The organism is Pseudaminobacter sp. Soil_N_29, assembly GCF_057656055.1.
Genome location: NZ_JBDGLC010000001.1, coordinates 1,053,922 through 1,109,334 on the forward strand (window position 1 = coordinate 1,053,922; position 55,413 = coordinate 1,109,334).

The 55,413-nt window shown below is 63.8% G+C and carries 55 protein-coding genes and 1 pseudogene; 27 read left to right on the plus strand and 29 right to left on the minus strand.

The window, feature by feature from the left end:
• A pseudogene (locus tag AC3A4H_RS05045) lies at positions 1 to 562 on the minus strand (beta strand repeat-containing protein); the annotation flags it as partial.
• A gap of 532 nt (positions 563 to 1,094) precedes the next feature.
• Between AC3A4H_RS05045 and AC3A4H_RS05050 the strand changes: the two are divergent.
• Positions 1,095 to 1,301: a hypothetical protein gene (locus AC3A4H_RS05050; RefSeq protein WP_487765694.1), complete on the plus strand. Its 207-nt coding sequence runs from the start codon at positions 1,095 to 1,097 to the stop codon at positions 1,299 to 1,301.
• A gap of 925 nt (positions 1,302 to 2,226) precedes the next feature.
• Here the strand turns inward: AC3A4H_RS05050 and AC3A4H_RS05055 are convergent.
• Complete coding sequence (locus AC3A4H_RS05055; protein ID WP_487765695.1) at positions 2,227 to 3,705, minus strand: protein adenylyltransferase SelO; 1,479 nt, start codon at positions 3,703 to 3,705, stop codon at positions 2,227 to 2,229.
• A 378-nt stretch (positions 3,706 to 4,083) separates the two neighbouring features.
• Between AC3A4H_RS05055 and AC3A4H_RS05060 the strand changes: the two genes are divergently transcribed.
• The 3 genes from AC3A4H_RS05060 to AC3A4H_RS05070 all read left to right on the plus strand — a co-directional run bounded on the left by AC3A4H_RS05060 (position 4,084) and on the right by AC3A4H_RS05070 (position 9,443).
• Positions 4,084 to 5,484 (plus strand): sigma-54-dependent transcriptional regulator, encoded by a 1,401-nt coding sequence (locus AC3A4H_RS05060; protein WP_487765696.1) that lies wholly within the window; start codon positions 4,084 to 4,086, stop codon positions 5,482 to 5,484.
• Positions 5,477 to 7,513: a cache domain-containing protein gene (locus AC3A4H_RS05065; RefSeq protein WP_487765697.1), complete on the plus strand. Its 2,037-nt coding sequence runs from the start codon at positions 5,477 to 5,479 to the stop codon at positions 7,511 to 7,513. The genes AC3A4H_RS05060 and AC3A4H_RS05065 overlap by 8 nt, the downstream gene beginning before the upstream one ends.
• 265 nt (positions 7,514 to 7,778) lie before the next feature.
• Positions 7,779 to 9,443: an OFA family MFS transporter gene (locus tag AC3A4H_RS05070; RefSeq protein ID WP_487765698.1), complete on the plus strand. Its 1,665-nt coding sequence runs from the start codon at positions 7,779 to 7,781 to the stop codon at positions 9,441 to 9,443.
• Between the two features lie 894 nt (positions 9,444 to 10,337).
• On the opposite strand, the gene AC3A4H_RS05075 is transcribed toward AC3A4H_RS05070, so the two are convergent.
• From AC3A4H_RS05075 to AC3A4H_RS05085, 3 genes are read right to left on the minus strand one after another with little or no spacing between them, the layout of a single operon-like run.
• Positions 10,338 to 11,039 (minus strand): LysE family translocator, encoded by a 702-nt coding sequence (locus AC3A4H_RS05075; RefSeq protein ID WP_487765699.1) that lies wholly within the window; start codon positions 11,037 to 11,039, stop codon positions 10,338 to 10,340.
• 55 nt (positions 11,040 to 11,094) lie between these two features.
• On the minus strand, positions 11,095 to 11,304 hold the full coding sequence (locus AC3A4H_RS05080) for a hypothetical protein (RefSeq protein WP_487765700.1): 210 nt from the start codon (positions 11,302 to 11,304) through the stop codon (positions 11,095 to 11,097).
• Positions 11,305 to 11,362: 58 nt separating this feature from the next.
• A complete protein-coding gene (locus AC3A4H_RS05085; RefSeq protein WP_487765701.1) occupies positions 11,363 to 11,839 on the minus strand; it encodes a nucleoside deaminase in 477 nt (158 codons plus the stop codon).
• 206 nt (positions 11,840 to 12,045) lie between these two features.
• Between AC3A4H_RS05085 and AC3A4H_RS05090 the strand changes: the two genes are divergently transcribed.
• On the plus strand, positions 12,046 to 12,267 hold the full coding sequence (locus AC3A4H_RS05090) for a hypothetical protein (RefSeq protein WP_487765702.1): 222 nt from the start codon (positions 12,046 to 12,048) through the stop codon (positions 12,265 to 12,267).
• 6 nt (positions 12,268 to 12,273) lie between these two features.
• Here the strand turns inward: AC3A4H_RS05090 and AC3A4H_RS05095 are convergent, their stop codons facing one another.
• Positions 12,274 to 12,960, minus strand: a complete 687-nt coding sequence (locus AC3A4H_RS05095) for a GGDEF domain-containing protein (protein WP_487765703.1) — start codon at positions 12,958 to 12,960, stop codon at positions 12,274 to 12,276.
• Positions 12,961 to 13,371: 411 nt separating this feature from the next.
• Between AC3A4H_RS05095 and AC3A4H_RS05100 the strand changes: the two genes are divergently transcribed.
• Positions 13,372 to 13,680: a hypothetical protein gene (locus AC3A4H_RS05100; protein WP_487765704.1), complete on the plus strand. Its 309-nt coding sequence runs from the start codon at positions 13,372 to 13,374 to the stop codon at positions 13,678 to 13,680.
• 296 nt (positions 13,681 to 13,976) lie between these two features.
• A complete protein-coding gene (locus AC3A4H_RS05105) occupies positions 13,977 to 14,369 on the plus strand; it encodes a hypothetical protein (protein ID WP_487765705.1) in 393 nt (130 codons plus the stop codon).
• Positions 14,370 to 14,432: 63 nt separating this feature from the next.
• On the opposite strand, the gene AC3A4H_RS05110 is transcribed toward AC3A4H_RS05105, so the two are convergent.
• Complete coding sequence (locus tag AC3A4H_RS05110; protein WP_487765706.1) at positions 14,433 to 14,990, minus strand: GreA/GreB family elongation factor; 558 nt, start codon at positions 14,988 to 14,990, stop codon at positions 14,433 to 14,435.
• Positions 14,991 to 15,170: 180 nt separating this feature from the next.
• A complete protein-coding gene (rnk, locus tag AC3A4H_RS05115; RefSeq protein WP_348779884.1) occupies positions 15,171 to 15,611 on the minus strand; it encodes a nucleoside diphosphate kinase regulator in 441 nt (146 codons plus the stop codon).
• Positions 15,612 to 16,143: 532 nt separating this feature from the next.
• On the opposite strand from rnk, the gene AC3A4H_RS05120 reads away from it, so the two are divergent.
• The gene (locus AC3A4H_RS05120) at positions 16,144 to 18,603 is read left to right on the plus strand and encodes an EAL domain-containing protein (protein ID WP_487765707.1); all 2,460 of its coding nucleotides are present in this window, start codon (positions 16,144 to 16,146) and stop codon (positions 18,601 to 18,603) included.
• Positions 18,604 to 18,638: 35 nt separating this feature from the next.
• Here the strand turns inward: AC3A4H_RS05120 and AC3A4H_RS05125 are convergent, their stop codons facing one another.
• On the minus strand, positions 18,639 to 19,172 hold the full coding sequence (locus tag AC3A4H_RS05125; protein ID WP_487765708.1) for a GNAT family N-acetyltransferase: 534 nt from the start codon (positions 19,170 to 19,172) through the stop codon (positions 18,639 to 18,641).
• Between the two features lie 220 nt (positions 19,173 to 19,392).
• Between AC3A4H_RS05125 and AC3A4H_RS05130 the strand changes: the two genes are divergently transcribed.
• Complete coding sequence (locus tag AC3A4H_RS05130) at positions 19,393 to 19,857, plus strand: DUF2214 family protein (protein ID WP_487765709.1); 465 nt, start codon at positions 19,393 to 19,395, stop codon at positions 19,855 to 19,857.
• On the opposite strand, the gene nth is transcribed toward AC3A4H_RS05130, so the two are convergent.
• Positions 19,851 to 20,645 (minus strand): endonuclease III, encoded by a 795-nt coding sequence (gene nth / locus AC3A4H_RS05135; RefSeq protein WP_487765710.1) that lies wholly within the window; start codon positions 20,643 to 20,645, stop codon positions 19,851 to 19,853. The two genes, AC3A4H_RS05130 and nth, sit on opposite strands and share 7 nt — an antisense overlap.
• Before the next feature lie 22 nt (positions 20,646 to 20,667).
• Here nth and AC3A4H_RS05140 point away from each other — a divergent pair, with 22 nt between their 5' ends.
• From AC3A4H_RS05140 to AC3A4H_RS05155, 4 genes are all read left to right on the plus strand, one after another.
• A complete protein-coding gene (locus tag AC3A4H_RS05140; RefSeq protein ID WP_487765711.1) occupies positions 20,668 to 21,162 on the plus strand; it encodes a DUF2244 domain-containing protein in 495 nt (164 codons plus the stop codon).
• A gap of 86 nt (positions 21,163 to 21,248) precedes the next feature.
• Positions 21,249 to 22,133, plus strand: a complete 885-nt coding sequence (locus tag AC3A4H_RS05145) for a methylated-DNA--[protein]-cysteine S-methyltransferase (protein ID WP_487765712.1) — start codon at positions 21,249 to 21,251, stop codon at positions 22,131 to 22,133.
• 158 nt (positions 22,134 to 22,291) lie between these two features.
• The gene (locus AC3A4H_RS05150; RefSeq protein ID WP_487765713.1) at positions 22,292 to 23,203 is read left to right on the plus strand and encodes a ribokinase; all 912 of its coding nucleotides are present in this window, start codon (positions 22,292 to 22,294) and stop codon (positions 23,201 to 23,203) included.
• A 5-nt stretch (positions 23,204 to 23,208) separates the two neighbouring features.
• Positions 23,209 to 24,669: an amidase gene (locus AC3A4H_RS05155; protein WP_487765714.1), complete on the plus strand. Its 1,461-nt coding sequence runs from the start codon at positions 23,209 to 23,211 to the stop codon at positions 24,667 to 24,669.
• A gap of 78 nt (positions 24,670 to 24,747) precedes the next feature.
• Here AC3A4H_RS05155 and AC3A4H_RS05160 read toward each other — a convergent pair whose 3' ends face one another.
• Complete coding sequence (locus AC3A4H_RS05160) at positions 24,748 to 25,689, minus strand: nucleoside hydrolase (RefSeq protein WP_487765715.1); 942 nt, start codon at positions 25,687 to 25,689, stop codon at positions 24,748 to 24,750.
• A 132-nt stretch (positions 25,690 to 25,821) separates the two neighbouring features.
• Here AC3A4H_RS05160 and AC3A4H_RS05165 point away from each other — a divergent pair, with 132 nt between their 5' ends.
• Positions 25,822 to 26,247 (plus strand): Hsp20 family protein, encoded by a 426-nt coding sequence (locus AC3A4H_RS05165; RefSeq protein ID WP_348779874.1) that lies wholly within the window; start codon positions 25,822 to 25,824, stop codon positions 26,245 to 26,247.
• A gap of 68 nt (positions 26,248 to 26,315) precedes the next feature.
• Positions 26,316 to 26,573, plus strand: coding sequence for a BQ00720 family protein (locus AC3A4H_RS05170; protein ID WP_348779873.1), 258 nt, complete (start codon positions 26,316 to 26,318; stop codon positions 26,571 to 26,573).
• A gap of 86 nt (positions 26,574 to 26,659) precedes the next feature.
• Here the strand turns inward: AC3A4H_RS05170 and ptsN are convergent, their stop codons facing one another.
• From ptsN to lptC, 6 genes are all read right to left on the minus strand, one after another.
• Positions 26,660 to 27,121, minus strand: a complete 462-nt coding sequence (ptsN, locus tag AC3A4H_RS05175) for a PTS IIA-like nitrogen regulatory protein PtsN (RefSeq protein ID WP_348779872.1) — start codon at positions 27,119 to 27,121, stop codon at positions 26,660 to 26,662.
• Positions 27,122 to 27,187: 66 nt separating this feature from the next.
• Positions 27,188 to 27,772, minus strand: coding sequence for a ribosome hibernation-promoting factor, HPF/YfiA family (gene hpf, locus AC3A4H_RS05180; RefSeq protein ID WP_348779871.1), 585 nt, complete (start codon positions 27,770 to 27,772; stop codon positions 27,188 to 27,190).
• Positions 27,773 to 28,013: 241 nt separating this feature from the next.
• Positions 28,014 to 29,525, minus strand: coding sequence for an RNA polymerase factor sigma-54 (gene rpoN, locus AC3A4H_RS05185; RefSeq protein WP_487765716.1), 1,512 nt, complete (start codon positions 29,523 to 29,525; stop codon positions 28,014 to 28,016).
• Positions 29,526 to 29,684: 159 nt separating this feature from the next.
• A complete protein-coding gene (gene lptB, locus AC3A4H_RS05190) occupies positions 29,685 to 30,500 on the minus strand; it encodes an LPS export ABC transporter ATP-binding protein (protein WP_348779869.1) in 816 nt (271 codons plus the stop codon).
• The gene (locus tag AC3A4H_RS05195) at positions 30,500 to 31,087 is read right to left on the minus strand and encodes an LptA/OstA family protein (protein WP_487765717.1); all 588 of its coding nucleotides are present in this window, start codon (positions 31,085 to 31,087) and stop codon (positions 30,500 to 30,502) included. Before AC3A4H_RS05195 ends, lptB begins: the two co-directional genes overlap by 1 nt.
• Positions 31,074 to 31,805 (minus strand): LPS export ABC transporter periplasmic protein LptC, encoded by a 732-nt coding sequence (gene lptC / locus AC3A4H_RS05200; RefSeq protein WP_487765718.1) that lies wholly within the window; start codon positions 31,803 to 31,805, stop codon positions 31,074 to 31,076. Before lptC ends, AC3A4H_RS05195 begins: the two co-directional genes overlap by 14 nt.
• 381 nt (positions 31,806 to 32,186) lie before the next feature.
• Here lptC and sppA point away from each other — a divergent pair, with 381 nt between their 5' ends.
• The 11 genes from sppA (at position 32,187) to olsB (ending at position 42,363) form a co-directional block, all read left to right on the plus strand.
• Positions 32,187 to 33,140, plus strand: coding sequence for a signal peptide peptidase SppA (gene sppA / locus AC3A4H_RS05205; RefSeq protein ID WP_348779867.1), 954 nt, complete (start codon positions 32,187 to 32,189; stop codon positions 33,138 to 33,140).
• Positions 33,141 to 33,217: 77 nt separating this feature from the next.
• Positions 33,218 to 33,502, plus strand: coding sequence for an integration host factor subunit beta (locus tag AC3A4H_RS05210; protein ID WP_348779866.1), 285 nt, complete (start codon positions 33,218 to 33,220; stop codon positions 33,500 to 33,502).
• A gap of 45 nt (positions 33,503 to 33,547) precedes the next feature.
• Positions 33,548 to 33,868, plus strand: coding sequence for a LapA family protein (locus AC3A4H_RS05215; RefSeq protein ID WP_348779865.1), 321 nt, complete (start codon positions 33,548 to 33,550; stop codon positions 33,866 to 33,868).
• A 41-nt stretch (positions 33,869 to 33,909) separates the two neighbouring features.
• Positions 33,910 to 34,878: a bifunctional Delta(1)-pyrroline-2-carboxylate/Delta(1)-piperideine-2-carboxylate reductase gene (gene lhpI / locus AC3A4H_RS05220; RefSeq protein ID WP_487765719.1), complete on the plus strand. Its 969-nt coding sequence runs from the start codon at positions 33,910 to 33,912 to the stop codon at positions 34,876 to 34,878.
• Between the two features lie 31 nt (positions 34,879 to 34,909).
• A complete protein-coding gene (locus tag AC3A4H_RS05225) occupies positions 34,910 to 35,410 on the plus strand; it encodes a DUF1772 domain-containing protein (RefSeq protein WP_487765720.1) in 501 nt (166 codons plus the stop codon).
• A gap of 68 nt (positions 35,411 to 35,478) precedes the next feature.
• Positions 35,479 to 36,552, plus strand: a complete 1,074-nt coding sequence (locus AC3A4H_RS05230; protein ID WP_487765721.1) for an RsmD family RNA methyltransferase — start codon at positions 35,479 to 35,481, stop codon at positions 36,550 to 36,552.
• Positions 36,549 to 37,397, plus strand: coding sequence for a TrmH family RNA methyltransferase (locus tag AC3A4H_RS05235; protein WP_487765722.1), 849 nt, complete (start codon positions 36,549 to 36,551; stop codon positions 37,395 to 37,397). Before AC3A4H_RS05230 ends, AC3A4H_RS05235 begins: the two co-directional genes overlap by 4 nt.
• A complete protein-coding gene (gene lspA / locus AC3A4H_RS05240) occupies positions 37,394 to 37,882 on the plus strand; it encodes a signal peptidase II (protein ID WP_487765723.1) in 489 nt (162 codons plus the stop codon). Before AC3A4H_RS05235 ends, lspA begins: the two co-directional genes overlap by 4 nt.
• 61 nt (positions 37,883 to 37,943) lie before the next feature.
• Positions 37,944 to 38,933 (plus strand): acrylyl-CoA reductase (NADPH), encoded by a 990-nt coding sequence (gene acuI, locus AC3A4H_RS05245; RefSeq protein ID WP_487765724.1) that lies wholly within the window; start codon positions 37,944 to 37,946, stop codon positions 38,931 to 38,933.
• Between the two features lie 130 nt (positions 38,934 to 39,063).
• The gene (locus AC3A4H_RS05250; RefSeq protein ID WP_487765725.1) at positions 39,064 to 41,340 is read left to right on the plus strand and encodes a hybrid sensor histidine kinase/response regulator; all 2,277 of its coding nucleotides are present in this window, start codon (positions 39,064 to 39,066) and stop codon (positions 41,338 to 41,340) included.
• A 171-nt stretch (positions 41,341 to 41,511) separates the two neighbouring features.
• Positions 41,512 to 42,363, plus strand: a complete 852-nt coding sequence (olsB, locus tag AC3A4H_RS05255) for a l-ornithine N(alpha)-acyltransferase (protein ID WP_487765899.1) — start codon at positions 41,512 to 41,514, stop codon at positions 42,361 to 42,363.
• 7 nt (positions 42,364 to 42,370) lie between these two features.
• Here olsB and AC3A4H_RS05260 read toward each other — a convergent pair whose 3' ends face one another.
• Together AC3A4H_RS05260 and grpE are read right to left on the minus strand one after the other, a co-directional pair.
• Positions 42,371 to 43,003, minus strand: a complete 633-nt coding sequence (locus tag AC3A4H_RS05260) for a trimeric intracellular cation channel family protein (protein ID WP_487765726.1) — start codon at positions 43,001 to 43,003, stop codon at positions 42,371 to 42,373.
• A gap of 130 nt (positions 43,004 to 43,133) precedes the next feature.
• Positions 43,134 to 43,769 carry a nucleotide exchange factor GrpE gene (gene grpE, locus AC3A4H_RS05265; protein WP_348779856.1) on the minus strand — a complete coding sequence of 212 codons (636 nt, stop codon included), beginning with the start codon at positions 43,767 to 43,769 and terminating at the stop codon, positions 43,134 to 43,136.
• Positions 43,770 to 44,084: 315 nt separating this feature from the next.
• Between grpE and AC3A4H_RS05270 the strand changes: the two genes are divergently transcribed.
• Complete coding sequence (locus tag AC3A4H_RS05270) at positions 44,085 to 44,213, plus strand: hypothetical protein (protein WP_348779855.1); 129 nt, start codon at positions 44,085 to 44,087, stop codon at positions 44,211 to 44,213.
• A gap of 23 nt (positions 44,214 to 44,236) precedes the next feature.
• On the opposite strand, the gene AC3A4H_RS05275 is transcribed toward AC3A4H_RS05270, so the two are convergent.
• The 10 genes from AC3A4H_RS05275 to AC3A4H_RS05320 form a co-directional block, all read right to left on the minus strand.
• On the minus strand, positions 44,237 to 44,767 hold the full coding sequence (locus tag AC3A4H_RS05275; RefSeq protein ID WP_487765727.1) for a DUF934 domain-containing protein: 531 nt from the start codon (positions 44,765 to 44,767) through the stop codon (positions 44,237 to 44,239).
• 11 nt (positions 44,768 to 44,778) lie between these two features.
• Positions 44,779 to 45,531, minus strand: a complete 753-nt coding sequence (locus AC3A4H_RS05280; protein ID WP_487765728.1) for a phosphoadenylyl-sulfate reductase — start codon at positions 45,529 to 45,531, stop codon at positions 44,779 to 44,781.
• Positions 45,506 to 47,176, minus strand: a complete 1,671-nt coding sequence (locus AC3A4H_RS05285; protein WP_487765729.1) for a nitrite/sulfite reductase — start codon at positions 47,174 to 47,176, stop codon at positions 45,506 to 45,508. Before AC3A4H_RS05285 ends, AC3A4H_RS05280 begins: the two co-directional genes overlap by 26 nt.
• Positions 47,177 to 47,212: 36 nt before the next feature.
• Positions 47,213 to 47,521, minus strand: coding sequence for a DUF2849 domain-containing protein (locus tag AC3A4H_RS05290; RefSeq protein ID WP_487765730.1), 309 nt, complete (start codon positions 47,519 to 47,521; stop codon positions 47,213 to 47,215).
• Positions 47,518 to 48,972, minus strand: a complete 1,455-nt coding sequence (gene cysG, locus AC3A4H_RS05295; RefSeq protein ID WP_487765900.1) for a siroheme synthase CysG — start codon at positions 48,970 to 48,972, stop codon at positions 47,518 to 47,520. The genes AC3A4H_RS05290 and cysG overlap by 4 nt, the downstream gene beginning before the upstream one ends.
• 290 nt (positions 48,973 to 49,262) lie before the next feature.
• Positions 49,263 to 50,018 (minus strand): SDR family NAD(P)-dependent oxidoreductase, encoded by a 756-nt coding sequence (locus AC3A4H_RS05300; protein ID WP_348779849.1) that lies wholly within the window; start codon positions 50,016 to 50,018, stop codon positions 49,263 to 49,265.
• Between the two features lie 80 nt (positions 50,019 to 50,098).
• A complete protein-coding gene (locus AC3A4H_RS05305; protein ID WP_487765731.1) occupies positions 50,099 to 52,351 on the minus strand; it encodes a transglycosylase domain-containing protein in 2,253 nt (750 codons plus the stop codon).
• A gap of 216 nt (positions 52,352 to 52,567) precedes the next feature.
• The gene (locus tag AC3A4H_RS05310) at positions 52,568 to 52,750 is read right to left on the minus strand and encodes a hypothetical protein (protein ID WP_348779847.1); all 183 of its coding nucleotides are present in this window, start codon (positions 52,748 to 52,750) and stop codon (positions 52,568 to 52,570) included.
• Between the two features lie 223 nt (positions 52,751 to 52,973).
• Complete coding sequence (locus tag AC3A4H_RS05315; RefSeq protein ID WP_487765732.1) at positions 52,974 to 53,591, minus strand: ribonuclease D; 618 nt, start codon at positions 53,589 to 53,591, stop codon at positions 52,974 to 52,976.
• Positions 53,592 to 53,607: 16 nt separating this feature from the next.
• Positions 53,608 to 54,996 carry a M20/M25/M40 family metallo-hydrolase gene (locus AC3A4H_RS05320; RefSeq protein ID WP_487765733.1) on the minus strand — a complete coding sequence of 463 codons (1,389 nt, stop codon included), beginning with the start codon at positions 54,994 to 54,996 and terminating at the stop codon, positions 53,608 to 53,610.
• Between the last annotated feature and the right edge of the window lie 417 nt (positions 54,997 to 55,413).

A 55,413-nucleotide genomic window follows, 5' to 3' on the forward strand; every position in this document is an offset into this window, starting at 1 on the left:
GGTCGGTGGTGAAGGCCTTGATCTGGGCCGGCTTCATAGCCGCCAGCTGGCTCGCCGTCAGCTTCTTGACCTGCTCGGCCGACAGGGCTGCGATCGTGCCTTCGGCAAGGCCTGCGATAGCCTTGACGCTGATCGCCGCGATCTCATCCTCGCTGAACTTCGTGATCTCGGTGGCGTCGATGGTCGCCCACTGCGCGGCGGTCATAACCTTAACCTGATCCACCGTCAGCGCCTCGATCTGGTCTGCGTCGAACGCGTCCATATGTTTCGCGCTCATCGCTGCAACCTGAGACGAAGAGAAGCTCGCGATCTTGGCGCTGTCGATCGCCTTCAACTGATCAACGGTCAGGCCCTTGACGGCGGCCGTCGAGATGGCGCCCAGCTGCTCATCGTCGAAGGAGTTAAAATGCGCCTTATCGAAAGCGCTGATCTGGTTGGCGTTCAGAGCCTTGATCTGGCCCGTGTTGAACGCCTTCAAATCGTCTTCGCCAAGTGTGCCGATGACAGTCGGCGACAGCGATTTAATCTGATTCAGGCTCATAGAAGAAATGATCGAAGTCATGATGAGCTACCCCCCACTAGGTCATATTTTGAGATGCCACGCCTTATCCGTTAGCGTCCGAGAACAGCTTTCAAATCTCTTCACCGGACTGCTGGGTGCGAGTCCGGCGGCGAGCTTGACCAGCTGGCCGAGTGCCGTTGCCGGAAGCGACCATTCGGATGCCCTTGCGGGCACAGAAAAGGTTGGATCGATCGACCATGCCCCCCTCGCGGGGGCCGAGCGTCGGAAATGCATCATGCAGACAGGGTGCCAATAAGCCCTGTTTCCTACGCCTGCTTATGCGCGCATCCCGCCGAGGCAGAACACATCGAGTCCTATCCTCGGCGCACCACAATAGGTTGTTCGCAGCAGAAGACTCGACCTATGATTATTGACCAGATCTCTAATTTTGAATTAACGGCGCACGTAAGCGGACCGGCCGGGAATCCGTCCTCCTCTTAAAAGAACTGCTGTCTTTCATTATTCTTGAGCGTAGAGATGTTTTCAAAACACACCGCCACCGTGGCAGCCTTCCCGATGCTGTTGTCTTCCAATGCGATTGCTGCCGAAATATTGGTCGTCAGATGCCGATATTCAGCTGGACATCGAAGCAGACTTCCAGGGCGCTGACATCAAGAGGGAGGCGTCAGTAGTCGCTACCGACCTGGGCAAGGCCAACCTGTTCAACGACGAATTCCTGAACCTGGTCCGGAAGTTCAACTTCCACGTCGTGCGTGCCGGCATCAACTACAAGTTCTGATTTGCACTCAGCAGCGACTTTGGCCCGGCGCACGCTGGGGCTTTTCTTCGCCCGCTACCAAAAAATGCCCGTCGCCGACAAGCTGACGGGTAAGGCACGCTCGCAAGGGGGACGGGCGAGCGCATGGAGCGCCGTTTGGTTCCCGAGTGCCGCTGGGGGCCCATCGTCGCCAAACTGCGCGTCCGCGTAGTACGCGGGTCGCGAGAGGCTCATTGTGGAGCCAAGATCAACAAAAAACGACTGGTTATAGGTAGAGAAGGTTGGACACCAGTCCCCTCCCCTCCGCCAGTCCTACTCGCCCCAATATTCTCCATCGCCAATATTGACGCCCGGGAGCCAAAACGCGGATTTCGTTCTCTCTGCGCCGAAATTCTCCAAAGCTCCTGACTACGCGGATTTGGTACGGAATTGTTAGTTGTTGAACTATTCAATAATTTATCGATGAACTTACATAAAGTTCGAACCCTGTCACGCCTACCAACCCCAACCTGCTAAACTGTCTCCGCTCCCGACAAGCGGCCTCAGAAACCCAGGATTTCCGGGGTTTTCAACCAGAACCTTGTGGCTACGCAAATCCGACACAGGGTATTCAGCAGTAGTTTTTGTTGATCTTTTTGGATCGACACCTTGTGTCAGTGGCTCGGAACTCCCCCATGCGCCTGCACCCGAGATCGAACCAGTGCATGCCATGCTCGGTGCGGGAAATCAGCGTCTTGTTCGGGGCCGACAGCAGACAGTCCGGTTTCGAGCCTCTGATGTGGGATAGCTGCCGGCAAAAAAAGCGCGGCGATCCCAGAGACGGCTTCCGCCCCCACAGACAGCAATAGCTGCCATTCCGCTCCCCCACCCCATTCTCGCCGAACCATGCAGGGTTGAACGATCAGACAGCAACCCCTCTCGTTCGGCACCTGTACGGTAGTCGCAATTACGTACCGCAGAATGTCTGCAGAACCCGCTCTTCGTGAGCGGGTGGCTGCGAATATTCCTCCATCTCCGGCTGCTCGTCGAACGGGTGGGCCAGGACCGTGAGCAAGCGATGGAAAGGACCGAAATCACCATCATTCGTGGCGGCGGCGATGGCAGCTTCGACACGGTGATTGCGTGCTATGTACTTCGGGTTCACCGTGCGCATCCGAGCAGCCCGGTCGGCTGCATTCTCCGGCTCGCGAGCCAGCCGTTCACGCCAGCGCGAAGCCCAGCCATCGAAAGCAGTCGGGTCGATGAAGTGGTTGCGGACTCGGCCGGAGCCGTCGACCTCATGCGCGAGATCGCGAAACGTAAGGGTGAAATCGGCGCCGTTGCGCGCCATCAGGTCGAGCAGTTCGGCGGCAAGATCAAGGTCACCCGGCTGTTCGGAAAACAGCCCGATCTTGTGGCGGACGCCTTCATGAAACGCAGCCTCGTAGTACGCCTGAAACGATCCGATCGCCGCTTTCGCCAGCTCGAAGCCTTCATCGTCTCCGCCTGCTTCGTTTCCCAGAATGGGCAGCAGCGCTTCGCCCAGTCGCGCCAGGTTCCAGACGGTGATGCGGGGCTGGTTTGCAAACGCGTAGCGACCCTGATGGTCGATGGAACTGAACACTGTCGCCGGATGATAGGCGTCCATGAACGCACATGGACCATAATCGATCGTCTCGCCCGAAATGGCGACGTTGTCGGTATTGAGGACGCCATGGATGAAGCCGACCAGCATCCATTGTGCCACCAGCTTCGCCTGCGCTGCGACAACGGCGTCGAGGAACCCAAGGTAGCGGTTGGGACTGCCGGCCAGATCCGGGTAGTGCCGCGCAATTGCGTAGTCCGCCAACGCCCTCAGGCCGTCGATGTCTTCCCGTACGGCAAGGTACTGGAACGTGCCGACGCGGATGTGGCTGGCGGCAACGCGCGCTATCAGCGCTCCGGGAAGCCTGGTCTCGCGATAGACGTGCTCACCAGTGGCAACCAGCGACAGGGTTCGCGTGGTTGGGATCCCAAGCGCGTGCATCGCCTCGCTGACGATGTATTCGCGCATCATCGGGCCGAGCGCTGCCCGTCCATCACCATTGCGGGAAAACCGGGTCGGACCGGAGCCCTTCAACTGAACGTCGCGCAATTGGCCGCTGGTATCAGCCAACTCTCCCACAAGGAGGGCACGGCCGTCGCCAAGCTGAGGCACGAAGTTGCCGAACTGGTGACCAGCGTAGGCCTGCGCGATGGGACGCACGCCAGCGGGAAAGCGGTTACCGGCCAGCATTTCGACACCTTCAGAGCTACGCAACCAGCCAATATCAAGGCCTAGTTCAGTCGCGAGTGGTTCATTCAACTCAAGCAGCCGCTGAGCTGACACTGGCGATGGATCCGTGTGTGCATAAAGCCGTTCGGGGAGATCGACGGCATAGGTGTGGTGGAACCGGGGGCTGCGCATGACGTCTCGAGACTTGTTTGATCTAACAACTACATAGGAATGCCGCGGGGTCGTGAGCCAGCAACTTGAGTAGGCCTTATGGCCAACGACCCAATCGCAATTCTGATACTGACCAAGTCGCAGCCGGGACAGTTCTGGTCCGCACAGATGCGGGCTTCCCCTTACCTTGGCAATGGTCCAGATCTCTCAGATCCTCACTGAAGCCCAAAAGCATGTCTGACGAGGGGCCGACACCAGACGGACAGCTTCTGGCGCGAGAGCTGGAAACGCCGCCATCCCCATCTGTCCTCTGGTGCGCCTTGCAACAATCACCAACGTCCCTTTTGCGTCTTCGGCCGGTTACGCTAGGTTCGGCCGCGTGGAGCATTGGGGGAAAGAATGTCAGCATCGACAATCCGCAACATCGACCGTTCGAGCCAGGATCCGGAATTTGGCCCGTGGCTTGCGCATGCGTCGGTGCTGGTCGTCGATGATGAGCCCGGGATGCGCAACTTCCTCGTTCGCACCCTCGGACCACGCTGCAAGCGGATAGAGGAAGCGGCTGACACGGAAGAGGCAACCCGTAAGCTTGACCAGCAGCATTTCGATGTCGTCATCCTCGACAACATCATGCCGGGGCGAAATGGCGTCGACTGGCTTGCCGAGCAGCGGGCGATCGGCTTTTTCGCCGAAGCGATCCTGATGACGGCCTTTGCCGACCTCGAGACCGCAATCCAGGCGCTTCGCGCCGGCGCGGCCGACTTCGTGCTGAAGCCGTTCCGCTCCAATCAGATTATCAATGCCGTTGCACGGTGCCTCGACCGCCTGCGCCTGCAGCGCGAGAACAACGTGCTGCGCTTCGAGTTGCGGGCCGCGTCCGATCATATGCTGCTGCGGGACCGGCTCATCGGTGAATCCGAGCCAATCCAGCGGGTCCGCGAAACCATTGCTCGGGTTGCGCCGCTGCCGACAACCGTCCTTCTGACGGGCGAATCCGGAACCGGCAAGGAAGTCGCGGCGCGCACGTTGCACTCCCTGTCCGACCGCGCAGACAAGCCATTTGTGCCGGTCAATTGCGCTGCCATTCCTCCGGACATGATTGAAAGTGAACTGTTCGGCCACCTGAAAGGCGCTTTCACCAACGCCGGAAGCGCCCGCGAGGGCCTCTTCATGCATGCGCACGGCGGCACCCTGTTTCTCGACGAAATCGGCGAACTGCCGCTTTCCCTGCAAAGCAAGCTGTTGCGGGTGCTGGAAGATCGACGTGTCCGCCCGGTCGGAGCCGAACGCGAAGTGCCGGTGGACCTGCGGTTCGTATTTGCGACAAACGCCAATCTTGCCCAGGAGGTCCAGGCGAACCGCTTCAGGGCCGATCTCTATTTCCGCATCAATGTGCTGCAGATTCACCTTCCGCCACTCAAGGAGCGTGGAAACGACGTGCAGGATCTGGCGTCGCTGTTCATGACAAAGCTGTCGCAGCAGCTGGGCGTCCCGAAAGTTCCGCTCGATGATGCCGCGCGCGAAGCAATGGCCCGCTATCCCTGGCCCGGAAATGTGCGCGAGCTACGCAACCTCATCGAACGCACGCTGATCCTCGGGCGGTTTCCCTACGAGCAGCTTGCGTTTGACGGACTGCCCCCGGCGCAGGACAGGCCGGAAGCGGAAAGCCTTGCCGAGATGGAGCGCCGCCACATCCTCGCCGTCTTGCGGGAGGTCGGCGGCAACCGCGAGGAAGCCGCGCGCCGTCTCGGCGTGTCGCGCAAGACGATCGACCGCAAATGCGCGGTGTGGAATGCCTGAACAGTCAGTGCGTGCGCCACATCCGGAGCGGCAGGCGGGACGTTCGGTCCGGTTTCGCCTGCTGGCGATCGCGCTTCTGCCGACGCTCGTGCTTCTGCCATTGTTGCTCGGCGTTACCGTCCTGCGCTGGAACAGCAAGTTCGACGCGATGCTGATCTCCAAGGTTAATGGCGACCTCACCATCGCGCACCAATATCTCGCCCGCATTCTGGAAAACACTGGCGAACAGATCGGCGCGCTTGCTGCGTCGGCGCGGTTCAGGGACGTCATCGCACAAGGCGAGCAGCCATTTGCTGCGCTGAATTCCCTTCTCGACCAGAAGCGGCGCGATCTTTCGTTCGATTTCCTCTACCTGATCGACCAACGAGGCAACGTCATCGCCTCCGCACATCCGTTGCAAATCCAGACTGCACGGCTCGACTGGCCAATTGTTGGCGAGGCGTTGGGCGGAGCTGGCAAGACCGCAATCGACATATTCGAGGAAAGCGACCTCTCCGCAGTTGCGCCTGAACTTGCAGAGCGCGCCCGCATCGAGCTTGTCCCGACGCCGAATGCTGTTCCCACCGACAAGAGCACCGAGGCGCGCGGCATGGTCGTCCATTCAGCCTATGCGACACCGCTCCCCAACGGCACGGTCGGCGCGCTGATTGGAGGCATCCTTCTCAACCAGAACCTCGAATTCATCGACACGATCAACGACCTTGTCTACCGCGAAGCCAGCCTACCCGAGGGAAGTCAGGGGACGGCAACGCTCTTCGTTGACGACGTCCGCATCAGCACGAATGTCCGCCTGTTCGAGGGCCGCCGTGCGCTCGGCACGCGTGTCTCGGCAATTGTCCGCTCCGCTGTGCTGGACAAGGGCAAGACCTGGCTCGACAGCGCATTCGTCGTCAATGACTGGTATATTTCGGCTTATGAGCCCATCGCCGACAGCTACGGCAAGCGCGTCGGCATGCTGTATGTCGGCTTCCTGGAAGCGCCATTCACGGAGGCCAAGCGCGAAAGCCTCCTGACGATCCTGTTCGCCTTTCTGGTCATTGCGGCTGCGACAGTGCCCCTGTTCCTGCGCTGGGCAGGTTCGATCTTTCTGCCTCTCGAGCGTATGGCCCGCACCATTGCCCGCGTGGAGGATGGCGATCTTGGCGCACGCACCAAGGTCAGGCCGGCAAATGACGAGATCGGACGCGTGGCGGTGCATCTCGATCACCTGCTCGACCAGTTGCAGGAGCGGGACAGCCAGTTGCGTGCATGGAACGAGGAACTGAATGCACGTGTCGAGGAACGTACGCGCGAGCTTCAGCTTGCCAATAACAGATTGGAGGCCACGACAAAGCAGCTCATCATGTCGGAAAAGCTGGCGGCGATCGGAGAGATAACCGCCGGCGTCGCACATGAAATCAACAATCCTATCGCGGTGATGCAGGGCAACCTTGAAGTCGTTCGCTCGGTAATGGGCGAGCGGGCCGACGAGGTGCGGACGGAATTCCGGCTGCTCGACGAACAGATTCACCGCATCAGCCAGATCGTGACCAAGCTGTTGCAATTTGCACGACCGGAAGAATATGCCGGCTATATGGAGCGCCACGCGCCCGAAGACGTCATTTCGGACAGCCTGCCGCTGGTCCAACACTTGTTGAACAAGGCACGCATCACGGTGGTTCGCGAACCGGGCACGACCCGTTTGCTACTGATGAATCGGACAGAGTTACAGCAGGTCCTGGTCAACCTGATCGTGAACGCGATCCATGCCATGCCGGACGGCGGCTTTCTAACGCTTCGAACACGCGACCAGGAGCGGGATGGTCGACCAGGTATTGCGCTGGTGGTTGCAGATACCGGCATCGGCATGAGTGAAGAACTGCTGAAAAAAGTGTTCGACCCATTCTTCACGACCAAGCGGCGAGATGGGACCGGTCTTGGGCTGTCGATCAGCCAGACCTTGATCAGTCGGCAGGGCGGCGCCACGTCCGTCGACAGCACGCCTGGAAAGGGTACCATCTTCACCATCTGGTTGCCGGAAGCCGACTGAGGTCTCGGACATTTTGTCTGCCGGCTTTGGACAAAATGTCCATAGAAGACCTCCTCTCATGCAAGAAGCCTATGAAATTGCATGACGTATTCGCTTGGCATGCATGTTGCTTGCATGGGTGTGAACCAGGCGGAGGAGCGAACGAGTCAAACGGTCACGCCGTAGTACGGTGGGCTGCGCCCACGGAGGATGGGCCCCCAAGCACAATCACCACTCATCAGGATGGTCCCGCCAGCAGATGCCTGTCGCGGGCCGGAGGAGATCTATGTCTACAGCTACAGAAACATTCACCGGAGGGTCCGGCCCCTACGGCGGCCTTCTCGACAAGGAGCGGATTGTTGCCCGGCCTGGCTTCAACCGCTGGCTGGTCCCACCGGCAGCGCTCGGGATCCATTTATGCATCGGCATGGCTTACGGTTTCAGCGTGTTCTGGTTGCCCCTCTCGCGCGCAATCGGCATCGACCAGCCGGTGACCTGCGCTGACATGAGCCTGATGAGCGCGCTCTTCACCACGAGCTGTGACTGGCGCGTCTCCGATCTCGGCTGGATTTACACGTTGTTCTTCGTCCTACTCGGCTGTTCGGCAGCCATCTGGGGCGGCTGGCTTGAGAAGGTCGGGCCACGTAAGGCAGGCTTCGTTTCCGCACTTTGCTGGTGCGGCGGCATGATCCTTGCAGCAATCGGTATCATCACCCACCAACTCTGGCTGATGTGGGTCGGTGCCGGCGTCATCGGCGGCATCGGGCTCGGACTTGGCTACATCTCGCCCGTCTCCACGCTGATCAAGTGGTTCCCGGACCGGCGCGGCATGGCGACCGGCATGGCGATCATGGGCTTTGGTGGCGGCGCGATGATCGGAGCGCCACTCGCCGACATCCTCATGAACCACTTCCAGAGCGAAACTTCTGTCGGCGTCTGGCAGACCTTCTTGGTCATGGCTGCGATCTATCTCGTATTCATGATGGGGGGCGCGTTTGGCTACCGCATCCCGCCGGCTGGCTGGCGACCGGAAGGCTGGACACCGCCCGCGAGGACCAACCAGGCGATGATCACGACGCGCCACGTCCACCTGCGCGACGCCCATAGGACCAAGCAGTTCTGGCTGGTGTGGATCGTCCTGTGCATGAACGTATCCGCCGGGATCGGCGTGATCGGCATGGCCTCGCCAATGCTTCAGGAAATCTTCGGTGGCCGCCTGATCGGCTTGCCGGAGCTCGGCTTTACCGAACTTGACGGCTCGCAGAGGGCTGCAATCGCGGCGATTGCCGCCGGCTTTGCTGGTCTTCTTTCGCTGTTCAACATTGGCGGCCGGTTCTTCTGGGCGTCCTTGTCGGACAAGATAGGCAGGAAAAACACCTATTACACGTTCTTCCTGCTCGGCATCGTGCTGTATGCACTCGCTCCGACTGCTGCCGGCATGGGCAGCCAGCTCCTGTTTGTGGCGATCTTCTGCATCATACTGTCGATGTATGGCGGGGGTTTCGCCACCATTCCTGCCTATCTGGCTGACATCTTCGGGACGCAGTTCGTCGGCGCGATCCACGGACGCCTGCTCACCGCCTGGGCGACTGCCGGTATCCTCGGCCCTGTGGTCGTGAACTACATTCGCGAGCTCCAGATCGCAGCCGGTATTCCGCGTGAACAGGTGTACGACTTCACCATGTATATCCTCGCGGGCATGCTGGTGATTGGTGTGATCGCCAATGCGATGGTCAAGCCGCTCGACTCCAAGTGGTACATGTCCGACGAAGAAGTCGCGAGGCTCCAGGCAAAGACCGCCGCAACGGCCCATCAGGGACCGACCGGCTCCTTCGGCATTGGCAAGGGCGGCCTCGATGCCAAGGCAGCCGCAGCCTGGGCCGTCGTGGGTATCCCGATCCTCTGGGGCATCTGGATAACGATGGAAAAAACGGCAGCGCTATTTGGCTGATCTGTTTCGACAAGCTCCGGCGCGACCTGCTCGCGCCGGACATCCGCTGCAAGTGCAGACATGCTCGCCTGCGCGCGTGACGGGCTGTAAAATGCTAATTGAACAGCGCGCGAAGCCATTCGGCCGCGCGGCCTCGCCTGCGTGGCGAACCATACTATCCGGACATCGACGGATCGCTTTGGAACAGCGATCGCTGGATAACATAGACATTCGCTCACTTGCCTTCAGCCCTGCCGTTCGAGCTATCACCTACGCTTTCGAGCCTTGGGTGGAGCAACGTGCCATCGGAGGCGCAACTCGAACTCCTGCTCTAGCGAGCAACGCCGCGCCACCGGAGCGTGGGCCGGGCGTAGCGATGGCCCGACGACTGCGTTCATTCATCTGAATGGGCCCATGGACGGTGATTGTTGGGTCCGGACGATGTCACCAAGGCCGGATCTGATGTCGGAACGCCGTCATCGACTGCTGTGTGATCTTCGTGGAAGCCGCGTGCCTCCCTCCTCGCCTTACGCTGCGGTGCGCGCCATTTGTTCTGTCCCGTCCGCCGCTACGCGGGGCCTTCCTTTTCCTTGCACCCCTGACGGGCGTGTGGCGCTTACCCTAGGCGGCCAGCCTTCACCAGCACTCGGTACACTGCCCCAACGCTTAGCCCCAGTTCCTTAGCTATTCGTCTATGCCCGAGGCCACCCACGTGGAGTGCTAATATCACCTTAGACCGACGTTGCGCAGGCGTTTGCGGCCTGATGCTTGATCGTAAGACGTTGATCTCCCACATTGAATCACGGTTCGTAGTTCTATTCCGCTTCACCCGCCAGATAATTAGCCCGAAGTTAATTTCCAGCAGGTTTTGAGAAGTCTTTTCTAGAACACGTCCGTTGTGCGCCTGCGGCAACTCTACCGTGCGGTCGCCACGGCAAACCACATGGCAACCAGGGCCAGAAGCGCCGACAGAACCCGGCGAGCGAACTGCTCGCGGCGGGGGTCGTTCAGCATCGGTTCAAGTGCGCCTGCAATCAGCACGATCAGCAGATGCACCACGGTTGCCACGCCGACATAGATGCCCGTCAGGGCCATGGCCTGGGCCATAGGCGGCGCTTCCAGGTCCATGAAGGTCGGCAGCACGGCCACGTAGAAAATGCCGGCTTTCGGGTTGAGCACATTGGTGATCAGGCCGCGCAGGAAGTATTTGTCGCGGGTCGCCGCGCCATTGACCTCGCCGGCGCCGCCCGAGCGCCATCCGTCCACGGCCAAGTAAAGCAGGAACAGAACGCCCGACCAGCGAAGAACGTCGTAGAGCAGATTGGAGGTCTGGACGAGTTCGGCCACGCCGAAGGCCGCGACCGCGCCGATCAGCGCCAAGCCAAGAGCAACCCCGGCCACGGTCGCGAACCCGGCGCGCCGCCCATCGCTTGCAGAAACCAGGGCCAGATAGGTCATGTTCGGCCCCGGCGTCACTTCGATCAGAAACGACGTCAGCAAAAACGACGCGGCGGTGGAGGCGGAGATCAATGAGGTGTCCATCATCAGCACCTCGATAGCCGGTTTCGACTGGCGCCGGAAGGTGCCGCCACAGCCGCTCCGGCAAGGGTCGGTCATCCTTTATGCGGGGCGGTTGTTCGCGGTTCAGGCAGGAGATACAGCGTTCTGCAATTCACCCACCATCATCGCGTCCGCATAGCTTGCGGGCCAAGCCCGCATAAAGAAGCGCGGGCACGGCAATGCAGGCGAGATACATGACCGATCCGCTCCAGCCGTGCAGCAGCGCCATGGCGAACGGGCCGAACGCCGCGATCAGGGAGTCGTCAGAGCCGCAAGCGCCCGCCGCCTGTTCAGGCCGCGACAGTTGGTCGAATACCGTCACGATTGCCAGCGCGAAGCTGCCCCTGGCCCGTGCCGACCTGCGGGTTTCGCGACGGCACTTAGCTCCTGGTTGCGACGCGCCTCTGCCATGCGCGGTAGAGGTGGCCGTCGCCCTCGGTCTGGTGAGGGCGGTGAGTGATCGAGGCCCAACCCTGTTTCTCCAGCGGCTGCGACAGCTCGGCGGCGATGCCCGCCGTGGAGAGGCCGAAGGGCTCGGCCTGTTCGTTCGAATAGGCAAACACTATGTCCCCAATCCCGGCCATCCGCATGGCGGCCATGCACATCGGGCACGGCTGTCCGCTTGCATAAACGGTGCAGTCGTCGAGGCGCGGCGACCCCAGCGCACTTCCCGCGGCCCTGATGGCAAGCAGTTCGGCATGGGCGGTGGGGTCGTTGTCGGCCTGGATACGGTTCACCCCGCGTGCGATCACCTCGCCGTCCTTGACCACCACCGCGCCGAAGGGCCGCCCGCCCTGCTCGACATTGGCAAAGGCGAGAGCGATGGCTTCGTCCAGGAACTTGTCGGTATCGGTCATTTCGCCGTCCCTTGCTTCAACTGTTTCTTGTTGCCGCTGCTGCCCCGCACCGCTCGCATCTGGTTAGCGCTTCTGCGCGCCATGCGTAAACCCTCCGGTCGGGATCAAATGATGGTGATCCAGCGCCGCCTTGGCGTGAAAATGCACGAGGCTGCTCTAGCTCAAGAAACGCGTGGGGCACACACCAGGATCAGTCGGAGGATGTCATGATTGGAAAAGTCGTGGCCGCGGCTTCGCTCGTCGCCGTCTTTGCAATTCCCGCACTTGCGGCGAACCAATATTGGGTCGCCAAGGATCCCGCTTCGAATCGGTGCCAGATCGTGGAAAGGAAACCCGACGGCAAGAATCTGACGGACGTGGGAACCAAGCCCTATGCAAACAAGGCGAATGCGGAACGGGCGCTGAAGGAACTTTCCGCCTGCAAGTGATTGCAGCTACGCAGTGAGCGGGGAGCGCCGGCGCTTGTTCTCGTAGAGAGCGCGGTCGGCCTCCTCCAGCGCGTCCCGGAAGCTCATGCCCGGCCTGCAGGCGGAATAGCCGCAGGTGACCGAGACCTCGACCGGCGTTTCCGAGCCTGTCGTCACGGCCACCTTCGCGACTGCTGCCTCGATGGCTTCGACCAGGTCCTTCGGGAAAAGCTTGCCCTCCAGCCTGACGAAGGCGCAAAACTCGTCGCCGCCAATTCTGGCGACCAGGTCGCAATCGCCCAGGGCGGCCACAAGCGCCTTCGATGTTTCGACGATCGCGTCGTCGCCCGCCAGATGACCGAAACTGTCATTGATGCGCTTCAGGTAGTCGAGGTCTACGAGCACGAATACGCCCTTGATGCCGTGCCGCATCGCCAACTCGAACTGCTCGATGAAGCTTGACCTGTTCAGAAGCCCGGTCAGGGGATCGGTATTGGCCCTTCTTGCCAGGTCGTTGGCCTGCCTGATCAGGGTCCGGTAGGAATTGTTCAGCCGCTCCATCTTCGTGAACAGCATCCCACCGAGCGGAATGGCGATGACGAACGGAAGGATGAACCTGACGATTATGGTGATCGTATCGGCTTTCGCGCCGACCGCCATCCTCATTCCGGTAGAGACGGAGATGGAGATCGATGCTGCGGCCAGCGAAATCAAGATCGTTCTCGTCACGACGTAACGGGATGGGAAATTCATTAGTCTGGCCGGTCGAAATATACGGGGATTACGATGGAATAATTTTAGATTTCCTCGGCGCGAAACCGGTGAACTACAAAACGTCATTTCCGAAAATTTCCGACAAACCGTCGCGTCCGTTCGGATTTTGTTTTAGAAGAACAATCTTCTCGCAAGCCTTCTAGTTGTATCACGAGCAAGACACAACTGAGCCGTCGCCCGATGGTTAATCAAACGGAATCGGAGGCTTGGCACCCCTCTTTCTCGCGCTTCCGCGTGCCTCCTCGTAGGCGTAGTAGTTATGCAGCACCGTTGGCGTTTTGCGATGCGCTGGGGATCGGATTGGCGACACAGGCGTTAGGCTTTGTCGCAACCCCTGTCCCGGACGCAGCCATGAACACCGCCAACCTGCAACTCGAAGGCCTCTATCTCGCGCTTGCCGCCATCAACGAGGCGCTGGTCGCCAAGGGCCTTCTGACAACCGAGGAAATCGGCCTCGCGCTCCGTCGCGCCGAGGCCATCGCCACCGGAGATGACCGCATGGTGGAGGATTTGTCGCCCGCGAACCGGGATGCCGTATGCTTCCCCATCCGGCTTCTGCAACTGGCCAACAACCCGCGGGCCCAGCAAGACCTGCCCACCTTCTCGCAGCTGGCCAAGATGGTCGGCCAGACCAAGGAGCCCTATAACGACCAGATGTAGGCGGGCCTCCGGCACTCTTGCCGAGCGCGGCTGATGATGCTTTCTTGGCCCCGCGCCCGGGCACACGGCCGCGGGCGGCGAATGGGAGGGAAGGCATGGAGACTGCAGGACGTTTGGATCGCGGCGAACGGCAAGGCGCGTTCTGATTCCGGGCGATCATCCATGGCAGCTCCGCGTGGCATCCCCCTGAACACGACACCTCCGGTGCCGGCAAAGCATCCCGGCGGCACTCTGCCTCGCCCCTACCGGGCGGCGGAGCGGCCCATGGCGCCCGGCACTATCCTGTAGCCGCAGCAATGCCCAGACGCATTTTCCCGGCCTTCCTCATGCTTGGCGCTGCATTCGCGCAACCCGCCGGCGCGGCCCCCGCGCCGAACCGGCTGGCAGACGGCACCTATCATTGCGAAGTCTATGCGCTGGGCGTGTTCATTCACCTTGGCGACATCGTCATCGAAGGCGACACCTATCGCGGCCCCTTTCACTTCGGGGCGCCGCCGGAACCCTACAAATACGAGCTGAGCCCCGAAGGCGAGATCACCTGGCTCGGCCCGCTCGGCGGTTTCACCTCGGGCGGCAATTCGGTGGACATCACGCAGGTCACGAAAAACAGCGAGAAGGCCGCCTCCTTCGACATCATCATGCGCGAGGCGAGCGGCAACTATTCTGCCGCCACCTGCGACAAGCAATAGCCGCAGGGCTTCCCCACCCTTCCGAATGATGTCGTATCTGCCAGGGGCCGGGTTCGGCCGGCGTCAGGCAGCCGAGGGTCCGGGATCGTCCGGGCCGCCATCGAAGGGCGACGGGCTTGCGCGTTTCGAGCTTGCGGGGACGTCGTCCGCGCTGTGGACCAGCCGCAGGAACGAGCCGCGCGATTGGGGCGTCTCGACCTGGCCTGCTTTGCTTTCGGCCTCGCGCCTGGCCTGTTCGGGCTGGTAGACGACCTCGCGCACCGTGATGGTTTCCTGACCGCCGTCGGCGCGAGGAATGGTCATGGACTGGCCCTCGGCAAGCCCAAGCAGCGCCAGGCCGCGCGGGCTGCTGATCGAAATCACCGCCCCCACCATTCCGCGCATGGCGTCGCTCGCCACGATCCGCGTCTCGGCGGGGCCGTCATCCACCGCATAGGTCACGCGGCTGCTCAAGGTGACGACCGCGGGCTCGACATCGTCGCGAAACACCACCCTTGCCCCATCGATCTTGCGCCTGAGAATCTCCCGCATCGGATCGTCGTGCCCCGGGTGGCGCTCCAGCATCGCCTCCAGCAGGGTGTAGTCCTTGGTCGTCAGCTGACAATCATCCGTGTTCGACATGGCAGGCCCCCGCCGGACCGTTTTCGGGGCGGCCTCGGCATCAAGCGTTGATCTTGCATGCGGAAGTTCTCCCCTGAGCCGGACCTTGCGATGACGCCGCCGGCGCAGGGGCTAGACTCCTGCGATGAGATTGCCTGTGCTGTTCATCACCCGGCTCCGAACGAATGGTCCGCCTTGCCCTCAGTTTCCGCCGGAAGTGGCGGTCGCCGGCGCGGCCGCGCCTGCGTGATGCACCTCGAGCACTTCGAGCTGATGCGTGCGGCCGTCGCGCGCGGTCCACATGATCGCCTGGCCCTTGGTCAGGCCGATCAGCGCCGTGCCGATGGGCGTGAAGATCGAAATCTTGCCCTGCGCGATATCCGCATCGCCCGGGAACACCAGCGTCACGGTCTTGGCCTCGCCGGTGTCCGGCTTGAAAGTGACGGTGGAACCCATCTGGACCACGTCTTCGGAGATCGAGCCGTCGGCCACTACCCGGGCCCGGTCGAGCTCCAGGAACAGCTCTTCGGCCATTTCGGGATTGCGGCTTTCCATGGCGGAAGCGAAAGCCAGCAGCTTGGCGTGGTCCGTGGCGCCGATCTTGATGGCCGGCTTGCGCTTGGCCTTGGTCTTTTCTTGCATTTTACACCCATGCTTGTGACCGCCCACGGAGCCCCTCAGAGGCTGCGACATGCGGCTGCCGGTTTGGCGATAGTTGATTTGGTGGAGCGCCGCTTGCAGAAAAACCCTGCAAAATTGCCATATACCCCGCGGCTCGGGGGCGCATGGCTGCCGAGCCGGGGGCTAGAATCCCGCGATGGGGCAAACCCGCGGAAACAGAGTGGTTCGGACTTCAACGACGATAGACATAAATTGATAGTCTCGAAACTTCACCGGAAAGTCAAGCAAAGGGCTCGCCAGCGTTCCGGAAAGCAGAAATGCCCCGCCGCGGCGGCCAAGCTAAGAGCCCTTGTCCTTGCGCCCGCTATCACTGGAATTGCAAAGTAGATCTCGCCCGGATTCTGCCTGCCCCCCATTCAGCAGATTTTAATTTCGCGCCCGTACCCTGACCGCCGCCCACGAGATTGCAAGCGCTTGCGGCAATGGCAGCCGCGCAGTCGAGCTGGCCACATGCGGGGGGACTTCAGATTAAGATCAGGGCTGCGAAAATCCCATGAACGCGCGCGGGACACACGCCAGACCCCGCCTGCTCGGGCTCGTGTGGCCCTTCATCGCTGTCGTCCTTGCGCAAGCCCTGCTGGCCAGCCTCAGCCTCTACACGCTCTCGGCGGTTCGCGCCTATGTCGGCGGCGAAAGCCTGTGGTCCAAGGGACAAAAGGACGCCATCTACTTTCTCGACCAGTATGCCGCCACGGGCGACGAAGAGTACTACCAGCGCTACCGCCAGGCCATCGCCACGCCGCTTGCCAACGGCAGGGCACGGCTTGCATTGGAGGGACCGGCGCCCGCTCTGGATGACGCAAGAACCGGGCTGCTGCAGGGCGGCAACCATCCCAGGGACATTGCGGGGCTCGTCTGGCTCTACCGCAATCTCCGCGGCTTCACCCCACTCGAGGCATCGCTGCGCCACTGGGCAGCGGCCGACTCGCTGCTTGCGGAACTTGCCCGCTATGCGCAGGCCATGCGCAGGGAAGTCCTCGCCGGGCCGGTCAGCCCCGGGCGCATCGCCGGCTGGCGCACCGAAATCATGCGCTACAACGAGCGCATCACGCCGCACGCCATCGCCTTTTCATCGAGCCTCGGCAACGCGTCGCGTGTTTTCAAGAGCCTGCTGACCGCGATCAACCTGGCCGCGTCCGCAGCCTTGATCGGCCTCGCCATCTGGCGCACGCGCAAGCTGCTGCTGCAGCGCCATGCCTTTGAAGACGCGCTGAATGCGGAGCGCGAGCGCGCGCAGGTCACGCTCGCCTCCATCGGCCAGCCGGTCATCACCGCCGACCTGGACGGCAAGGTGGACTATATGAACGCCGCGGCCGAGCAACTGCTGCGACGAAAGCTCGATGCCGCGCGCGGCCAGCCGCTGAAGCAGCTTTTCAGCCTCGTCGACGACAAGACGGACGCCGAGTGCGTTGACCTAGTGGCCAAGATTCTGGAAGCCGGCGACGGCGGCGTCGATCTGCACGCGCAGCGCCTCGTCCGCGCCGACGAGTTTTCCGTGCCTGTCTCCCTGGTCGGCGCGCCGCTGACGCAGGAAGGCAAGCCCGCCGGCATCGTGCTGGTGGTCCACGACAAGACCCAGGAACAGGCCTATATCGAGCGCCTGTCCTGGCAGGCCTCGCACGATGCGCTGACACGGCTTGCCAACAGGCGCGAGTTCGAGCGCCGCATCGAGCTCGCCCTGGAAAGGCTGGCCACCGGCCATAGCGCCCAGTGCGCGCTGATGTTCCTCGACCTCGACCAGTTCAAGATCGTCAACGACACTTGCGGCCATGCCGCCGGAGACCAGTTGCTGTGCCAGGTCGCGTCCCTGCTGCAGAACGAACTGCGCGCCGACGACCTGCTGGCGCGGCTGGGGGGCGACGAGTTCGGCATCCTGCTCCCCGAGGCTGTCCCTGAAGATGCCGCGCGCGTGGCGGAGCGCCTGCGCAAGAGCATTTGCGACCTGCGCTTCGTGTGGAACGCGCGCGCCTTCAACATCAGCGTCAGCATCGGCCTGGTTCATGTCGACCAGAAGCAGACCACCCTGCAGGAACTGCTGAGCGCCGCCGACATGGCCTGCTATATGGCCAAGGAAAAGGGCCGCGATCGGGTCCAGATCCATTCCCCCACCGATGCGGAATTGCAGGAACGCTTTGGCGACATGGCCTGGGTCCAGCGCATTCGAGACGCGCTGGAAGGCGACCGCTTTTCGCTCTACGCCCAGGAAATCATGTCGCTTTCAGGCGGGGAAGCCGCCGGCATGCATGTCGAGCTGCTGTTGAGGCTGCGAGACGAAGACGGAAGCATCATCCCGCCCGGAAGCTTCATGCCGGCTGCCGAACGATACGGGCTGATGCCGCAGATCGATCGCTGGGTGGTGCGCAATGCCTTCGCCACCCTGGCCGAACACCTGGCGCGGCCGCGCGGCACGCCCATCGGCTCCTGTGCCATCAACCTTTCGGGCGCGACCCTGGGCGACGACGCCTTCCTCGCATATGTGCGCGAGCAGTTCGAGCGCTTCGCCATCCCGCCGTCGTTGGTCTGCTTCGAGATCACCGAAAGCAGCGCCATCGCCAACCTGCCCCAGGCCGTGCGCTTCATCACCGAGCTGCGCGGCCTGGGCTGCCGCTTCGCCCTCGACGATTTCGGCGTCGGCATGTCCTCATTCGGCTATCTGAAGCACTTGCCGGTGGACTTCCTCAAGATCGACGGCGGCTTCGTGAAGGACATGCTGGAAGACAGCACCGACCGCGCCATGGTCGAAATGATCCACCACATCGGCAAGATCATGGGCAAGCACGTCATAGCCGAGTTCGTGGAAAGCGAGGCCATATTGCAGGATCTTCGCTCGATCGGCATCGATTATGCGCAAGGCTACGCCGTCTCCCTGCCGCAACCCTTCGACGGCCGGGAGGCCGGCCCCGACGATGCGGTCCTGGAACAAGCGAAGAGCCTTCGCAAGCTGGCGGGATGATCGGCTCCGGCCCGCGCCGAGTTGCGCCCCCGGGCTCAGCGCTCGAACAGGATGGTGGGCGAATCCTTGTAGGTGGTGCGCGTCACTTCGCGATAGCCGCATTTCTCGGCCACGCGGATCGAGCCGCCATTGCCGGGATCGATGATGCACACCGTCCGCGCCCCGCCAAAATGCCGGTCGCCCCAGGCATGCATCGCGCCCACGATCTCGCTCGCCAGCCCCTTGCCATGCGCCGACGGCACGAGCACCCAACCGGCCTCCGGCACGCCGACGATGGACGGCTCGATGTCGCGTTTCAGGTCGTGGAACCCGGCCTCCCCCAGAAACTCCCCCGTCGCCTTGTCCTCGATCGCCCATAGGCCGAAGCCGAGCACCCGCCAGTGGCCGACATAGCGCAGCAGCCGAACCCATGCCTCCTCCCCCGTCATCGGCCGGCCGCCGATGAAGCGGGTGACCACCGGGTCCGCCCACATCGCCGCATAGGCCTCGAAATCCGACTGCCTGTGGCCGCGCAGTATGGTGCTCGGCGTCTCTACGACCGGGATTTCGGAAGGGTCAGAATTCATCATGGTGCGCTCGCCGTGCAGAAATGTGCTGCCATCGGGATGGCGGCAGTTCCAACCTGTGTCAATCTCGTCGCCGCAGCAGGGTATCCGTGGGGATTTTGCGCCGCAACCGGGCGCTGTCAGGAGAGTTCCGCGGCGTGAGGCCGACGCTTGACCGCGGCGCGAAACTCCGCCCATCTACCGGCGCGTTTAGTTTCGCCGGTCCGATACGCAAGGAATCACCATGGAAACCGCCGACCTGCTGCTTGCCATCTTCCACCACATACTGGTCTTTGCCCTGGCCGCAGTCATCGCCGCCGAGGTGGTGCTGATCCGCAACGAGATGACGCACAGGACAATCGGCAGGCTGGCCGGCATAGACCGCGCCTACGGCCTCGTCGCGCTGTTGGTCATCATCATCGGCGTCGCCCGCGTGTTCTACGGCCTGAAGGGCTGGGAATTCTACGTCTATAGCTGGACCTTCTGGGCCAAGATGGCGGCCTTCGCCGCCGTCGGCCTGCTGTCGATCCTGCCCACCATGCGCTTCCTGTCCTGGAAGAAGCAGGTGGCGGCCGACCCCGCCTTCGCCGTGCCCGCGGCCGAACTCGCCTCGGTGCGCGGCTCTCTGCGCGCCCAGATGATGATCTTCATGCTGATCCCGATCTTCGCGGCGGCGATGGCGCGGGGCTACGGCCTGTTCGGCTACTGACCGGGATCTTCCAGCGGTGCAATCGGCACCAGCGGCGCGGGTATGTTGGTGGTCTTTTCCTTCGCCTTGCAGATGTCGGCGATGACGCAGTTCGGGCAGTCTGGCTTGCGCGCCTTGCACACATAGCGCCCGTGCAGGATCAGCCAGTGGTGGGCGTGGCGCATATATTCGTCCGGTATGATGCGGACGAGCCCCGCCTCCACCTGCTCCGGCGTCTTGCCGGGCGCCAGGCCCAGCCGGTTGCCGATACGCAAGATATGCGTGTCGACGGCCATGGTGTGGTGGCCGAAGGCCATATTGAGCACCACATTCGCCGTCTTGCGGCCCACCCCTGGCAGCTTCACCAGCGCATCGAGGTCGTCCGGCACCTCGCCGCCATGGTCGCGGATCAGCGCCTCCGACAGCGCCACCACGTTCCTGGCCTTGGCGCGCCACAGCCCGATGGTGCGGATGTATTCGCCTACCTTCTCCTCGCCGAGCGCCAGCATCTTCTGCGGCGTGTCGGCGACCGCAAACAGCGGCCGCGTCGCCTTGTTCACCCCGGCGTCGGTGGCCTGCGCCGACAGTACCACCGCCACCAGCAGGGTGAAGGCGTTGACATGCTCCAGTTCGCCCTTCGGCTCCGGCCGCTGCACGGCGAAGCGGCGGAAGATCTCGTGCACCTCGGCAGGCGTGTAGAGCGATTTCGGCCGGCGCGCGCGCGGCTTGGCGCTCTTCTTCGCGACATTGGCGGTTGCGGCTCGCGGCTTTTTGGTTAGCTGCTGATCTTTGGGCTTGGGACTGTCCATGGCTTTCCTATAAACTGCGGGCATGAGCGAGACAAACGCTGCCTATGCGGCCGACGAGCCATTCTTCCACGCCCTGCTGACGCCGCACCGGTCGCTGGGTCGAACCGGCTTCCTGCTGCTCATGGGCACGATGACATTCGGCTGGCTCGTCACCGGCGCTTTCTTCCTCTACAACGGCGCCTGGCCGGTTTTCGGTTTCTTCGGGCTCGACGTGCTCGGCCTCTATATCGCCTTCCGGCTGAACTACCGCGCCGCCCGCGCCCGCGAGGAGGTCATCGTCTCGCGCACCAGCCTGGAAATCTGCAAGGTTTCGCCCTCGGGCCGTGCGGAAGACCACCGCTTCAACCCATTCTGGGCCCGCTTCTCGGTCAAGCGCCACACTGAGATCGGCATCACCAGCATGGCGGTGGAGGCTCGCGGGCAAAGCGTGCCGATCGGCAGTTTCCTCAACCCCGACGACCGCGAAAGCTTCGCCAAGGCGTTTTCGCTTGCCCTGGCCACAGCGCGGGGGCGCTGACAAGGTTCAGGTCGCCGGCATTTCCGCAAGTTTCGGGTGGCTATGGCTGCGTGCCCGCACGATAATCGCGGTCAAGGAGATAAGCCATGAACGCACCCACCGCGATTCTGCGCGAGGAAATCACGCCGCAAGGCTGCGACTACGAGATCGTCCGCCGCGTCATCGAAAAAATCAGCCTGGACTATCGCGACCAGCCTTCGCTCGAAACGCTTGCGGCCGAAGTGGGCGAAACGCCGACAGCCTTGCAAAAACTGTTCACCCGCTGGGCCGGCCTCTCCCCCAAGGGTTTTTTGCAGGCCGTCACCCTCGACCATGCCCGGCGGCTGCTCGATTCGGGGCTACCGCTGCTCGAAACCGCCTTCGAGGTCGGCATGTCCGGGCCCGGCCGCCTGCACGACCTGTTCGTCACCCACGAGGCGATGTCGCCCGGCGACTACAAGAGCCGCGGCGCGGGCCTGACCATCCGCTACGGCTATCATATCTCGCCCTTCGGCGTGGCGCTGATCATGGTCACCGACCGGGGCTTGGCCGGCCTGTCCTTCAACGATGCCGGCCACGAGCGCGAAGCCTTCGAGGACATGGCCGGGCGCTGGCCAAATGCGACCTATGTGGAAGACATGGCCGCCACCGCGCCCTATGCCGCGCGCATCTTCGACCCGGCGCGCTGGCGTGCCGACGACCCGCTGCGCGTCGTCATGATCGGCACCGATTTCCAGATCAGCGTCTGGGATGCGCTGCTCAAGATCCCCATGGGCAAGGCGGTCAGCTATTCGGCCATCGCCGCCGGCATCGGCGCGCCCAAGGCCAGCCGCGCCGTTGGGGCTGCCGTGGGCGCCAACCCGATCTCCTTCGTGGTGCCCTGCCACCGCGCCGTCGGCAAGTCGGGCGCGCTCACCGGCTATCACTGGGGCCTGACGCGCAAGCGCGCCATTCTCGGCTGGGAGGCCGGGCAGCTCAGCAAAAACGGCTGAAACCGGCTTCCGGCATATTTCAATATCGGCTCAAACCGAATAGCTTCCCGCCGATTTGGAGCGCCGCCGATGAACGGCCTGGCGCGCCGAAGCCTTCAAATCCGCGCACTCGGCCGTGCCCTCCCCGCACGGGCTCATGCGCCAGCGGGAGACTTTCCTTGATCACCGTCATCGGCTCCATCAATCTCGACCTGATCGTCACCGTCGAACGGCTTCCCGCGCCCGGCGAGACGGTTCCGGGCAGCACCTTCAAGACGGCGCCGGGCGGCAAGGGCGCCAACCAGGCGCTGGCGGCCGCACGCGCCGGCGCTTCGGTGCGCATGGTCGGCGCCGTCGGCAAGGATGCCTTCGCGGGCGAGGCGCTGGCGCTGCTGAAGGACGGCCAGGTCGATCTCTCCGCCGTGGCCGAAGCCGCCACCGCCACCGGAACCGCACACATCCTCGTAGGCGCCGACGGCGAGAACGTGATTGCCGTGGTGCCGGGCGCAAACGAAACCGTGCTGCCCGGCAACGTAGCCAAGGCAGCGCTCGGCCAGGGCGACATCGTGCTCCTGCAGCACGAGATCCCGCTTGCCACCGTGGAAGCAGCACTCGATGCCGCGGCGGCGGCCGGCAGCGTTTCCATCCTCAACACCGCGCCCTTCCGGGCAGATGCCGCGGGGCTGCTGGCAAAGGCGAACTATGTCGTTGCCAATGAGACCGAGTTCGACCTCTATTGCGAGGCGTTGTCGCTCGAGGGCGCCGACCGCCCTGCCCGCATGAAGGCCTTTGCAGTGGCCACCGGCCGCACCATCATCGTCACGCTGGGCGGCGAAGGCGTGCTTGCCGCCACGCCGGAAGCGTTCCTCAGCGTACCGGCGCTGAAGATCACGCCGCTCGACACGGTCGGCGCTGGCGACACCTTCTGCGGCTATCTGGCCGCGGGCCTTGCCGAGCGCCTGCCGCTTGGCGATGCGCTGCGGCGCGCTGCCGTCGCCGGCTCGCTCGCCTGCCTCAAGCCCGGCGCGCAGCCGGCGATTCCGCTCGCTGGCGAGGTCGACGAGGCCATCGCCACGGCCATGGCGAGCTGACCCCGATGGCCACGCCCAATCGCCCCGCCACAAAGCTCGACGTGCCGCCGGCAGGCGAAATCTGCCGCATGCCGGCGGTCGAACTGGTGAAGAAGATCAAGGCGCGGCAGCTTTCCGCGCGCGAGGTGGCCACCGCCTTCCTCGACCGCATCGATGCCGTCAACCCGAAGGTCAACGCCATCGTATCGCTCCGCGACCGCGCCGACATCCTGGCCGAGGCCGACGCCGCAGATGCTGCGCTGGCAAAGGGCGCCGTCCCCGGCCCGCTCCACGGTCTGCCCATAGCGATCAAGGATTTGGCGCTGACCAAGGGCCTGAAGACCACCTTCGGTTCGCCGATCTTCGCCGATTTCGTGCCCGACGAGGACGATTTCTTCGTCGAGCGCATGCGCGCGGCCGGCGCCATCCTCATCGGCAAGACCAACACGCCGGAATTCGGCCTCGGCTCGAATACCTACAACAACGTCTTCGGCGCGACGCTCAACGCCTTCGACCCGGCTCTCACCGCGGGCGGCTCCAGCGGTGGTGCTGCGGTCGCGCTGGCGCTCGACATGGTGCCGGTGGCCGACGGCAGCGATTTCGGCGGCTCGCTGCGCAACCCTGCCGCCTTCAACAATGTCTTCGGCCTGCGCCCCTCGCAAGGGCTCGTGCCGGCCGGGCCGATGAATGAGGTGTTCCATTCGCAAATGGGCATCGAGGGGCCGATGGGCCGCAATGTGCGCGACATGGCGCTGCTGCTCGACGTGCAGGCCGGCCACGACGCACGCGCACCGCTATCGCTTGACGGCGAGACCGCCTATCTCGATCGCCTCGACACCGCCCCCAAGGGCGGCCGCATCGCCTGGTTCGGCGATCTCGGCGGGCATCTGCCGATCGAAGCCGGAATCCTCGAGCTTTGCGAGGCGGGCTTGCGGCGCTTTTCCGACATCGGGTTTGCCGCCGAGCCGCTCGTGCCGGAATTCGACTTCGAGGCGCTGTGGCGTGCCTTCGTCACGCTGCGCCAGGCCACCAGCGGCTGCGAGCTGAAGGCGCATTTCGACAACCCCGCCCGACGCGATCTCCTGAAGCCTGAGGCGATCTGGGAGATCGAGGGCGCGATGCGCCTCACGGCCGTGCAGGTGCACGCCGCCTCGACAGTGCGCTCCAAGTGGCACGCGACGCTGCTAAAACTTTTCGAGCGCTTCGACCTGCTGGCGCTCCCCACCGCGCAGGTGTTTCCCTTCCCGGTCGGAACGCACTGGCCGAAGCAAGTCGCCGGCCGGACGATGGACAGCTACCATCGCTGGATGGAAGTCTCGGCCTATGCCACGCTGGCCGGCTGCCCGTCCCTCAACGTGCCGGTCGGCTTCGACGCCCAAGGTCGGCCCATGGGCATGCAACTCATCGGCCGCCCGCGCGGCGACCTGGCCGTACTGCAGGCTGCCGCGGCCTATGGGACGGTGCTGCCGTGGGCGGCGGGGGCGTGACGGCAACCGGAGCGAGGGTCGAACATGCGACAGCCCCTTCCCCTCGAGGGGAAGGGAAAGCGTCGCACCAAGCCGCCCCTACAGCCGCGCCAGCCTTTCAGCCAGCAGGTTGAAGAAGCCCTCGTGGTCGATGTCGCGCATGACCATGGCGTTCTTCTCGCGCGTGGTCACGCCCCACCAGTCGATCACGGTCATGCCCATGGTGAGTTCCGAGCCGATCTCGATCTCGACATTGCAGTTGCGGCCCTTGAACAGATCGGGCTTGATCAGATAGGCGATGACGCAGGGGTCGTGCAGCGGGCCGCCGTCGGTGCCGTATTTTTCCTCATCGAAGCGCTCGAAGAAGTCGAGCAACTCGGCGGTGGCGGTGCCGACCATGGTGCCCATGGCGCGGAATTTCTCGACGCGCTTGGCGGTGGTCAGCGCCTTGTGGGTGACGTCCAGCGGCATCATCACGATCGGCACGCCGGAGCGGAACACCACATGGGCCGCCTGCGGGTCGACATAGATGTTGAACTCGGCTGCCGGCGTGGTGTTGCCGCCCTCGAAGAAGCCGCCGCCCATCAGCACGATCTGCTTGATGCGCGAGGCGATCCTGGGCTCGCGCACCAGCGCCAACGCGATGTTGGTGAGGGGCCCGAGCGGGCACAGTGTGACCGTGCCGGGCTCTTCGCGCATCAGCGTCTCGACGATGAAGTCGACCGCATGCTGCTCCTGCAATTGCATCGTCGGCTCCGGCAGGTCGGGGCCATCCAGGCCGGTTCTGCCATGCACGTGCTCGGCCGTCACCAGCGGCCGCACCATGGGGCGGATGGCGCCGGCATAGACCTTGGTGTCGGTCTTTCCGGCCAGCTCGCAAATCTTCAGCGCGTTCTTGGTGGTGAGGTGCAGGGGAACGTTTCCGGCAACGGCCGTGATGCCCAGAACCTCCAGTTCCGGGCTCGCCAGTGCCAGCAGGATCGCGACGGCATCGTCCTGCCCCGGATCGGTGTCGATGATGATCTTTTGCGTGACCGCCATTCCGTTTTCCTTCATGTGATTTGCATGTGATTGGCACAGGCTTGAACTTATTTGCCGTGCGGACCATATCAGGTTCAACGGGAAAGATGCCAATAGGGTTTTTCCCAGTGAGGTCGCTCTTAGAGGACGAACATGAGCCGCATGACGCCTTTCTCGAGCCCGCTACTGCTCGGGTTCGACACGATGGAAAAGACGCTGGAGCGCTTGGCCAAGACGGGCGACAGCTATCCGCCCTACAACATCGAACGCATCCGGCAGTCTGAAGGCAATGGCGAGATGCTGCGCATCACGCTGGCGGTGGCCGGTTTCTGCGATGCAGATCTGGAAGTCACCACCGAGGAAAACCAGCTCGTGGTGCGCGGCAGGCAAAACGACGAGACCGAACGCGAATTCCTGCATCGCGGCATTGCAGCACGGCAGTTCCAGCGAACCTTCGTGCTGGCCGACGGGATGCGGGTGATCGGGGCCGAACTGAAAAACGGCCTTCTGTCGATCGATCTCGAACGCCCCGAGCCAGAACGGCTCGTACGCAAAATCAACATTTCGGTGAAAGACTGAAGCTGTCGCCGGAAAGCAGCTCTACCGCGGGTCCGGTCGCAAGACGCCCCGCAAGAAGGAGGCTAACCATGACCTATCAAGATTCAATGCACACGCTGACCCAGACCGAACTCGCGCATCTTGGACAGGGGTCGGTCGCGTATCTTCGCAAGATCGACAGCGACGAGTTGAAGGGCAAGTTTCCGGGTCTCCAGGAAATCGCCTCAGGCATGGAAATCTGGGCGCTGTTTGCCGCCAACGGACAGCCGATCCTGCTGTCGGACGCTCGCGACACGGCCATTGCCGGCGCGCTCGAAAATCATCTCACCCCGGTTGCGATCAACTGAGCATCAGTCTCGAAACCACCAATCGGAAAAACGAAGGGCGGCCCGCAGGCCGCCCGACGCGTTAGAACCCTTCCCGATCAATTCCTTCAGGCCGCGTGCGCCTGCTTGTCGGCCAGCAGCGCATGGATGGCCGAAGCATCGCGCGTGCCGCGAATCTTGGCCACCGTGTCGGGGTCGCGCAGCACCCGCGCGATGCGCGACAGCGCCTTCAGGTGATCGGCGCCGGCGCCTTCCGGCGCCAGAAGCAGAAACACCAGGTCGACCGGCTGGTCGTCGAGTGCCTCGAATTCAACCGGGGCCTCCAGCCGGGCGAAAACACCCGTGATGCGCTTTACCCCGGCAAGCTTGCCGTGGGGAATGGCGATACCGTTGCCCACCCCGGTCGACCCCAGGCGCTCGCGCTGCAGGATGGTGTCGAACACTTCCCGCTCCGTGAGGCCGGTAATGGCCGCCGCCCGCTCCGCGAGCAATTGCAGAAGCTGTTTCTTGGAATTCGCCTTCAAGGTCGGCATGATCGCCTGCACCTCGATCAGATCGCTCAGATCCATGCCCAATATCCTTTCCCTGACCGATCGGCCGAACCCCAATCCGGTACTTCGGTCAGAAGACCTTGTTTATCCCTGCGCGATTTTCGTCGTCGAAGGGTCAATCCACCCGATATTGCCGTCAGGCCTCCTGTAGACGATATTGATCTGCTCGTTCCCAGCATTGCGAAACACGAAAACCGGAGTGTCCTTGGTGTCGAGCTCGATCACCGCCGACGCAACCGACATGGTCTTCAGGACCATGGTCGATTCGGCGACGATTGCCGGAGCGTAGTCCTCCGGCAGCTCCTCCTCGTCTTCGGCGAGCGGCGCCACCACCGCGTAGGCAATGTCGACCGGGTTGCCGTTGACTGTGCCCGGATAGTGCGACTTCAGCCGCCTCTTGTAGCGGCGCAGGCGTTTTTCCAGGCGCTCGGCGGCTGCCTCGAAGGCTGCGACCGGCTCCTGGGCCTCGCCCGCGGCCTGCAGCGACACACCCGAATGAAGCCGGACCAGGCAATCGGCCGAGAAGCGCGCGGCAGATTTCACAACTGTTATCTGCCCGGAAAAACCGCCGTCGAAATACTTGCCAATGGCATCGCCGATGCGCTCCTGGATCCGCGCGCGGAATGCATCGCCGACGTCCATGTGCTTTCCCGAGATGCGTAGAGTCATCCGAAAACCGCCTTCTTGCTCAGACTTCAACTTTGTTCGAGTTTATACCCGTGGCCGGCGCATACAAGGTTCGCGGCGATACCGCGCCGAATTTAAGCCTGAACTATCCGCTTGATCACAAGCCGTCTCCAGACGGAGCTTCTTTCTCCTGGGCAACCGCCCGCTCTTGCCGGCGGGCTTCTAGTCACTTCGCCGGTACTTGTCAATCAAGGCGCAGGTTTGCGGGCATGTGGGGCCCTTGCTAGCGCCCGGCAGCAGCCAGTGCGCGCTTCTCGCGGCGACGCTGGACCGAGGAAGGAATATTCATGCTTTCCCGATACTTGGCCACCGTGCGCCTGGCTATGTCGATGCCGCCACGCTGCAGGATTTCCACAATCTGATCGTCGGAAAGAACAGCCGCCGGCGCCTCGTCTGAGACGAGCTGCCGGATGCGGTCTCGCACCGCCTCGGCCGAATGTGCATCGCCCTCGCCGACCGAAGCGATGGCGGCGGTGAAGAAAAAGCGCAGCTCGAAAACCCCGCGCGGCGTGAGCATGTATTTGTTGGCGGTAACCCGGCTGACGGTCGATTCATGCATGCCGATCGCCTCGGCCACGGTGCGCAGATTGAGCGGACGAAGGTGCCTGATGCCACGCACCAGAAAGGCATCCTGCTGGCGCACGATCTCGGACGCGACCTTGAGGATGGTCCGAGCCCGCTGGTCGAGACTGCGCGTCAGCCAGCTGGCGTTCTGGTGGCACTCGGTCAGGAAATCCTTCTCGCCCTGGCTTTTCGCCGACTTGGCGACCCTGGCGTAATAGACGTTGTCGACAAGCACCCGCGGGAGCGCATCGGGATTGAGCTCCACGCTCCAGCTGCCGTCGCTTGCGGCACGCACCTCGACGTCGGGCACGATGGTTTCGATGCGCCCGCCCGAATAGGCCATGCCGGGTCGCGGGTCGAGATGGCGGATCTCGGCCATCATCTCGACCAGGTCTTCCTCGTCGACGCCGCAGAGCTTTTTAAGGCTTTGAAAATCGCGTCGGGCAAGCAGCTCCAGGTTACCCACCAGGGCCTGCATCGCCGGATCGAAGCGGTCGCGGCGGGCAAGCTGCAATCCGAGACACTCGGCAAGGTCACGCGCGAAGATGCCGGCGGGTTCAAAGCCCTGGCAGGCTTTCAGCACCTCCAGCACCGCGCGCGGCTCCAGCCCGAGCCTGACGGCGATCTCCTCGAGATCGCCGCGCATATAGCCGGCCTCATCGAGCGCATCGGCCAGATCGCGCGCGACAAGGCGAGCGCTGGGGTCCAGGAATGCGAAGGCAATCTGCTCCTCGACGTGATCGCGCAGCGTGACCACTGCAGGCAGTACGTCCTCGAAGTCGAAATCGGTTGCAGATGTCTCCGCGCCGCCACCAGCCGACTTCCACTGCGCCGCAAGGTCGGGCCCCAGCCTGTCTGCAACGCCCGGATCGTCGGGAAACACGTTTTCCAGCGAGGTGTCCATCTGCTGCGAAATGGCTTCCGCGCTCAACAGCGTGTGCTCGTCGCCCTGGTCCTGCTGCGGAAGCGCAACCTCCGGCGGCTCGGCCAATTCGCCGGCGGTGTCATGCGGCCCCGCCCACTCGAGAAGAGGGTTGCGCTCGATCTCTTCTTCCACGAACCGCTCGAGTTCGAGATGGGTCATCTGCAGCAGCCGGATCGACTGCATGAGCTGCGGCGTCATCGTCAACGACTGCGACTGCCGAAGCTGCAATTTGGCCCCGAGTGCCATCACCCTTGAACTCTTGTCCGCCTTTGTCTGCCAGTCATTGAAACTGGCACGTCCTTTGCTTGTCAAGGCAGAGGGTGCCACGGAAGGCTTACAATAAATGTAACGACGGCGCCATTTTCCGGCGCGGAAGCCTGTCGCGCCATAGGCTCGGAAATGGGCCTAGAGCGTAAATCCTTCGCCCAGATAGAGCCTGCGCACGTCCTGATCGGCAACGATGTCGGCGGCCGAGCCGTGCTTCAGGATTTCACCGGCGTGGATGATATAGGCACGGTCGATGAGGCCCAGCGTCTCACGCACATTGTGGTCGGTGATCAGCACCCCGATGCCGCGCTTGGTCAGATGCCGGACCAGTTGCTGGATGTCGGACACGGCGATCGGGTCCACGCCCGCGAAAGGCTCGTCCAGCAGCATGTAATTCGGACGGCTGGCCAGCGCCCGCGCGATCTCAAGCCGCCGCCGCTCGCCGCCCGACAAGGCAATCGCCGGCGACTTGCGCAGATGCGTGATGTGGAATTCGTCGAGCAGGGCGTCGAGGCTGCGCTCACGCTCCTTGCGGCTCTTTTCCACCACTTCCAGCACCGCGCGGATATTGTTTTCTACGCTCAAGCCGCGAAAGATCGAGGCTTCCTGCGGCAGGTAGCCGACACCCAGGCGCGCTCGGCGATACATGGGCATGGACGAAACGTCGAAACCATCGATCTCGATCGAACCCTTGTCGACCGGCACCAGACCCGTGACCATGTAGAAACAGGTGGTCTTTCCCGCGCCGTTGGGCCCCAGAAGCCCTACCGCCTCGCCGGCGCGCACGCCCAGCGAAACGCCGTTGACGACAGTGCGGCCCTTGTAGGCCTTGGTCAGTCCCTTGGCGATCAGCGTGCCTTTGAGGCCGGCCGTATCCTTTCGCACGGCAGGCGCCGCGGGAGACGACCGAAGGCGCCCGGAAAGGCGCGACATTAGCGAGGTGCTCTGCTGCATTACTGGTTCTGGCTTCCGGACACCGAACCGGGCGTGATCGACATCATGACGCGGCCACTGCCCGCCTCACCCTTCTTGCAGCCTTCGACCTGCGCCTGGCCGGACTGCATCTGCACGGTCAGCTTGCAGCCGACGAGAACATTGGTGCCTTCGGACAGGACCACTTCCTTGCCGGAAAGCACCAGCACTTCGGTCTTCATGTCGAAGGTGCCGCGGTCGCCGGTGGCAACCTGCGTGTTCGACTTCACGTAAACCTTGTCGTCTACCTCCAGCCGGTCGATGTTGGCCGATCCGGTGGCGGCCGATCCGTCGCCGCCCTTGACGTAGTAGACCGTCATCTTGCCGGCCTTGAGCAGGGTCGGCCCCTGGACCACCGTCACATTGCCGCTGAAGACAGCGACGTTGTCCGCCTCGCGGACTTCGAGCTTGTCGCTCTCGATCTGGATCGGCTCCTTGCCCGAGAGGCTGAGGCCGGTCAGCGCGCTCTGCATCCTGCTGTTCTCCGCAACAGCCTGTGCCGGCGCCATTGCCAGGAGCGCCAGTCCCAAAGCCGCGCGAAGCGGCAGCCGCACATCACTGAACCACATACTGGTCTCCGCTCGCGTCCTGTTCAGCCTTCACACGGCTGGGGTCGATGTTCATGCGTACACGCTTCTCGAACACCAAAACCTTACCGTTTTCAAGGATCGTCATCGAATCCGAGGTAATCTTGGCGCCTGTGAGCTGAATATCTACCGGATCGTCAGTCTTCATCCCGCCCTTGCCCATGTCCAGATGGGCCGACTTCAGCTTCACCGACATGCCGTTGCCGGTCTTGATCGTCACGGCGCTCGTGATGTCGAGCGTATTCTTGTCGCGATCATAGACGCCGCGCGGCGCGTCAACCAGGGCCCAGTTGTCGGCATCGATCGGCAATTGGGCGGCGATACCCTCCAACTCGACGATTCCTTCGTTCTTGAAATCCTGGATCGCCCGCGACGCGGTGACCTTGTATGGCCGGTTGTCCTTGGTGAACCCGTCAAGCTTCGGGTTTGCCATCACGAGCTTGCCGTCGGAATAGGCGGAGCCATCGGTGGAGATGGCCACGGCCGCCGGCTTCACCACATATGAATAGCCGACGAAGCCGAGCGCCATCAGCACCGCAAGAATTGGCAGCGCACCTTTCAGCCAGCGCACGCGAAGCGAATGCCGGCGCGCACGCTCGAACGCGGCCCCAAGCTGCGCGTTTGCGGCTGTCGACGGGCCGGCCGATTTGGGGTGGCCGCTGGTCGTTTCAATCGGTCGCGCCAATATTCTGCCTTCCATGCCGGCTGTGACTCCGGCTTCAGTTGTCGTCGCGAATAGTCCAAATCCGCGCGGGGGCAGGACCAAACGATAAAAAGCCACGAAATTGTGGCTCTACATTTAAATCTTTTCCGCCCGCGGCGAAAGGCCGACAGGCTGTATTTGGGCAGAGTTGCTCGACATGAACCGAATACACTGCGGCAACTCGATTCATCATCCCATATGTCGGGCGCGGAACCACCTGCGGCCCCGCAGGTTACACGCCAATATGGTTACATTTGGGTAAAGATGCGAGCCATGCGCGCTGTACGGCTTGCCAGGCGGGAACGACGGCGCGATGAAAGGGTAGCGGCGGCCACCTGCATGGACTAGAAGCCGATAGGCCAGAGACAACGGGGCAGTATGGTAATGAGAGCTGACGACATGATCGACCGGCGCCATCTGCGGCGCAAGCTTACCTTCTGGCGCGTTGCCGCCCTCCTGATCGCCGCCATCGGCATCGCAGCCGCGTCGACGTGGCTTTACGGCGACGAACTGGGCACCGCAACCAATCACATCGCCAAGGTGAAGATCGAGGGCACGATCGTTGAAAGCGACGAACTGCTCCAGCGCCTCGAGAAGATCCGCAAATCGAAATCGGTGAAAGGCGTGATCCTGTCCATCGATTCGCCGGGCGGGACCACCGCGGGCGGCGAAGCGATCTTCGACGCGGTGCGCAGGATCGCCGATGAGAAGCCGGTGGTGGCCCAGGTGGGCGCGCTCGCGGCTTCGGCCGGCTACATGGTCGCCAGCGCCACGGAACATATCGTGGCGCGCCAGACCTCGATCGTCGGTTCGATCGGCGTTCTGGTGCAATATCCCGACATCAGCGGCCTGATGGACAAGCTCGGCGTGAAGCTGGAAGAGATCAAGTCCTCGCCGCTCAAGGCCGAGCCCTCGCCGTTCAAGCCGACCTCGGACGAGGCCCGCGCCATGATCCGCTCGATGATCCTGGACAGCTACAACTGGTTCATCGGCCTTGTGCAGGAACGCCGGCCCCTTACGCACGAGCAGGTGATGGCTCTCGCCGACGGTTCGGTCTTCACCGGCAGGCAGGCGCTGGAGAAGAAGCTGGTGGACGAGCTCGGCGGCGAGCACGAGGCGGTGCAATGGCTGTCGTCCAAGGGCGTGGACAAGAAGCTCAAGGTCATCGAGTGGAAGCCGACCCGAAGCGGCGCAAGCCTGTTGCTCGACAGCTCGCTCGGCCAGGCCGTGAGCCGCGCCCTTGGCGTGCCCAACCCTGGCGACGACATCATCCGCAAGATCGGCGCCGAGCGCTTGTTCCTTGACGGTCTCGTATCGCTCTGGCACCCTTGAAGCTTGGCCGGACGGCGTAAAAGCGAATAAAATCATCCGCATACAATTTCAGCAAACCATAGGCGGGGACCGCGCTCATGATCAAATCCGAACTTGTGCAGATCATTGCCTCTCGCAATCCGCATCTGTTTTTGCGAGACGTCGAAAATATCGTGAACGCGATTTTCGACGAGATCACGGATGCTCTGGCCGAGGGCAATCGCGTTGAACTGCGCGGCTTCGGAGCCTTCTCGGTGAAGAACCGTCCGGCGCGCATGGGCCGCAACCCCCGCACCGGCGACTCGGTCGAGGTGGAAGAGAAGTGGGTTCCCTTCTTCAAGACCGGCAAGGAGCTTCGCGAAAGGCTGAACGCCAGCAAGTAGGTGCGCGTGCGCACTCCGAACGTGCCGGCCTGATTGGAATAAGACATGCTCAATCGCTTCCTGATCATCGTGCTCTTCGTGCCGCTCGCCGTCGTCCTGATCGCGCTGGCGGTGGCGAACCGCGCACCGGTGGCCTTCACGCTGGACCCGTTCAACCCCGGCAACCCCGGCCTGACCATGCAGGCACCGCTTTTCGTGCTGCTGTTTGCCGCTCTGGCGCTGGGCATGGTCGTTGGCGCGATCGTCACCTGGTTCAAGCAGGGGCGCTACCGCAAGCTGGCGCGGTTGCGCGGACAGGAATTGCAGATCCGGGGCGAGGATACGTCCCACCATCGGGCCGACAGGACCGGCCTTCCGGCCGCCTGAAACCCGCGGGCCACGGCCTGCTCGATCGACGAGGTGCAGCTATGCAGATGATTTCGGCCGCCGAGGTCGACAAGGCCCTGACCTTTCCGGGACTTGTCGATACGCTGAGACAGGCCTTTCGCGAGGGCGCGATCCAGCCGGTTCGACATCACCATGCGGTCGAGCGACCGACAGGCGCAGCCACCACGCTACTGCTGATGCCCGCCTGGAGCGATTTCAGTGCCGGCGTCAGCGGCAACGGCCATATCGGCGTGAAGATCGTGACGGTTTCGCCCGACAACAACACGATCGGAAAGCCTGCGGTCATGGGGCTCTACCTGCTGCTCGACGGCACCACGGGCGAACCGCAGGCGCTGATCGACGGGCAACGCATTACGCAATGGCGCACGGCCTGCGCCTCCGCGCTGGCCGCCAGCTATCTCGCACGCGAGGACGCTTCGCGGCTGCTGATCGTGGGCGCCGGCGCGCTGGCGCCGTTCCTGGCCCAGGCACATGCGGCGGTGCGGCCGATCACGCAGGTCAGGATCTGGAACCGTACCCACGCCAACGCGGACGCCGTCGCGGCCGAGTTGCGCGCGAAGGGCTTCGACGCCGCCGCGGTGCAGGACCTCGACGCAGCAGTCGCGGAAGCCGACATCGTCTCCTGCGCCACCATTTCGACCACGCCCCTGATCAAGGGCGCGCTGCTCAAGGCGGGCACGCATCTCGACCTGGTCGGCGCCTTCACGCCCGAGATGCGCGAAAGCGATGACGACGCGATCCGCCGCGCCCGCGTCTATGTCGATACCCGCGCCGGCGCGACCAAGGAGGCCGGCGACATTGTCCAGCCTTTGGCTTCGGGCGTTCTCAAGCCCGAGGAGATCGTGGCCGACTTGCACGAACTGGCTCGCGGCCAGAAGCAGGGTCGCCGGAGCGCCGAGGAAATCACGCTGTTCAAGTCGGTGGGTGCGGCGCTGGAAGACCTGGCAGCCGGCATTGCGGTTTACGAAAGCCGGCCGAAGTCGAGCTAGTCGCAAGCCTCTGCGGTCATGAGGTAACGTGATGCGAATACCTCCTGCCACTTTCTATCTTTCGCTGCTTGCGGCGGTGGTCGCCGCGCTCAGCCTCGGACCCTCCTTCGCCCACGTGTTGGAGGCGGAGCCGCGGCTGATGGCCTGGTCTGCCGAACTGTGGCGCGAAACGACGGTATTCAACCGCCAGTTCTGGCTGTTTGCCGCAGTGGGCGCGCCGCTGGACCTGGCTGCCATCGTCCTGCCGGCGTGTCTGGTCCTTCTTCTCCGAGGGGACCGGCCAGCCTCACGCTTTGCGGCGTCGGCCGCGGCGCTCTATGCCCTTGCTCTTGGCGCGTGGTTCGCTCTGGTGGCGCCCGCCAATGCCGAACTCGCCACATGGACGAGAGGGGCCGTCCTGCCCGAGAATTTCGATGCCGTTCGCCTGCGCTGGGAAACCGGGCATATGGTTGTGGCCGCGTTCAAGCTTGCTGGCTTCGTCGCGCTCATGGTCGCGCTTCTGTTTATCGCCCGGCATCCACGCGCGGCCTGAAGGCCGTACTTTTGTTGCGCCGCGGGGTGGGCTGTGGCAGAAGCGCGGCTGCCATATCTGGAGTGTGAATGAAACCCTCGCGTGACAAACGCCGCGACAAGCGCCAGCAGCCCGATCGCACGCCGCAGCCGGCAGCACGCGGCGAACGACCGGCCGCACCTCGCCGCGCCCCCGAAAAAACCGAACCACAGGCCGCGCCCGAGCCCCAGGCGCCGGCGCGCAAGCTTGTGCGCCGCGAAGGCGCCCTGCCCGCGGAACGGTTGCCGGTCATCCTCGAAGTCGCGCCGAACGACGATTACGCCCTGCTCGACAGCGGCGCCGGCGAGAAGCTGGAGCAATACGGCCCCTATCGCATCGTGCGCCCCGAGGGCCAGGCGATCTGGCAGCGCGCGCTGCCGGCCAGGGAGTGGAACAATGTCGATGCCGTCTTCACCGGCGACACCGACGAGGAAGGCATGGGCCGCTGGCGCTTTCCGAAAACGCCGCTCGGCGAGACATGGCCGATGCGCCATGACGGCATCGACTATCTCGGCCGCTTCACCTCCTTCCGCCATGTCGGCGTTTTTCCCGAGCAGGCCTCGCACTGGGACCACATGGCCGGACTTATCCGCGACGCCAGGCGCCCGGTGAAGGTGCTGAACCTGTTCGGCTATACCGGCCTCGCTTCGCTTGTGGCCGCCCGCGCCGGCGCGGAAGTGACCCATGTCGACGCCTCGAAAAAGGCCATCGGCTGGGCGCGCGAGAACCAGCTCATGGCAGGCCTCGGCGACAAGCCGATCCGCTGGATCTGCGAGGACGCGATGAAATTCGCCGAGCGCGAGGAGCGGCGCGGCAATGCCTATGACATCATCCTGTTCGACCCGCCGGCCTATGGGCGCGGGCCGAAGGGCGAGGTGTGGCAGCTGTTCGAAGACCTGCCGGCGCTGACCGATATCTGCCGCTCGATCCTGACACCGAAGCCGCTTGCGGTGGTGCTGACGGCCTATTCGATCCGCGCCTCCTTCTTCGCCATTCATGCGCTGATGCGCGACACCTTCGCCGGTATGGGCGGGGTAGTGGAATCGGGCGAGCTCATCATCCGCGAAAAGTCTGCCGGCCGGGCGCTTTCGACCTCTCTTTTCTCACGGTGGCTGGCAAAATGACCGAGCATCGCGCGCCCGGACGGGTGAAGGAAGTCACCAGCCTCGCCAATCCGCTGGTCAAGGACATCAAGGCGCTGGCGCTGAAGAAATTCCGCGACCAGCAGAACGCCTTCATGGCCGAGGGTCTGAAGCTTGTCATCGACGCGCTCGACCTCGGCTGGTCGATCAAGACGTTGATCTTCGCCAAGGCCGGTCTCGGTAACCCGACCATCGAGAAGGTGGCCGCCCGCACGGTGGCTGCCGGCGGTACGGTTCTGGAAGTCTCCGAAAAGGTGCTGACCTCCATCACCCGGCGCGACAACCCGCAGATGGTGGTCGGCGTGTTCGCGCAGCGCTACCTTCCGCTGAAGGACATCCGGCCGAAGCATGGTGACGTTTGGGTGGCGCTCGACCGCGTGCGCGACCCCGGCAATCTTGGCACCGTCATCCGCACCGTGGATGCGGTGGGCGCCAAGGGCGTTATCCTGGTGGGCGAGACCACCGATCCGTTTTCGCTGGAGACCGTGCGCGCCACCATGGGCTCCATCTTCGCAGTTCCCGTAGCCAAGGCTACGGCCGAGGCGTTTCTGGCCTGGCGCAAGAATTTCCCCGGCCTCGTCGTCGGCACGCATCTGAAAGGATCCGTGGACTACCGCACCGTCGATTTCTCAGGAAAGCCGGTCGTGCTGATGATGGGCAACGAGCAGCAGGGCCTTCCCGACACGCTGGCCGAAACCTGCGACCGGCTGCTGCGCATTCCGCAGGCCGGCCGCGCCGACTCGCTCAACCTGGCGGTGGCCACCGGCGTCATGCTCTACGAGATTCGGCGCGGCGCGCTGAAGCTTGAAGCGGGAGGCGGCGCGTGACCGGGAGATCGTTGCTGCCTTACGGCCTGCTTGCCGCTATCGCCATAGCCATAGACCAGTGGATCAAGCTGCTGGTCGAAACCGAGCTTTTCATGCATGAAAAGGTCGACATCCTGCCGTTTCTGGCGCTTTACCGCACCTACAACACCGGCGTCGCCTTCTCGATGTTCTCGTCGATCGGCGACAAGGGGCTTATCCTCGTCTCGCTCGCGGTCATCGCCTTCGTGCTCTATCTGGCGTTTCGTACCGGCCCCGGGCAGGTGCTGTCGCGGGTCGGCTTCGCCCTGATCATCGGCGGCGCGATTGGCAATCTCATCGACCGCGCCGTCTACGGCCACGTGATCGACTATATCCTTTTCCACACGCCGGTCTGGTCGTTCGCGATCTTCAATCTGGCCGACGCTTTCATATCGGTCGGCGCTGGCCTCGTGCTGCTGGAAGAACTGTTCGGCTGGCGGCGCAGCAAGGCGGCCTCGCACGATTGATTTTGCAGGGCGCACGTCGCAAAGTCGGTCCAAATCGACCAGCGCTGCACGGAGCCCCGCAATGTCCGACACCTTCAGGGCCATCCTGATCACCCGCGACGAGGCCAAGAACCAGTCGGTGGCCGTGACGGAGATTTCCGAAACGGACCTGATGGAGGGCGATGTCACGGTCGCCGTCGATGCGACCACCGTCAACTACAAGGACGGGCTGGCGATCACCGGCAAGGCCCCTGTGGTGCGGCGCTTCCCCATGATTCCCGGTGTCGATTTCGCCGGCACGGTGCTCTCCTCCACCCATCCAGATTGGAAAGAGGGCGACAAGGTTATCCTGAATGGCTGGGGCGTGGGCGAGACCCATCTCGGCGCCTATGCCGCCAGGGCGCGCGTGAAGGGCGACTGGCTGGTTCCCCTGCCCGAGGGCATGAGCGCGGCAACTGCGATGGCGATCGGCACCGCCGGTTACACGGCGATGCTGTCGGTGATGGCGCTGGAGCGCCACGGCCTGACGCCGGATCGCGGCCCCATGATCGTCACCGGCGCGGCCGGCGGCGTCGGCTCCGTGGCCGTCGCGCTTCTGTCCAAGCTAGGCTACCACGTCATCGCTTCGACCGGGCGGCCTGCGGAAAGCGGCTACCTGCATGATCTTGGTGCCGCCGAAATCATTGCCCGCGAAGAGCTTTCCGGTCCCGCCAAGCCGCTCAACAAGGAGCGCTGGGCGGGAGGCGTCGATGCCGTCGGCAGCCACACGCTGGCCAATGTGCTGTCGATGACCTCCTATGGCGGTGCGATCGCCGCCTGCGGCCTGGCCCAGGGCATGGACCTGCCCGGCAGTGTCGCCCCGTTCATCCTGCGTGGCGTTTCGCTGCTCGGCATCGACTCGGTCATGGCGCCAAAGGAACTGCGCCTGGAGGCCTGGCAGCGCCTTGCCACTGATCTCGACCACGCCAAGCTGGAAAAGCTCACGACCCGGATCGGCTTCGACGACATCATCCAGGCGGCCCACGACATTGTCGAAGGCAAGATCAGGGGGCGCGTCGTCGTCGAGATGTAGCTGCCGGAGGGTTTCATCCTGGCTGGCGAAACGCTCTAAGCCACAGAAATCCCGGGCTATTCCGTCGGACCGATACAATTCGAACTTTCACTCCAAGGCTTCCCTAAGGCTTGGCCCTTATGGTTGCGGCATGGAGACCGATTCCATCGATTTCGAGCTGCACCAAGGCGAAACGGCCCTGCGCGAGCAGTTGCCGCGCGGCTTGGCGCGCCGCCAACTGACGCCGCCGCCGCTGGCGCCCGACCTGCCGAGGAAGCGCGTGGCGACTGGCCTTGGCGGCGCCCTCATCCTTTCCTCGCTCATCTGTTCGGTCATCGCCTGGCTGACCGGCGCTCCCGGCGTGGTCAGCCTGGGGCTGTTGGGGTTCAGTACGGCCGGGCTGGCGCTCGCTGCCGCATATTATGCCGGCAAGAGCGCGGCGCGCGCCTCCCCCGACGCAATGCAGGAACAGGCCAGGATGGAGGTTCTGGCCGACCGCATGTGGGAGTTGCAGGAGAACGAGGAGCGCTTCCACGGCCTTATCGATGCGCTTGGCGACCTCGTCATCCATCGCGACCGCGATGGCCGCATCGTCTATGCCAACAAGGTCTTCGCCGATCTGGTGGGGCTGGACAGGGCGCAGATTTCGGGCCGCATGCTCGCCGATCTCGGCGTCGAGATCGGCCTGGTGCCGGACGCAGCCTTTGCCAACGGCGAATGCCTGAGTTCCACCGACGTTGCCATCAACGCGCCGGGCGGAACGCGCTGGTTTTCGTGGATCGAGCTTTCGGTACGCGACAATGAGGGCGACACGGTGTCCCATCGCGCGATCGCCCGCGACATCACCGCCCGGAAGCGTGCGGAGGCCGCACTGATCCATGCGCGTGAGCGCGCCGAACACGCCAGCCAGGCCAAGTCGCGGTTTCTTGCCACGGTGAGCCACGAGATTCGCACGCCGATGAACGGCATCATCGGCATGGCCACGCTGCTGGCCGACACCGCGCTTTCGCCCGAGCAACGCACCTATGTCTGCGCCGTTTCCACCTCGGCGGGGGCGCTGCTGGCGTTGATCGAGGACCTGCTCGACTATTCCAAGATCGAGGCGGGGCGCTTCGAGCCCGAGCCGCAGCCGATGTCGCCGCGCGAGATCGTGGAAAACGTGGTGGAACTGCTGGCCGCGCGCGCCTTCGCCAAGGGCATCGGCCTCGGCTGCCATGTCTCGCCCGACGTGCCGCAGGTCATCACCGCAGATCCCGGCCGCGTGCGGCAGGTGCTTCTCAACCTGATCGGCAATGCGGTGAAATTCACCGACGAGGGCGGCGTGCTGGTCAGTGTCACGATCGTGCCGGGCGAAAAATCCGACATGCTGCGCTTCGCCGTCACCGACACCGGCACCGGGCTTGGCGAAACCGACCTGGAGCGCATCTTCGGCGAATTCGAGCAGGCCGACAGCACCTCGACCCGTGCGCATGGCGGCGCCGGACTGGGACTTGCCATATCCAGGGGCATCGTGCGCTCGATGGGCGGCGAGATCGAGGTCACAAGCGAACAAGGCAAAGGCTCTGAATTTTCCTTCACCATCCCGGCTGCCGAGGCGGTGCAGGGCGACAATGGCCGCTGCGAGGCGCTTGCGGGCCGCCGCGCGGTCATGCTGGCTGCCAACAGGATCGAGGCCGAGGCGATCGCGCGCACAATCGCGGCCCATGGCGGCACGATGCAGGTGGCGGAAACGCCCGAGCAGGCCGCGACGCTTTCCGAAGGGTGCGACACGCTGCTGGTCGATGCCACGCTGGAAAATGCCGACGGCGATATGCTGAAGCGCCTGCGCCGGGCAGGTTTCACTGCATGCGAAGCGATCATAGTGATCGCCCCCAATGAGCGCGGCATGCTGGGCGATTTCCGGCGCAATGGCTATTCGACCTTCCTGGCACGCCCGGTGCGCGGCGAAACGCTGCTGCGCGTTCTGCTTTCGGGAATGGCCGCGCCTTCGGCCCTCACGGTGTCGTCACGCCCGAAAGGCAGCGAGCCGTCGAAGGGGGACGAACCGGAACTGTCGATCCTGATCGCCGAGGACAACGACATCAACGCCCTGCTGGCCCGCGTCACCTTGCTCAAGGCCGGCCACAGGGTCGACGTGGTCGGCAATGGCAGGGCCGCCGTGGAAGCCGTGACCAGCGGCACGACGCGCTACGATATCGTGCTGATGGACCTGCACATGCCCATCATGGACGGTCTCGACGCTATCGCCGCCATCCGCCGTTACGAGGAGGAAACCACTGCCGCACCGGTGCCGATCATGGTTCTTTCGGCCGACAGCCAGGAAAAAACCCGGCACACTGTGCTGGCGCATGGCGCGACAGGTTTCGTGACCAAGCCGCTCGATCCCGATGCGCTGGTCCGAACGGTTGCGGAACAGGCCGCAGGCTGATCGAAGCGGGGACGGCTTCGCAACGGTGGCGAGTGCCCGGACGCCCAACGATCTGCTGCCCCAAATTTGCCCGGCCATGCTGATCAAGCTACAGTCACACTTCTGTTGCACGGACTTTTTATTCTGCTGCATGTGAGCAAGCTCGAAGGAGAATTAGCCATGCAGACCGCGATGCTCGAGCGTCACCGCCCCTCCGGCGCACATGATGGCGCGGCATACGAAAGCGAGCTTCTCGGCCGCATCGGTACGCTGGAAGTGCGCCTGGCCCGCGATGCCGGCGAGATCGCCGTGGCCCAGGAAATCCGCTACCGGGTGTTTTATGACGAACTCGGCGCCAGGCAGAGCGCTCTCCACGCGATGGAGCGCCGCGACGCCGATCGCTTCGATGCCATCTGCGACCACCTGCTGGTGATCGACAGCGCCCTTCCCGGCCCCATGCACAAGCGCATCGTCGGCACATACCGGCTGCTCAGGCAGGAGGCCGCGATCGCCGCCGGCGGCTTCTACTCGGAAGACGAATTCGAACTGAAGGGCCTCGTGGGCCGCCACCCCGGCCGCCGCTTCCTTGAGCTGGGCCGCTCCTGCGTGCTGGCCGACTACCGCTCCAAGCGCACCATCGAGCTGCTGTGGCAGGGCATCTGGGCCTATGTGCACCGCTACGGAATCGATGTCATGGCGGGCTGCGCATCCTTCCACGGCACGGTGCCGGCTGCCCATGCGGAAGCGCTGTCCTATCTGGCGCACAACTGCCGCGCCAACGGTCCGTGGGAAGTGCGCGCAGTGCCGGGTCGCTACTGCGACATGGACATGATGCCAAACGAGGCCATCAACCTGAAGTCGGCCATCATGGCCATGCCGCCGCTCATCAAGGGCTACCTGCGGCTGGGCGCCCGCATCGGCGACGGCTGCGTGGTCGATGAGGACTTCCATACGGTCGATGTTTTCGTTGTCCTTCCGGTCGAGGAAATCAACGCCCGCTACATCAACTACTACGGCAGCGACGCGCAGCGTTTCGCCGCCTGACAACCCTTCAGGGGATATCCTCGGGCCGGCGGCCTGGCCGGCTCCTGTAGGCGGGAAACGTCCAGCCGAACTTCAGCGCGCCGCCGCGAACCAGAAAGGCGGCCAGAAATGCAACCACGGCGGACACCGTCGCCGGGGTGCCCAATAGTCCGGCAAGGATGAACACGCCTGCGCCGACCAGCGCCGCCGTCACGTAGATTTCGGGCCTCAGCAGAACGGAAGGCTCGCCGCCCAGCAAATCGCGCAGAATACCGCCGAAGGTCGCGGTGAGCATGCCGGTGATGATGGCGACCGTGAAGGAGCCGGTCACGGCCAGCCCCTTTGCCGCCCCCATCACCGAGTAAGCCGACATGCCCAGCGCATCGAGCCACAGCAGCAGCTTGTAGCGCGACTCGACGAGGTGGGCGGTGAAGAACACGATGGCGGCAATGGCCGCGCTGACCAGCACATAGTTGGGATTGCGGACCCAGAACACCGGCGTGCCGAGAATGAGGTCGCGAAACGTGCCGCCGCCGATGCCGGTGACGCTTGCCAGAAACAGAAAGCCGATGATGTCGAGCTGCTTGCGTGAGGCGGCGAGCGCGCCGGTGGCGGCAAACACCGCCACGCCGGCATAATCGAGAAGCTGTAGTGCTGTCATGCGTCAGCCCCGAATGCGGAGCGACGGACGCCGAGCGCAGCCGGCCCGACGTCGTTCCCCTCGCCGCTACCATGGTCGATCCCGCGCTTGCACGCAATGTCCGGGATCGATCCGGCGGCGGTAGCGCCTGTCAGGCGTCCTTTTCAGCCTGCTGGTTGACGGGGCCGGGCTCGGCCGGCGCTTCGGCGGCGTTGTTCTTGGGGCCACCGGCGGAAACGCCCACCATTGCCGGGCGCAGCACGCGCTCGCCGATCGAATAGCCCGGCTGAACCACCTGCACCACCGTGCCAGCCGGAATGTCGGGATTGGGCACCTCGAACATGGCCTGGTGGAAGTGCGGGTCGAACTTGGAGCCCTCGGGATCCAGCTTCTTGACGCCATGGCGTTCGAGCGCGAGCAGCATCGACCGCTCCGTCATCTCGACACCCTCGAGCAGCGCCAGCAGACCGGCCTCGCCGGCGGCACGTGCCTCGGCCGGCACGGCCTCGATGGCGCGGCGCAGATTGTCGGAAACGCCCAGCATATCGCGGGCGAAATTGGCCATGGAATAGGCGCGCGCATCCTGCACATCGCGAGCGGTGCGGCGGCGCAGGTTCTCCATGTCGGCCGCAATGCGAAGAGCCCGGTCCTTCAGCTCTTCGTTTTCCTTCATCAACCGCACCAGCGCCTCATAGTCGCTTTCCTGGCCGGTTTCCTGCGCTTCCGTGGCGGCCCGCACAGCCTCGTTCTCCTCGGGTGCGCGTTCGTGTTTTTCCTGGTCGCTCATCGCATATCCCGTCATTGCTTCAAGAATGGCAAAGTTGCGCCCGATATCGAGGTTCGGGGGTGAAAAATCAAGAGGCAGCCCTGCTTACAGCGGTCGGGGCGGAACTGGAGCGCCCAAGCCGCAACCCGTCCAATTTAACTAAATATTCACAAAACCGGTCTGGAATCGTTCAACACTGTACGCTTGAGGAACAAATTCAAGCCAACGGAGTTCTTCAGCGCGAAACGATAAGGTTTTGGGGCCATGGCCCGAGTTAAAGACAAGATATCCAACGCTCTGGCGGCCGAGATCAGGCGACAGATCGGCACGGAGACAATGCGAAGATTCGTCCGCTCCTTGCCCGCCTTCAGGCCTGATCCAGAAATACCCGGCAATATGCGCGACCTTCTGGGCAAGCTGGACCACCTGGAAAAGCCGGGAAAGGAAGCGCGGCCGCGCGGCTGAGGCCGCGAGACTTGTACAGCGCCTCAGCCGGCCGCTTTGCGACGCCAGGAATATTTGAGGCCGGTTTCCGCCGCCTTCGCCGACGGCTGGTAGTGCAGCGGCAAGCCGCCGATACGTCCCGCCTCCAGACGGGCGATCAATGTCGGGTGAGAAACTTCGAATTCGTCGAAACCAAGCCGCAGCATGTGCGGAAGCTGGTCGACCAGCACCTGACCCGTGGCGCGCAACGCACCGGTGAAGCCATGGCGCCGGCGCAGCAGTTCGGCCTTCGAAAAGCTGCGGCCATCGCTGAAGGCCGGGAAGGCCAGCGCCACAAGCGATAGCGTGTCCAGCAGATCCACGATGGCATCCACCGCCTCGCCGGGCTGGAGCAGCACGCCGAGCCGCTCCTTGTAGGCTTCGCGTACCTGCGGATCGAGACCGAGGAAGGCCTGCAGCGGCAGGATGAAGCGGCCATTGCCCGACAGCGCCTCGGCGCTGTCGGCGTGCTGCCAGTCGTCCTCGCGAAAACCTTCAGGCGTCCAGAGGCGCGATTGCGCGTTGGTTTCAGACATTCGGGGACTTCCTAAAGCGACGAATTGTTCAGCGACCGGTCGAGGCCGGAGAGATGGATACCGCATTCAGTCTTGCCCTGCCCGGCCCAGCGGCCGCTGCGGGCATCTTCGCCGGGCTTCACTGCCCGGGTGCAGGGGAAGCAGCCGATCGACAGATAGCCATAGGCGACCAGCGGGTTCTCCCGCAGGCCATGAGCACGCATGTAATCGCCCAGATCGGCGGCGGTCCAGCTCGCCAGGGGATTGATGCGCACGCGCGGGCCCACAGCCTCGAAGGCGGGCAGAGCCTGGCGCGTTGCGGCCTGGAAGCGCTTGCGCCCGGTGAACCAAGCGCGAAACGGCGCGACGCCACGCGCCATGGGCTCAACCTTGCGGATCGCGCAGCAGGCATCGACGTCGGAGAGGTGCAGCTTCCCGTCGGCATCGTCGCGCTCCAGGGCCGCCTGCTCCGGCGTGACGATGCGCAGATCGGTCAGCCCGAAATCGGCGACCAGCGCATCGCGGTAGTCCAGCGTCTCGCCGAAATGCTTGCCGGTGTCGAGGAACACGACCGGCACGGAGCGGTCGACCTCGGCGATCATGTGCAGCAGCACCGCGGAATCGGCGCCGAACGAAGACACCGCCGCGATCTCGCCAGCAAAGGACCGGGTCACCGCCTGCTCGATGATTTCCATCGGCGCGCGGGCGCCATATCGCTCCTCCAGCGAGGCGGCCTCGGCCTGCGCCGCGGCTTCGGCGTCAAGCGGCCTTGGCTTCGCTGCCATAGAGCGCCTCCTTGAACGGCGCGGCACCGAGACGACGATAGGCGTCGATGAATTTTTCCGAACGGTCGAGGCGCAGCTTCAGATAGGTCTCCACCACGGTCTCGATCGCGTCGGTGATCTCGTCCGGGGCAAAGCCGCGCCCGACGATCTCGCCGATCGAGGTGTTCTCGTCGGCCGAGCCGCCGAGGGTCACCTGATAAAGCTCGCCGCCCTTCTTCTCCACGCCCAGAATGCCGATGTGGCCGACATGATGGTGACCGCAGGCATTGATGCAGCCGGAGATCTTCAGCTTCAGCTCGCCGATGTCGCGCTGCCGCTCCAGCGAGGCGAAGCGCTGCGAAATCTCCTGCGCCACGGGGATGGCGCGGGCATTGGCAAGCGCGCAGTAGTCGAGGCCCGGGCAGGCGATGATGTCCGAGATCAGCCCGGCATTGGCCGTCGCAAGGCCTACCTCGACCAGCGCGTCATAGACGGCCTTGAGGTCGGCGCGCGCGACATGGGGCAGGATCAGGTTCTGCTCATGCGAGACGCGCAGCTCGTCGAAGGCATATTTTTCCGCGATGTCGGCGACGGCCTCCATCTGGCTGTCGGTGGCATCGCCGGGCGCTTCGCCAATACCCTTCAGCGAGATCGTCACCGCGGCGTAGTCGGGATGCTTGTGGGTGATGACGTTCTGGTCGAGCCATTCGCTGAAGCTCTTGCTGTCGAGCCGCGCCGTCTTGACCGCCGCGTCGCCCTCCGGACGCGGGCCGAGCGCCGGCGGCGCGAAATAGGCAGCGATTGCCTGCACATCGGCCTCCGGCAGCTTCAGCTCGCCGTCCTTCAGCGCTTCCCATTCGGCCTCGACCTGGCGGGTTAGCTCTTCGACGCCGGTCTCATGCACCAGGATCTTGATGCGCGCCTTGTACTTGTTGTCGCGACGCCCGTAGAGATTGTAAACGCGCAGGATCGCCGTGGTGTAGGAGAGCAGGTGCTCCTCCGGCAGGAAATCCCTGATCTTCTTGGCAATCAGCGGCGTGCGGCCCTGTCCGCCGCCGACATAGACGGCAAAGCCGAGCTCGCCGGCCGCGTTCTTCTTCAGATGCAGGCCGATGTCGTGGACCTGGATGGCGGCGCGGTCGCGCTCGGCGCCGGTCACCGCGATCTTGAACTTGCGCGGCAGGTAGGAAAATTCCGGGTGCACGGTCGACCACTGGCGCAGGATTTCGGCATAGGGGCGCGGGTCCGCGACCTCATCGGCGGCAGCGCCGGCGAAGTGATCGGCGGTGACATTGCGGATGCAATTGCCCGAGGTCTGGATCGCGTGCATCTCGACGCTCGCCAGATCGGCGAGGATCGCGGGAATGTCCGACAGCGCCGGCCAGTTGAACTGGATGTTCTGGCGCGTGGTGAAGTGGCCGTAGCCCTTGTCGTATTTGCGGCCGATATGGGCCAGCATGCGCAGCTGGCGCGAATTCAGCGTGCCATAGGGGATCGCCACGCGCAGCATGTAGGCGTGCAGCTGCAGATAGACGCCGTTCATCAGCCGCAGCGGGCGGAACTGGTCCTCGGTGATTTCGCCGGCAAGGCGCCGCTCGACCTGGTCGCTGAACTCGGCGACGCGGGCCTTCACGAAATCATGGTCGAACTCGTCGTAACGGTACATCGTCTTCGTCTCTCAATGGGCCGTGTGGCCTGATCTTCACGCCGCGCGGGAAATGTCGGGGCGGGCCTGCTTGCCCAGGTCGATGCGGTTGGTCGGGCCGGCCGCGCGGATCTGCTCGCGCAGCCGCGTCGGGCGGATCTCGCCACCGACGAGCTCCACATCGATCAGGTTGACGTCGACAACCTCGTTGTTCTCCAGCGCCGCCTTGCCGATGGCTTCGAGGCGTTCCTCGCCAGCCTTGTCGACGGCGATCTCGGAGCCCACGATCGTCTCGGCCCAGACATGGCCGGCCGAAAACCACACAGCTTCGCCGTCGGTGAGGCGGTTGGCGGTCAGTATCTTCATGCCACGCTTTCCTTGAAATCCTGGGCTTCGGCCCTGTTGGCGCGAATGGACCGGGCCAGCGGCTCCGAGCCTGTAAAATTGGCGCCGGCAACGGCGTCGCCGATGATGGTCATGACCGGGCCGGTGAGATCGGTGCGCGTCTCCAGCGAGGGCAGGTCGGCCAGCGTGCCGTGGAACTTGCGGCGTCCGTCAAGGCTCGCGTTTTCCACCACCGCGACAGCCGTGTCGGGCGCAAGACCCGCCGCGATCAGCCGCGAGGCGACGTCGGCCGCAACGGAGCGGCCCATATAGACCGCAACGGTCGCGCCCGAGATGGCGAGCTTTGCCCAGTCCGGCAGCGACTTGCCCTTGAGATCGTGCCCGGTGGTGAACACCATCGACGAGGTGACGCCGCGCAAGGTCAGCGGCAGCTCAAAATCGGCCGCGGCGGCAAAGGCGGAGGTAACGCCGGGAACGACCTCGTAGGAAATGCCGGCATCGCGCAGCGCCTGCATCTCCTCGCCGGCCCGGCCGAACACCAGTGGGTCGCCCGACTTCAGCCTCACCACGCGCTTGCCTTCGCGCGCCAGGCTGACCAGCAGCGCATTGATCTGCGCTTGCGACTTGGAATGGCAGCCTTTGCGCTTGCCGACGGGCAGCCGCTCGGCATCGCGCCGACCCATGGCGATCACCGCCTCGGGCACCAGCGCGTCGTGGACGATGACATCCGCTTCCATGAGGTGGCGGTGGGCGCGCAGCGTCAGCAGGTCCTCGGCGCCCGGCCCCGCGCCCACAAGCGCCACATGGCCATGCGCCGGTTCGTCTTGCGCAAGCAATTCCGATGCTGCCCGGCGCGCTTCGCCTAGTTCCCCGCGCTCCATTGCGCGCGCCGGCGCGCCGCCAAAAAACTCGCGCCAGAAGCGTCGGCGAGCGGCCCCCTTGGGCAGGAAAGCCTCGGCGGCGTCGCGGAAGGTTTCGGCAAGGGAAGCAAGCGACCCGAGCGAGGGCGACAGCACCCGATCAACCTTGGCGCGCACCATCTGCGCCAGCACCGGGCCTGCCCCTTCCGTGCCGATCGCCACAGCCAACGGCGCACGGTTGACCAGCGCCGGCGTGAAGAAGTCGCACAGGTCGGGCCGGTCGACGGCGTTGACGGGAATGCCCAGCCGGCGCGCGTCTTCGGAAACGATACGATCCTGCACCGCATCGCCGGTGGCGGCGAAGACCATAACCGCACCTTCAAGGCGGGCAGGATCGTAGGCGGCCTCGGCATAGTTCGCATTGCCGGCCTCGATCCAGGCCGCGAATTCGGGATCGAGCCGATCTGAAAGCACCACGATGCGGGCGCTCGACTGGCCAAGCAGCCGCGCCTTGGCGAAAGCCTCATCGCCCCCGCCGACGATGACCACAGCTTGCCCCTCGACCCGCATGAAGACGGGAAAGGCGTTGAGCTTGGCGGGCGACTGCGTCATGGCGAAGAGGGTTCCGGCTATCGTCATGTTTTGTAGCCCCGAGCCCCGGACAGCAGAAGAAATGCACTCGCGCCGCCCAACAGGCGAGGCAATCGTTTTTCTGCAGGTTCAAATGGGGGCGGAAAAATAATCCCTGCCTGCGCGAGAGACGCCCCAGAGGAGCGATCGCCACCTTTGTTTTCGCGATATATCTGCCACAGCAAAAGCGTCGGCGCGCCGCGAGACGCACCCGGAATGTTTACCGCTTCGGGAAATTTCAGCCTGTTGCCGCCATGCCGGGCGGCTGCACGTCAGACGTGCTGGCCGCCGTTGATGTGGATTTCCGAGCCGGTCACGTAGGACGCCTGGCCCGAGCAGAGGAAGTAGATGATGTCGGCCACTTCCGAAGTCGCGCCAAGGCGGCGCAACGGGATCGTCTCGACGATCTTGTCGGTGCCGGGCGACAGGATAGCAGTGTCGATCTCACCGGGCGCGATGGCGTTGACGCGGATGCCATGCGGACCGAAGTCATGCGCCATCTCGCGGGTCAGCGAGCCGAGCGCCGCCTTGGACGTGGCATAGGAGGTGCCCGCAAAGGGGTGGACGCGCGTGCCCGCGATGGACGTGACGTTCACGATCGAGCCCTGCGCGGCCACGAGTTCCTTGAACAGGCCCCGCGCCAGCATGATGGGCGCGAAGAAATTGACCTGGAAGACATCGCGCCAGACATGCATCGGCGTCTCCAGCGAGTTCATCCGGCTGCCGTCCTTGAGCTTCGGCGAGATGCCGGCATTGTTGACCAGCGCATGGAGCTTGCCGCCTTGGTCGAGCAGCCTGTGGCGGATTTCGGCGACTGCGCGGCCGACATCCTCCGGATCGGCGAGATCGACCTTGATATGGTCTTCCGGCCCGGCCGGCCACGGGCAATTCTCGGCAAAGTCCTGGCGCGAGCAGGTGATGACCCGCCAGCCCTCGCGCGAGAAACGCTTGACGGTGGCGTGCCCGATGCCGCGGCTGGCACCGGTCAAAACGATGGTCTTTCTTGCGTCGGATGTGTCGGCGGTCATGATGCGATCTCCCGCACGCTATGTAGACGAAGGAGGTCGTGCTGGCGAGAGGTGTTTGGCCGCAGCCGCCGGCTCACGCGCTAATTGCCGAGGATCACATCGAGGATCGAGCCCTGGCGGCGCACGGCCGGGCCGCCCACATCGGCCGGCGGCACCGGACGCCCGATCGACGACGTCGTCGGCCCCCGCGGCATCGGCACGAAGCCACTGTCGCGGTCGGCCGCATCGATCGCCCTGGCCGCATCCTCCAGAAGCTGGTCCGTCGGCGCCGCGACCCCATCGCCCGCCACCGGCACGCCGTCGTCGCCCCATTCGTCCTGCGGGGTCGATGTCCAGCTCCCCGGCAGTGCTGCAACCGGCACTCCCTCATGCGCGGCCACCATGAATTCGTGCCAGGCCTGCGCCGGCAGCGCGCCGCCGGTCACTTTCTTCATCGGCTTGCCATCGTCATTGCCGAACCAGACGCCGGTGGTCAGGTTGGCGGTGTAGCCGACGAACCAGGCGTCGCGCGAATTCTGGCTGGTTCCGGTCTTGCCGGCCGAAGGCCAGTTGAACGCGGCCTTCCTGGCGGTGCCGACCTCCACCGCGCCGGCCATCATGGCGTTCATCATGCCCACGATCTCGGGCCGGATGACACGCGGCGTGTTGCCGCCGGTGTTCTCGTACAGCACTTCACCCGAGGCGGTGGTTACCCGCTGGATGAAGTGGACCTCCGGACGGTAGCCGCCGTTGGCGAACGGCACATAGGCCGCCGTCAGCTCCAGCGGGGTGACTTCCGACGTGCCGAGCGCGAGTGATGCATTGGCCTGCATCTGCGATTCGATGCCCATCCGCCGCGCCACCTCGATGACGGCCTCGGGCCCGACTTCCATGGCGAGTTGGGCAGCGACCGAATTCAGCGACTTGGCCAGTGCCGTGGCCAGCGTGACCCTGCCATAATACTTGCCGTTGTAGTTGCTGGGCGTCCAGTTGCCGATCTTGATCGGCGCATCGTTGCGGACGCTGTCGGGCGTGCGGCCCTGCTCCAGCGCAGCGAGGTAGACGAAGGGCTTGAAGGTCGAACCCGGCTGGCGGCGCGCCTCGGAAGCGCGGTCGAACTGGCTGTTGGCATAATCGTAGCCGCCGACCATGGCGCGCACCGCGCCCGAATTGTCGATCGATACCAGCGCGCCCTGGCTGACATCGAGCTTCTTGCCGTTCTCCTCGATCAGCCGCCTGATCGATTTTTCTGCGAGACTCTGCAGGGTCAGGTCGATTGTGGTGTCGACGATGATATCGCTGCGCACCTCGCCGATCAGGCCCGGCAGTTCTTCCATGACGCGGTCGGCGACATAGTGCTCCGAGCCGGTCCAATAGGCTGCCGCGCGCGTGGCTGGCGCGCTCATGGCCGCCGTCAGCTCCTTGTCGGTGATCATCTTCTCGTCGCGCATCGCCGCCAGAACGAGCTGCGCGCGCGCTTCCGCCGCCTTCGGGTCGCGCGCCGGCGAAAGCCGGGACGGCGCCTTGAGCAGGCCGGCCAGAAGGGCAGCCTCCGCCAGGGTGACATCGCGGGCCGACTTGCCGAAATAGCGGCGCGAAGCCGCTTCCACGCCATAGGCGCCGGAGCCGAAATAGACCCGGTTGAGGTACATTTCGAGGATCTGGTCCTTGGTGTGCTTCTGCTCGAGCCAGAGCGCCAGCAGCACCTCCTGCACCTTGCGCTCCAGCGTGCGATCGGGCTTGAGGAAAAGGTTCTTGGCCAGCTGCTGGGTGAGCGTCGAGCCGCCCTGCGCCATGCGGCCGCTCGTAATGTTCCCTACCAGCGCCCGGGCAAGCCCGAGAGGATCGAAGCCGAAATGCGAATAGAACCGGCGATCCTCGATCGCCATCACCGCCTGCGGGATATAGGGCGACATTTCGTGCAGCCCGACCGCTTCGCCGCCCGTCATGCCCCGATTGGCGAGAAGCTTTCCGTCGACCGACACGATCTTGACGTTGGGCGGCCTGTCGGGAATGGCCCAGGTGGTCGAGCTCGGCATTTGCGCGCCGTAGTAGACAAGCACGCCCGCGGCCGCGATGCCGGCCCAGATCGCCAGCACGAAGCCCCAGTAAATCATGCGCCCAAAGCCGCCGAACAGCCCGCGGCGCTTCCTGGTCTTCGTTCTCCGGGGCTTCGGCTCCGCTCTTTCTTCGGCTCTCTCCCGCCGTTCCGCGCGGCGCGGCGGGCTTTCCCTTCGACGGCGCGAAGATGGAATGACGCGATCGTCCTCGCTGACCGACAGGCCCGACTCGTCCTCCCCTTCGACGGGACCGCCGAAGGTAGGTTCGATGCGCCTGCTCTCTCTTTTCGCCATGCCGTCCGCTGCCCGTCCACGCCTTATGGGCGTCGAGTGGACACTAAAATGCGGCGATTTAAGGAGCCCTTAAGCAACAAGGCTCTGACCAGGCAGCAGATGGCGCTGCAGCCCGACAAACACGTTGTTGCTTCATGCTGGTCGATGGATTCCCACAGGAGCCGGGGTTACGTTATCCCCCCGAGCTTTTGCAGCCAGCCAAATGCCGTGCGTGGATCAGCGCATGCCCTTGCCGATGTTCTGTGAATTTTTGGAAAAGGGCAGAAATATAGACAGCAACAAAGCAACCGGGCCAAGCAAAATCCCGATCAAAAACCAGATGAACGCATTATATCCTTTTGACGAGGAAATAACGACCGTAACGCCCGCGCAGATTATCCAGAGTGCGAGGAAAACCATACTCACCTCCAAGCCCCCAGTTAATTGATCATCGCTCAAAAAAACATACGGCGCAAGTTTTCACCGAAGGATTTTCGGCGCCAGAGCAAGGTCGATCGCCGCAGCAAATCGACTCAGATAATCTCCTTGTCTCGTTTTTGTTCCAAATTTTATCGATCCTATGCCGCCGGCATGATCGCGACCGATAGTTTGGAATCTGGCCCTGAGAAAAGCTGAGAAGAACTCAGCTATGGGCGAAAATATCCGCCTCTTCCCAGCCCATCAGATCGAGCCTTGCCCGCGCCGGCAGGAAGCGGAAACAGGCTTCGGCCACAGCCGTGCGGCCTTCGCGCTGCAATCTGGCCACCAGCACATCGCGCAGACGATGCAAGTACAAAACGTCCGAGGCCGCATATTCAATCTGCTCCGGGGACAGCGTTTCTGCCGCCCAATCGGACGATTGCTGCACCTTCGACAGGCTGACGCCCAGCAATTCGGAGCAGATGTCCTTTAGCCCGTGACGGTCGGTGTAGGTGCGGGTCAGCCGTGAAGCGATCTTGGTGCAGAAGACCGGCTCCGGCATCACGCCGAACGCATTGAACAACACGGCCAGATCGAAACGGCCGTAGTGGAACAGCTTGGTGATGCCGTTGTCGCCAAGCAGCTTGACGAGGTTGGGCGCGGTCTTCTGCCCGCGCTCGATCTGGATGACATCCGCCGAGCCATCGCCCGGTGAGATCTGCACCACGCAGAGCCGGTCGCGATGCGGGTTGAGGCCCAGCGTCTCGGTGTCGATGGCAATCGCGTCGACATTGTAGTGGGACAGGTCCGGCAGGTCGTTCTTGTGGAAGCGGATGGTCATCTTGGTTCTTTCAAAATCAGCGGGTCAACGCGTCGAGAATCCGCGCCCAGGAGCGCTGTCCCTTGTGGAACGACGACAGGTCGTATTTCTCGTTCGGCGAGTGGATGCGGTCGTCCACCAGTGCAAAGCCGGCCAGAAGCGATTCCATGCCAAGGAAGTTCTGGAAATCGCCGACGATGGGAATGGACCCGCCCATGGCGATCATAACGGCCGGTTTCTCCCACTCGTCGGACAGCGCCTGCTTGGCCTTGATGAGGAACGGCGAGTCATAGGAAAGCTGGATGGCCGGCGAGCCACCATGCTCGTGGAACTCGACCGAGCAGTCGGCCGGGATGCGCGCGCGCACGAAGTCGCGGAGCGCGGCACGGATCTTGTCGGGGTCCTGCTTGTGCACCAGCCGGCACGAGACCTTTGCCGAGGCCTTGGCCGCGATCACCGTCTTGAAGCCCTCGCCCGTGTAGCCGCCGGTGATGCCGTTGAACTCGGCCGTCGGCCGCGCCCAGGTCAATTCGAGGACCGACCGGCCCTTCTCGCCCGAGGGAATGGACAGGCCGACTTCGCCAAGGAAGTTCTCCGTGGTCTCGCCCAGCGAGTCCCACGACTTGAGAATTTGCGAAGGCGTTTCCTCCACGCCCTCATAGAAGCCGGGAATGGTCACGCGGCCGGTATCGTCGTGCATGTCGGCCAGCACCTTGGCAAGGATGCGGATGGGGTTGGCCGCCGCGCCGCCGAACTCGCCCGAATGGAGGTCGCGATTGGCCGCGTGCACCACGATTTCCTCGCCGACGAGGCCGCGCAGGCCGACGCAAAGAGCTGGCGTGGTGCGATCCCACATGCCGGTGTCGCAAACCATGGCGAAGTCGGCCTTGAGCTCGGCCGCGTTGGCTTCGAGAAACGGCTTCAGCGACGGCGAGCCCGATTCCTCCTCGCCCTCGAACAGGATGCTGACCTTGCAGGGCAGCTTGCCGTGCACCTGCTTGTAGGCGCGGCAGGCCTCGACGAAAAGCATCAGCTGGCCCTTGTCGTCGGAGGAGCCGCGGCCGGTGATGACCTTGCGGCCCGGGCTGAGCTCCTTCAGCTTCGGATCGAACGGATCGTCTTCCCACAGATTGAGGGGATCCACCGGCTGTACGTCATAGTGGCCGTAGAACAGAACATGAGGCGCATCTGCCGACGGGCCTTCGTGGTGAGCCACCACCATCGGATGGCCGGGGGTGTCGCGCACGCTCGCTTCGAAGCCGATCGACTTCAGGTCTGCCACCAGCCACTCGGCCGCCTTGCGGCAATCCGCGGCGAAAGCCGGATCAGTGGAGATCGACCGGATGCGGAGCAGTTCGTACAAGCGCTCCAGGCTCTGGTCGAGATTGGCGTCGATTTGATCGAGAACGGGTGCGATGGCGAGCATTCTTCATGGCCTTTCGATTCTGCGGAGGCCACCCTAGAGCAACGCACCTGCTGATGGAAAGCCCGTTGGCAACCCATGATCGCCGCGATCGTGGCGCTCCATCCCGGAGGCCAAAAAAATGCCGCCGTGGTGGAGGGGAACCACGGCGGCGACTTCAAAAAAGGGTGCGGCAGCCCGGAGAGGGGGGATTAGGCTGCCGCAACGTCCGGTCCAGGCGGGGGACGGGCCTTATCCGGACTCGGCTAAGATTGCCGATGACGGGTATTTGGAGCGCTCAAGATGGCAATTCAAGGGCGCCCACATTACACTTTCGTAACATAACCGTGATCGCCAAAGTGCCGTCAGGAAACGGCAGGACGCAGTGCCTTTCCCGAGCTTTGCAATGGACAGTTCACGACCTCCACGATAGGGCTAGCC

Coding starts and splice junctions, on each gene's coding strand:
- AC3A4H_RS05050 (WP_487765694.1), top strand. CDS start 1,095: ATGCGATTGCTGCCGAAATATTGGTCGTCAGATGCCGATATTCAGCTG.
- AC3A4H_RS05055 (WP_487765695.1), bottom strand. CDS start 3,705: ATGCGCAGCCCCCGGTTCCACCACACCTATGCCGTCGATCTCCCCGAA.
- AC3A4H_RS05060 (WP_487765696.1), top strand. CDS start 4,084: ATGTCAGCATCGACAATCCGCAACATCGACCGTTCGAGCCAGGATCCG.
- AC3A4H_RS05065 (WP_487765697.1), top strand. CDS start 5,477: ATGCCTGAACAGTCAGTGCGTGCGCCACATCCGGAGCGGCAGGCGGGA.
- AC3A4H_RS05070 (WP_487765698.1), top strand. CDS start 7,779: ATGTCTACAGCTACAGAAACATTCACCGGAGGGTCCGGCCCCTACGGC.
- AC3A4H_RS05075 (WP_487765699.1), bottom strand. CDS start 11,039: ATGACCGACCCTTGCCGGAGCGGCTGTGGCGGCACCTTCCGGCGCCAG.
- AC3A4H_RS05085 (WP_487765701.1), bottom strand. CDS start 11,839: ATGACCGATACCGACAAGTTCCTGGACGAAGCCATCGCTCTCGCCTTT.
- AC3A4H_RS05090 (WP_487765702.1), top strand. CDS start 12,046: ATGATTGGAAAAGTCGTGGCCGCGGCTTCGCTCGTCGCCGTCTTTGCA.
- AC3A4H_RS05100 (WP_487765704.1), top strand. CDS start 13,372: ATGAACACCGCCAACCTGCAACTCGAAGGCCTCTATCTCGCGCTTGCC.
- AC3A4H_RS05105 (WP_487765705.1), top strand. CDS start 13,977: ATGCCCAGACGCATTTTCCCGGCCTTCCTCATGCTTGGCGCTGCATTC.
- AC3A4H_RS05110 (WP_487765706.1), bottom strand. CDS start 14,990: ATGTCGAACACGGATGATTGTCAGCTGACGACCAAGGACTACACCCTG.
- rnk (WP_348779884.1), bottom strand. CDS start 15,611: ATGCAAGAAAAGACCAAGGCCAAGCGCAAGCCGGCCATCAAGATCGGC.
- AC3A4H_RS05120 (WP_487765707.1), top strand. CDS start 16,144: ATGAACGCGCGCGGGACACACGCCAGACCCCGCCTGCTCGGGCTCGTG.
- AC3A4H_RS05125 (WP_487765708.1), bottom strand. CDS start 19,172: ATGATGAATTCTGACCCTTCCGAAATCCCGGTCGTAGAGACGCCGAGC.
- AC3A4H_RS05130 (WP_487765709.1), top strand. CDS start 19,393: ATGGAAACCGCCGACCTGCTGCTTGCCATCTTCCACCACATACTGGTC.
- nth (WP_487765710.1), bottom strand. CDS start 20,645: ATGGACAGTCCCAAGCCCAAAGATCAGCAGCTAACCAAAAAGCCGCGA.
- AC3A4H_RS05140 (WP_487765711.1), top strand. CDS start 20,668: ATGAGCGAGACAAACGCTGCCTATGCGGCCGACGAGCCATTCTTCCAC.
- AC3A4H_RS05145 (WP_487765712.1), top strand. CDS start 21,249: ATGAACGCACCCACCGCGATTCTGCGCGAGGAAATCACGCCGCAAGGC.
- AC3A4H_RS05155 (WP_487765714.1), top strand. CDS start 23,209: ATGGCCACGCCCAATCGCCCCGCCACAAAGCTCGACGTGCCGCCGGCA.
- AC3A4H_RS05160 (WP_487765715.1), bottom strand. CDS start 25,689: ATGGCGGTCACGCAAAAGATCATCATCGACACCGATCCGGGGCAGGAC.
- AC3A4H_RS05165 (WP_348779874.1), top strand. CDS start 25,822: ATGAGCCGCATGACGCCTTTCTCGAGCCCGCTACTGCTCGGGTTCGAC.
- AC3A4H_RS05170 (WP_348779873.1), top strand. CDS start 26,316: ATGACCTATCAAGATTCAATGCACACGCTGACCCAGACCGAACTCGCG.
- ptsN (WP_348779872.1), bottom strand. CDS start 27,121: ATGGATCTGAGCGATCTGATCGAGGTGCAGGCGATCATGCCGACCTTG.
- hpf (WP_348779871.1), bottom strand. CDS start 27,772: ATGACTCTACGCATCTCGGGAAAGCACATGGACGTCGGCGATGCATTC.
- rpoN (WP_487765716.1), bottom strand. CDS start 29,525: ATGGCACTCGGGGCCAAATTGCAGCTTCGGCAGTCGCAGTCGTTGACG.
- lptB (WP_348779869.1), bottom strand. CDS start 30,500: ATGCAGCAGAGCACCTCGCTAATGTCGCGCCTTTCCGGGCGCCTTCGG.
- AC3A4H_RS05195 (WP_487765717.1), bottom strand. CDS start 31,087: ATGTGGTTCAGTGATGTGCGGCTGCCGCTTCGCGCGGCTTTGGGACTG.
- lptC (WP_487765718.1), bottom strand. CDS start 31,805: ATGGAAGGCAGAATATTGGCGCGACCGATTGAAACGACCAGCGGCCAC.
- sppA (WP_348779867.1), top strand. CDS start 32,187: ATGGTAATGAGAGCTGACGACATGATCGACCGGCGCCATCTGCGGCGC.
- AC3A4H_RS05210 (WP_348779866.1), top strand. CDS start 33,218: ATGATCAAATCCGAACTTGTGCAGATCATTGCCTCTCGCAATCCGCAT.
- AC3A4H_RS05215 (WP_348779865.1), top strand. CDS start 33,548: ATGCTCAATCGCTTCCTGATCATCGTGCTCTTCGTGCCGCTCGCCGTC.
- lhpI (WP_487765719.1), top strand. CDS start 33,910: ATGCAGATGATTTCGGCCGCCGAGGTCGACAAGGCCCTGACCTTTCCG.
- AC3A4H_RS05225 (WP_487765720.1), top strand. CDS start 34,910: ATGCGAATACCTCCTGCCACTTTCTATCTTTCGCTGCTTGCGGCGGTG.
- AC3A4H_RS05230 (WP_487765721.1), top strand. CDS start 35,479: ATGAAACCCTCGCGTGACAAACGCCGCGACAAGCGCCAGCAGCCCGAT.
- AC3A4H_RS05235 (WP_487765722.1), top strand. CDS start 36,549: ATGACCGAGCATCGCGCGCCCGGACGGGTGAAGGAAGTCACCAGCCTC.
- acuI (WP_487765724.1), top strand. CDS start 37,944: ATGTCCGACACCTTCAGGGCCATCCTGATCACCCGCGACGAGGCCAAG.
- AC3A4H_RS05250 (WP_487765725.1), top strand. CDS start 39,064: ATGGAGACCGATTCCATCGATTTCGAGCTGCACCAAGGCGAAACGGCC.
- olsB (WP_487765899.1), top strand. CDS start 41,512: ATGCTCGAGCGTCACCGCCCCTCCGGCGCACATGATGGCGCGGCATAC.
- AC3A4H_RS05260 (WP_487765726.1), bottom strand. CDS start 43,003: ATGACAGCACTACAGCTTCTCGATTATGCCGGCGTGGCGGTGTTTGCC.
- grpE (WP_348779856.1), bottom strand. CDS start 43,769: ATGAGCGACCAGGAAAAACACGAACGCGCACCCGAGGAGAACGAGGCT.
- AC3A4H_RS05270 (WP_348779855.1), top strand. CDS start 44,085: ATGCGAAGATTCGTCCGCTCCTTGCCCGCCTTCAGGCCTGATCCAGAA.
- AC3A4H_RS05275 (WP_487765727.1), bottom strand. CDS start 44,767: ATGTCTGAAACCAACGCGCAATCGCGCCTCTGGACGCCTGAAGGTTTT.
- AC3A4H_RS05280 (WP_487765728.1), bottom strand. CDS start 45,531: ATGGCAGCGAAGCCAAGGCCGCTTGACGCCGAAGCCGCGGCGCAGGCC.
- AC3A4H_RS05285 (WP_487765729.1), bottom strand. CDS start 47,176: ATGTACCGTTACGACGAGTTCGACCATGATTTCGTGAAGGCCCGCGTC.
- AC3A4H_RS05290 (WP_487765730.1), bottom strand. CDS start 47,521: ATGAAGATACTGACCGCCAACCGCCTCACCGACGGCGAAGCTGTGTGG.
- cysG (WP_487765900.1), bottom strand. CDS start 48,972: ATGACGCAGTCGCCCGCCAAGCTCAACGCCTTTCCCGTCTTCATGCGG.
- AC3A4H_RS05300 (WP_348779849.1), bottom strand. CDS start 50,018: ATGACCGCCGACACATCCGACGCAAGAAAGACCATCGTTTTGACCGGT.
- AC3A4H_RS05305 (WP_487765731.1), bottom strand. CDS start 52,351: ATGGCGAAAAGAGAGAGCAGGCGCATCGAACCTACCTTCGGCGGTCCC.
- AC3A4H_RS05310 (WP_348779847.1), bottom strand. CDS start 52,750: ATGGTTTTCCTCGCACTCTGGATAATCTGCGCGGGCGTTACGGTCGTT.
- AC3A4H_RS05315 (WP_487765732.1), bottom strand. CDS start 53,591: ATGACCATCCGCTTCCACAAGAACGACCTGCCGGACCTGTCCCACTAC.
- AC3A4H_RS05320 (WP_487765733.1), bottom strand. CDS start 54,996: ATGCTCGCCATCGCACCCGTTCTCGATCAAATCGACGCCAATCTCGAC.